Genomic DNA, 52,964 nt, shown 5'->3' on the forward strand with positions numbered 1-52,964 from the left:
GAGGAGGAGCAGGAGCAGCACGCAGGCCTGGAGGACGGGCAGGTCCTGGGCGAGGGCGGCGGCCAGGGCGGTGCCGCCGAGCCCGGGTACGGCGTAGAGCGTCTCGACGGCGACCGCTCCGCCGGTCAGCCCGACGACGACGAGGCCGAGCTGGGGCAGCAGCGCGGGCGCGGTGCGCCGCAGGGCGTGGGCGGCGATCCGGCGCGCGGGCATCCCGTGGGCGGTGGAGGCGCGCGCCCAGGGTTCGGCGAAGGCGGCGGGCAGCGCGTCGTCCAGGAGCCGCCCGAGCAGCGCCCCGGCGGGCAGGCCCATGGCGAGCGCGGGCAGGACGGCCTGGCCCGCGTCACCCCAGCCGAGGGCGGGGAACCAGCCCAGCTGGACGGAGAGGACCGTGGCCAGGACCGCGGCGAGGAGGAACTCCGGCAGTGCGGCGAGCACGGCCGCGCCGACGCCCGCCCGGGTGGTGACGAGCCGCCGCCGGGCGCCGCGCCGGAGTGTGCCGGCGACGAGGGCGAGAGCCAGGAGGACGGCGACGGCGAGTGAGGCGCCCATGAGCGTGAGGGAGGTGCCGAGCGCTGACGTCACGTCGGGGCCGACCGGCTGTCCGGAGACCCAGGACTCCCCCAGGTCCCCGTGCGGCAGTCCGGACGCCCATCTGCCGAGGACGTGCAGCGGGCCGCCGTCGAGTCCGGTCTCGGCACGGATCGCGTCGAGCACGGCCGGTGTGGGCGGCCGGTCGGCGTAGCGGGCGTGCAGGATCGTCAGGGCCGGGTCGGTGCGGGTCAGCCTGGGCAGCAGGCCGATGACGGCGACGACGGCCAGGAGCGCGCCGAGCCGTCCGGCCAGGTACTTCACGGGGTCACCCGACGTGGGTGTCGGCGGTGATGAGGGTGCGTTCCATCGGGTCGAGCGCGACACCTTCCACGCGGGCGTCGTCGTAGCCCTGGACGAAGCGCTCGTGGACGAGCGGCACGAGGGCGTCGGCGGCGAGGACGGCGGCCTCGGCGGTCATCTCCGCCCGGTGCCGGGCGGCGGTACCGGTCAGCGAGGCGGCCTCGGCCACCGCGGAGTCGACGCGCTCGTCGCACAGCTGGGAGATGTTGAAGCTGCCGTCGCAGGTGAAGTCGGAGGCGAGGTAGGAGACGGGGTCGGCGGTGTCCAGCAGGGTGTTGCGCGCCTGGATGAAGGCGTCGTACTTCCCCGCGAGTGCGTCGGCCTCCATCTGCGCGTAGTCGCGGACGACCTGCTTGACGGTGAAACCGCGCTTCTCCAGCTGCTGCTGGACGAGGGTCGCGACCTCGGGGAGTTCGGGCCGGTTGGTGTAGGTGGCCAGGACGATCTCCTTCGTCCGCGCCACCTCCGCGCGGCTCGCCGCCGGGATCCGGCCGGTGGGGTCCGTGCGCAGGCCGGCGGCCCAGGGGATGCCGGGGCCGAGGAGTCCCTGCGCGGTGTCGGCCCGACCCTCGTACACCCCGTCGACCAGGGCCTTCGAGTCGACGGCTTCGCGGGCTGCGGCGCGCAGGGCCGGGTCGGCGAAGACACCGTGCCGGGTGTTGAGGGAGAGGCCGTTGGTCCGGGCGGACGGGAATGCGTGGACGTACGAGTCACCGAGGAGCGAGGCCTGGGAGATCGGCACGTACTCGGCGACGTCGACGGCCTTCGTGCGCAGCGCGTTGGCGCGGGCGGTGCCGTCGGCGGCGAACGTGACGTCGACGCCCGGGGCCTTCGCCTTGCCACCCCAGTAGTCGGTGTTGCGCTCCAGCGTGGCCGAGACTGCGCCCTTGACGCCGGTCAGGGTGAACGGGCCGGTGGCGTGCCCCGCGGGGTTCACCTTGCCGTTCCCGTAGGCGCCGGCGGACAGGATCGTGAGCGAGGGATTGGCGAGGCGCTGCGGGAGCAGCGGGTCCGCTTCCCCGGTGACGATCCGTACGGTGTCCCTGCCCGTGGCCGTCGCCTCGAGGGTGGTGTCGGACAGGACCCTGGGCGGCGGGGACGCCTTGCCGGCCGCGGTGAGGGACCGCACGACCGCGTCGGCGTCGACCTTCGCACCGTCCTGGAACACGGCGTCGCGGAGGGTGAACGTCCAGGTGGTGGGGTCGTCCTGCTTCCAGGACGCGGCGAGCGCGGGCCGGGCGGCGCCGTTCCTGTCGAGCGTGGTGAGGCCCTCGACGACGGCCAGCCGGCTGAGGGTGACCGCGTCGTCCCCGTAGGGGGACATGGCCTGGGCGGGCGGGAAGGCCATGACGACCCGGAGCCGCTGTGCGTCGCCGGACGCTCCGGAGCCGCCCGACGAGGAGCAGGCGCCGAGCGGGAGCAGCAGGGCGGCGGTGGCGGCGATGACCGGCAGCGGGGAGCGGCGGCTTCGGGGCGTAGGCATGAGGGGAACCCTATATGGAAACGATTATCATTTGATATTCAGGGTGGCCCGGCCCGGGAGTACGGGCATCGGGAGCTCGAAATGGACGATGCCCTGGCCCCCGCCGGGCAGCGCGCGCTCGTCGCAGACCTCGCGGGCGAGCGACCGCCAGAACGGCTCGGCGCCCGGCACGGCCGGATCGGTGTGCAGATAGAGGGTGCTGTAGCCGCCGGCCCGCGCGGCGAAGTCCCCCAACTCCCGCACCAGCTCCCGGGCCAGGCCGTGCCTGCGGTGCTCGGGGCGTACGTAGATCCGGCACAGCTGGGCCGTCGAGCCGGAGGGGAAGCGGTCGGCGACCCACTGCGGGTTGGGCGGCGCCTGAGGGCCCCGGTCCCGCACCGCGCCCGTCGCCACGACCTCGTCGCCGCGCACGACGACCAGGAGGGTGCAGCGCGCGGGACGCAGATAGGCGCCGTCGATGTCGATGATGTCCGCGTGCCAGCGGGGCACGTAGCCCGAGCGCAGGTCGCGGTAGACGGTGTCCAGCATGACGGCCCGGGCCCCGCCGACGTCCTGCGTGGTGGCGGTCCGCAGCACGTATCCGTCGCCCCCGGCCGGCGCGTCGCACACCCCTGCCACCCCGGTGGTCGCGCTCACCACTGACGCTCGCCCTCGCTCTCGGCACGTACGGCACATCACTTGCCGCATCAGCGTACGTGCAAGTGATGTGCAATAAGTCGCCGGGGCGTGCCGTCCCGCCCGCTCCTGAGCTCCCGCGTCAGCCGGCGGCGCGGTAGACCAAGGCGGTCGCGATGCCCGCGATGCCCTCGCCCCGGCCGGTGAACCCGAGGCCGTCGGATGTCGCGGCGGAGAGCGACACGGGCGCGCCGACCGCCTCGGACAGCACCTTCTGGGCCTCGTCACGTCGCTTGCCGATCTTCGGCCGGAGACCGACGACCTGGACGGCGACGTTGCCGATCTCGAAACCCTCCGACCGCACGATCCGGGCCGCCTCGGTCAGCAGGGTGACGCCCGAGGCGCCCGACCACTCCGGCCGGCCCGTACCGAAGTGCTGACCCAGATCGCCGAGCCCGGCGGCCGAGAACAGGGCGTTGCAGGCAGCGTGCGCCACGACGTCCGCGTCGGAGTGCCCGGCCAGACCGGGACCCTCGCCCTCCCACAGCAGCCCGGCGCACCAGAGCTCCCTGCCCTCCTCGAAGGCGTGGATGTCGGTCCCGATGCCGACGAGCGGAATCACGGGAGCCGGCTGCTGCTTCACTGTCTCAGAATCCATCGTTCGCCCTCCGGCGTGCGAGAACGGCCTCCGCGAGGACCAGGTCCAGGGGCCGCGTCACCTTGAACGCCTCTTCGTGTCCGGGCACGACGACGACCGGCGAGCCCAGCCGTTCGACCATGCCCGCGTCGTCGGTCGCACCCTCACCGTGGACGGCGACGCTCTCGTGCGCACGCACGAGTGTGTTCCGGTCGAAGCCCTGCGGCGTCTGCACCGCTCGCAGCCGCGCCCGCACGGGGGTCGAGAGGACCGGCTCCGGCGCGCCCGCCTCACCCGGCTCGACCTCCTTGACGGTGTCGGCGAGAGGAAGGGCGGGAACGACGGCGGGAGCCCCGTCCCGTACGGCCTCGATGACGGCGTCCACGGTGTCGACCGGCACGAGGGGCCGGGCGGCGTCATGGACGAGTACCACGGAGACGTCGTCCGGCAGGGCGTCGATGCCGAGCCTCACGGATTCCTGGCGTGTCGGACCGCCGGGGACGACGACGTAGTCCGTGCGCTCGGGCAGCGCGTGACCGTCGATGAGGTTCTTGACCTCGGGCGCGCCGTCCGGGGGTGCGACGACGACGACGAGCGAGACGGCGCGGGACGCGGCCATCGCCCGTACGGCGTGGATCAGCATGGGGGTTCCGCCGAGCGTGCGCAGCGCCTTCGGGGTACCGGGGCCGAGCCGGACGCCACGGCCCGCGGCGGGGATCACCGCCGCGGTGCGGGAGGGGCTCGGTTCAGCATGCGTCGGTGACATCGGTGACATCGGGTAGCACTCCGAAGCTTCGGCAGGTTTGTTCCCACGGCCGACCTGGGTATGGCCTGGGCGTGCCCCCGGCCGTAGGTTGGGGGAGAACCGGGCGCTGAGCCTTGATCCGACCAGGACCCCTTCCGTGACCCCTGGTCGGCTGAGGCGCGGCGGAGACCGGTGGCGTGGCTGAGAGGGACGGCAGAGGTGCGCGTCGGGACCGCTTCCGGGCGGATCCTTGTGCGGATCCGAACATGCCGCAGCGCCCGACGACTCACCGTGAAGACGGCTGGTCAGCGGGCACCGCGGCACATTTCAGGCGACCGGATTCAGTTCGCCGGCGTCATCCGGCCGACCGGTGTCGTCCGGTTCAGGACGCGAGGACCTCGTCGAGCAGGGCCTCGGCCTTGTCCTCGTTCGTGTTCTCCGCGAGAGCGAGCTCGCTCACCAGGATCTGGCGGGCCTTGGCGAGCATGCGCTTCTCACCTGCGGAGAGTCCACGCTCGCGCTCGCGACGCCACAGGTCACGCACTACTTCGGCGACCTTGATGACATCGCCGGAGGCGAGCTTCTCGAGATTTGCCTTGTAGCGTCGGGACCAGTTCGTCGGCTCTTCGGCGTACGGCGCGCGCAGCACCTCGAAGACCCGGTCCAGCCCCTCCTGCCCGACTACGTCGCGCACACCGACGAACTCCGCATTGTCCGCCGGCACACGAACCGTCAAGTCGCCCTGGGCGACCTTGAGCACCAAGTAGGTCTTGTCCACGCCTTTGATCTGACGAGTTTCGATAGCCTCGATCAGCGCGGCCCCGTGATGGGGATAGACCACGGTGTCGCCAACCTTGAACGTCATGTGACAGGTACCCCTTCCGTGGCTATCCAGAGTAACACGAGAACCGCTTCTCCTGAATGGCGTTTTCGCAGGTCAGGGCATATCTCGGGGCTTGACAACCACAACACGAACGTGCTGCGAGAGCCTTCCGGAAGGCGATATTCGCAGGTCGGAGCATGCGTACGGCCGACCAGAAACGCGCGCGTCACACATGCCGGAAGCCCTCCAGAAGGGGCCTAACGTCCCGTTTTGCCGGATTCTGCACGGTGAACTTTCCGTACTCCGTTCGGACATCGATCACCCGTACGGCTCTTAGTGTCGGTGGTCAATGAAATTGATCAACACCCTGGGGCCGGGTGGATTATGCGCGGGAAATGCGCCACCACCCGGAAATCGATCATCGCCGGTCGACGCACGGCTCACCCCGCGTTATGTGAACGGCGCGTGAATCACGGTGGCGCGGGGACGGCCGCGCCGTGGCCGGAACACATCGGCGACACGGCCGGAAGACATCGGCCCTGCCGCAGTCACACAGGTCGGCCGCCCCTAGGGGCGGGTCGGGTGCGGGCCCCGGACGACGGCTCGGTAACCTGAGGCCGCTGACACACACTTAGGGCGGCTTTACGGCCGCTCGGGCCTTCCTGTCCGCAGAGTCCGAAGTCCGCAGTCCGAACGTTCAAGGAGTTGCCGCCGCCGTGAGCCGCAGCCTTCGACACGGCGCCCTCGCCGCCACTGCCCTCGTATTCTCGATCGCCGGTCTGTCCGCGTGCGGTGCCGGCAACGACGCGCAGACGCTTCAGGTCAGGCCGGACAACGCAGCGACCGCTGTCGACTCCATCAAGATCCAGAACCTGAACATCATCACCCAGCCCGAGCCGGACGCCGAGGGACCGGCGGTCATCACCGCCACCCTGTTCAACGACGGCGCGAAGCAGGAGGTCGTGGAGAAGGTCACCCTGCCGGGCACCGACGCGATCGTGAAGCTGCAGGGCGCCAAGGGCAAGGGACCGCTCGTGGTCCCCGCCCGCGGACAGGTGATCATCGGCGGGAAGGACAACGCCTCGGCCGTGATCGAGAACGGCAGCCAGGCGGGACGCAACGGCAACGTGCAGACCGTCGCCTTCACGTTCAGCGAGACGGGCGAGATCGCGCTCGGCGCCGCCATCGTGCCGGCGACCAGCTTCTTCAAGGACTTCGGCCCGAGCTCGCTGCCCTCGGCGAAGCCCATGCCGACGCCCTCGGACTCCGCGTCCGAGACGCCCGGGGAACAGGCCGAGGCGCCGGGCGAGCAGTCGGGGAGCCCTTCGGCCACACCGACCGACTCGGCCACGCCGACGGACGACGCGGCCGCCGGACACTGATTCGACGCGCACGTGGGGGGTGTCTCCGTCGGAGACACCCCCCACGTGGTCCGCGGCCCCCGGTTTACGGCTCGAACTTGTAGCCCAGGCCCCGCACCGTCACCAGGTACCGCGGAGCCCCGGGGTCGGGCTCGATCTTGGCCCGGAGCCGCTTGACGTGGACGTCGAGGGTCTTGGTGTCGCCCACGTAGTCGGCGCCCCAGACCCGGTCGATCAGCTGCATGCGGGTCAGCACACGGCCCGCGTTGCGCAGGAGCATCTCCAGGAGGTCGAACTCCTTCAGCGGGAGGTCGACCTTGCCGCCGGAGACCGTGACGACGTGGCGGTCCACGTCCATCCTGACCGGTCCGGCCTCCAGGGCCGCCGGGGTGACCTCCTCCGGCTCGCCGCGTCGGCGCAGGACCGCGCGGATGCGGGCCACCAGCTCCCGCGAGGAGAAGGGCTTGGTCACGTAGTCGTCGGCTCCTATTTCCAGCCCCACGACCTTGTCGATCTCGCTGTCCTTGGCAGTGACCATGATCACCGGGACGTTGGACCGGACGCGCAGCTGCCGGCAGACCTCTGTACCGGGAAGGCCCGGCAGCATCAGGTCGAGCAGCACGAGGTCGGCGCCGTTGCGCTCGAATTCGTCGAGGCCGTCCGGGCCGGTGGCCGCGATGGCCACCTCGAAGCCTTCCTTGCGGAGCATGTAGGACAGGGCGTCGCTGAAGGATTCCTCATCCTCGACGACAAGCACTCGGGTCACGGAAGAGCCTCCGGGGCAGGAAATGGTTCAAAAGAATCGGTCCCGTACGGCCCGTCGTCGTCAACAGCTCCGTTGACGACGAGCGGTCCGCCGGTGGTACGACCCCGTACGACGCCCGACTCGGGCAGCCGCAGGGTGAACGTGGAGCCCTGGCCCTCCGAGCTCCATACGGTGACCTCCCCGCCGTGCGAGGCGGCCACATGCTTGACGATGGCGAGGCCCAGACCGGTGCCACCGGTGGCCCGTGAGCGGGCCGGGTCGACGCGGTAGAACCGCTCGAAGACACGCTCGCGGTCCTTCTCGGAGATGCCGAAACCCTGGTCGGTCACGGCTATCTCGATCAGGTCCCCGCCGGGCGCGGCCATCTTCCGGGCGGCGATGCCGACGCGGGTGCGGGCGGGGCTGTAGTTGACGGCATTCTCCACGAGATTGCCGAGGGCGGCGGCGAGCTGGCTCCGGTTTCCCCAGACGGAGAGGTTCGCGGTGCCGCCCGACGCCATGGTGATCTGCTTCGAGCCGGCCTGCTGGCGGCACCGGTCGATCGCCTCGGCGACCAGCTCCTCCACCCGCACGGGCTCGGCGTCCTCGAGCGGGTCGTCGTTCTGCACCCGGGAGAGGTCGATGAGCTCCTGGACCAGGTTGGTCAGCCGGGTCGCCTCGATCTGCATGCGGCCGGCAAACCTCTCCACCGCCTCCGGGTCGTCGGAGGCGTCCATGACGGCCTCCGAGAGCAGGGAGAGGGCACCGACCGGGGTCTTGAGCTCATGGCTGACGTTGGCGACGAAGTCACGTCGCACCGCTTCTATGCGACGGGCCTCCGTGAGGTCCTCGACCAGCAGCAGGACCAGGCGTGACCCCAGCGGAGCGACCCTGGCGGAGACGGCGAGCGCCTCGCCCCGGCCCGTGCCGCGGCGCGGGAGGTCCAGCTCGACCTGTCGTATCTCACCGTCGCGCCGGGTGTCCCTGGCCATGTGGAGCATCGGCTCGACCGCCAGGCGTCCGCCCCTGACCAGGCCCAGCGCGTACGCGGCCGAGCTGGCCTTGACGACGCTGTCGCTCTCGTCGAGCACGACGGCGGACGAGCTGAGCACGGAGAGGACCGTGTCCACGCCCGGGGGAAGAGCGGCGTTACCGTCGGGCCGCAGGGACGTACGCGTGGGTCGCTCCTGCTCGCGTTCGCTCCAGCGGAACGCCAGCATCGCGATCACACCGGTGCACAACCCGGCGATCGCGGCAGCTGCGGCGACCGCCGCGTTCACGTCCATGCCTCAAGGTTATGCGGGCGCGCCGACACTCTCCCAGCCATCCGGGTGCCATCTCGAACACTCGTCGCCCAGAGTTCACCAAGGGGATAGTGCCGGTTCACTTAGGCGGCCGGATCCCGACGCGTTGGGGAAGCACCGTGGCAACGTGGGGGTCGGCACCGGACCCCGGCCTCAGTAAGGATCTGGAGAGGGACTTCCATGCGCGACGCTTACCACGAGGAACTCGATTCGATCGGCGAAGGCCTGGTCGAGATGGCCCGGCTCGTCGGTTCGGCGATCGGACGGGCGACGACCTCGATGCTCGACGCCGATCTCAAGCTCGCCGAGAGCGTGATCGCGGCGGACCAGAAGGTCGACGACCTGCAGCACGACCTGGAGGCCCGCGCCATCGCACTGCTGGCCCGCCAGCAGCCGGTCGCCACCGATCTGCGGATCGTGGTCACCTCGCTGCGGATGAGCGCCGACCTGGAGCGCTCGGGCGACCTCGCCCAGCACGTCGCCAAGCTGGCACGGCTGCGCTTCCCCCAGACGGCGGTCCCCAACGACCTGCACGCCACCATCCTGGAGATGGGCCAGCTCGCCCAGCGGCTGATGGCGAAGGCCGCCGAGGTGATCATCACCAAGGACGTCGACCTGGCGCTCCAGCTGGAGCAGGACGACGACGAGATGGACCTGCTGCACCGCACGCTGTTCCAGCACCTGATGGACGACCGATGGAAGCACGGCATCGAGACCGCGGTCGACGTCACCCTGCTCGGGCGCTACTACGAGCGCTTCGCCGACCACGCCGTGTCGGTCGCCAAGCGCGTCGTCTACCTGGTCACGGGTGAGCACGCGGACGAGATCCAGGCGACGCCGTCGGTCGAGGGGGCGTAGGGACGCGACCCCCTCGGCCGCCGAGGGGGTCGCGACCGCTCAGGTCACCGGGAGGGCGCACGGGTCGGGCCGCTCCGGTCACCTCGGGGGCACAGGGGACACGGCCGCCTCGTCAGCCGGGGGGGGCGTAGAGGGCGCGACCGCTTCAGCGGTCGTACATCCGTTCCCGCACTCGTGCGCCGTTGACGCGCCCTCCGGGCTGGGCATGCACTGGGTGCGGGGGCGGCACGCCATGCCCGTACGCCCCCGCCGTCGGCATGTGCGCGCCACGCCCGTGCCGTACACCGTCGAGTCGTACCCCCTGAGGAGGGACCATGACCGATTCCCCCGTGACCGAACCCCAGCAGGAGTCACCGACCGAAGTGGTGCATCTGACCGTGCTGGGGGCCTGCGGCTGCGGCTCGGGCTGCGGATGCGGCTGCCAGTCCGGCGCGCCGTGCCAGTGCGGCGGCTGAACGGAACCGCACCGCAGGGGTGCCGCTGACGGACAGACGTCCGTCAGCGGCACCCCTGCGGTGGTGTGTCTCCCGGCTCGTCCCGTTCCCGTTCAGGCCGCGGGCTCGTCAGGCCGCGGGCTCGGCCACCGTCCGGTCCACGGGTGCCGGCGTGGGGACCTGGACCGGGGCAGGCTCCGGCAGGTTCAGGTTCCTCATCAGCAGCCAGTAGCCGAACGCGGCCACCGTGCCGAGCACCGCGCAGGTCCCCCACAGCCAGACGGCGCCGTAGTGGTCGATCACGAAGCCGGACATCAGCGGTGCGACGAGTGCCGCCACCGACCAGGACATCGTGTACATGCCCTGGTAGCGGCCGCGGCCGTGCGCGGGCGACAGCTGTACGACGATGCCCGTCTGCGTCGGTGCGTTGACGATCTCGGCCAGGGTCCAGACACAGACCGTCAGCGCGTACACCCCGACCGACCCCGCGAAGGCCGTCAGCCCGAAGCCGTACCCCGCGACCAGCGAGGAGAGGATCAGCAGCCGGCGCGGGTCGCGATGCTGGATGAACCGGGTGACGGGGATCTGCAGGGCCACGATCATCACGCCGTTGACGGCGATGGCCGTTCCGAAGTCGGAGCTGGACAGCCCGTCCGTCCCCATGGCCACCGGCAGGCCCACGTACCCCTGCTGGAAGATCAACGCGACGAGGAACGACAGGCCGACGACACCCATGTACCGGCCGTCCCGCAGGACGGTGCTCAGCCGTACGTCGTCCGGCGCGGCCACCCCCGCGGCCCGGGGCGCCTCCTTCGGCCGTGACTCCGGCACCCGGAGGAAGACGACGACGGCGCAGAGCAGCGTCAGGGCGGCCTCGCCCATGAATCCGGCCAGGTAGCTGTACTCGGCGATGAATCCCGCGCCGGCCGACGAGACGGCGAAACCCAGGTTGATGGCCCAGTAGTTGAGCGAGAAGGCCCTGACCCGGTCCTCGGGCCGGACGATGTCCGCCATCATCGCCTGCACGGCCGGGCGGGACGCGTTGCTGGTCATACCCACGACGAAGGCCACACCCGCGATCGCCACCGGATGGACCATGAAGCCGAGCACGGCCACGGACACCGCCGTGGAGAGCTGCGCGATCAGCATCGTCGGGCGCCGCCCGAGCCGGTCCGTCATCACCCCGGCCCCCAGGGACGACACGACCCCGCCGAGCCCGTGGAGCGCGGCGACGAGACCGGCGTACGAGGCCGAGTAGCCCCGGTCCAGGGTCAGATAGAGCGCCATGAACGTGGCGACGAAGGCCCCGAGACGGTTGACCAGCGTGCTGGTCCACAGCCACCAGAACTCCCGGGGGAGCCCGGCGACCGTCTCGTGTGCGGCCTTTCTGAGACCGGCGACAGACATAGGACTTCCCCCCGGGACGTACGCGTGCGGAATGGATGAGGGCCGGGCCTGTGTAAGCGGTCCAACCGCTGTCCGAACATTACGAAGACCGAATCCCCGGCCGCCACTCAATTGACGTCCGCCGTCAATCGGCCCATCGCCGAACCGCCCTCCGTCCGCCCTGTGACCGAGCGAGCGGGGGCCGCACGGGTTCGATTACGCTCGGACCCATGGCCGACGCACCGTACAAGCTGATCCTCCTCCGCCACGGCGAGAGCGAATGGAACGCGAAGAACCTGTTCACCGGATGGGTGGACGTAGACCTCACCGACAAGGGCGAGAAGGAGGCGGTCCGCGGCGGTGAGCTGCTCAAGGACGCCGGCCTGCTCCCCGACGTCGTGCACACCTCCCTCCAGAAGCGCGCGATCCGCACCGCCCAGCTCGGGCTGGAGGCCGCGGACCGCCACTGGATCCCCGTGCACCGCTCCTGGCGGCTGAACGAGCGCCACTACGGCGCCCTCCAGGGCAAGGACAAGGCCCAGACGCTCGCCGAGTTCGGCGAGGAGCAGTTCATGCTCTGGCGTCGTTCGTACGACACCCCGCCGCCCGCCCTCGAGGACGGCACCGAGTTCTCGCAGAGCGCCGACCCGCGCTACGCGACGATCCCGCCGGAGCTGCGCCCGCGCACGGAGTGCCTCAAGGACGTCGTCGAGCGCATGCTCCCGTACTGGTACGACGGCATCGTCCCGGACCTCCTCGACGGCAAGACCGTCCTGGTCGCCGCCCACGGCAACAGCCTCCGCGGCCTGGTGAAGCACCTGGACGGCATCTCCGACGAAGCCATCTCGGGCCTCAACATCCCGACAGGCATCCCGCTCGCCTACGAGCTGGACGCCGACTTCCGCCCCCTCAATCCGGGCGGCACCTACCTCGACCCGGACGCGGCGAAGGCCGCGATCGAGGCCGTGAAGAACCAGGGCAAGAAGAAGTAACGCGACACCATTAGGCCCCCGCTCTGCGATTTCCTCGCGGGGCGGGGGCTCACTGATGGGGCCGGGCCGTGTCCGGGACGGGGCCCGTTCGCGAGTGCAGGCGAATGCGTGGTGAGCGGTGGGCTTAGGCGGGGTTCTCGTCGAGTACCAACATGATGTGCTCACTCTCCCCGTACCGGACCGTCTCGGTACGCCGGAAGCCGTGCTTCTCCAGCAGTCGCACCGAGCCGGTGTTCCCGGCGAAGGGATCGGCGTGCAGGGGACGGGCCTTCTCCCGCTCCAGGAACAGCGCCAGTGCCTGCGTGCCGATCCCCCTGCCCCAGTACTGCCTGCCGAGCCAGTACCCGATGAAGCGCCGCCCCTCGTCCCACCACGCCACCACGTTGCCCGCCAGTTCTCCGTCGACGGTGACGGCCTGCACGGAGTTGGTGGGGTCCCCAAGAACCTTCGTCGTCCAGTGGGTCATGAAAGCTTCCCGTTCCCGGGGCCGGAACTTCGACCGTTCCATCGCCTCAGGATCATGCTCCTGCGCGAAGAACTCCTCCAGATCGGCCAGTTCAACGTCTCTCAAACGCACCTGATCACTCATGCCGTCGGAGTCTGCCACCAGCCACTGACACTCCCGGGGGCCGATGGCTTCCGTCCGCCGTGCCGGCATCCTCTCTGCGGCATGCCCCAGCTGCGGAGACGAGCCTTGCACCCACCTCTCCTGCATCGGGTGGTCAGTACCAGTTCCGTCCCCTGGAAGCGGATGTACGCGGGCACGGCGGTTCTACTCCGAGAAGCTCGGCCTGGATCCCGTCGACGAGCGGCCGGGCGGGCTGCTGTACCGGTGCGGGCAGTCGGAGTTCGCCCCGGGCATCGGCCAGCCGGCCACGTAAGCGCGCACGGCCCCTCCCGCGCCGCCCGCTCACACGGGCGCCACGCCCCCGTTGCGGGGAGGAGGCCACGGGGAAGACCCCGGGCCCGCCAGGACACGCGGCCGAGCCGCTCGCCGTCGGCAGCCGTGGCCTTCTCCTGGCCTCCCTCGCACCCAACGAGGTTCTCCCCGAACTCCGTTGGTGAGGTTCGGCGGCACCGCTTCCCGGACCGGTGGCGCAGCTCGGCGTGTTCCTGGTCCGGCTGTGCCGGGAGCAGACCGCCCGGCCGGGGTTCCACCCGCTAACCTGACCTCCACGTCCGCCCGTTACCCAGGTTCACGCCCCGGGGGTAGGGGACGGTCAGGGCGCGGAGAGCAAGGAGATCGGGGAGAGCGATCATGGGCGAGTCTCTGAAGACCTTCGTCGGCGGCACCGAGGTGGACGTGCCCAACAGCATTCCGGCGATCCGTGCCGCGCTGCCCGAGGGCAGACGCGAGGAGTTCGACCAGGCGATCAACGACGCCGGGGTGCACGAGATCCAGGCCGTGATGCGTCACTGGATGCTCGAATCCGTGCCCGATCCGGAGGCCGAGCGGATCCTGGTCCGGCTGGCGCAGGACGAGGCCGAGAGGCGGAAGGTCGCTTGAGCTTCCGCATCTCCTTCGCTCCTCCCGCCGACGACACCCTGGCCAAGATGCGCGACGCCGACTCGTTCCGGGACGAGATGGCGCGCACCCTGGGCCTCGACCCGTACGGACACGCCTCGACCGCCGTGAAGCGCGAACGTGACCGGCGCGAGGCGACGGTGTCCGGGGCCATCGTCCTCTACTACGTCTCCGGGACCGTGCTGACGGTCACCGTCGTCAGGCTCGTGCCGCTGCCGTGAGGCGGGTCCTCAGCCCAGCCTGACCTGACGGTCGGTGTCGCCGAGGGATTCCAGCAGGCCGCGCAGGCCGTCCGCGACCTGGTCGCGCTGCTCCTCGGTGAGGCCCGACAGCAGGCGGTTCTGGTTCTCCACGTGGTCCACCAGTGCCCGGTCGATCAGCTCCCTGCCCGCCTGTGTGAGCGAGACGTGCACGCTGCGCCCGTCCTCCGGCCGGCGGGTGCGCACGACGAGCTCCCGCTCCTCCAGCCGGTCCAGCCTCTGCGTGATGGCCCCGGACGTGACCATGGCGGAGCGCATCAGCTCCGCGGGGGTCAGACGGTGCGGGGCCGGGCTGCGCCGCAGCGTGGCCAGGACGTCGAACGCGGCGGGGTCGAGATCGTGCGCGCCGAAGACGGTGCGCTGTTCCGCCTCGACGATCCGGGACAGCCGCTTGATGCGCCCGATCACCCCCATCGACGAGGAGTCCAGCCCGGGGCACTGCTCCGCCCACTGCGCCAGTACGCGGTCCACATGGTCGCTCATGGCACCAGCATATCTTTATCTTAGAGTTGAGATACTTACTTGCTTAGCGCTAAGCAAAAACGCTACGGTCCAGCCATGACGCAGGACACAGGCCATCTGACCGTGCCACAGGCGATCCGCACGCGCCGCAGCATCCGCCACTACCTGCCCGACCCGGTCCCCGATCGGCACCTGACCGAACTGCTGGACCTGGCGCTGGAGGCTCCCTCCAGCTGGAACGTGCAGGCGCGCTTCGTCGTGGTCGTCTCGGACGACGAGGGCCGGGCCGCGCTCGCCCGGGCCACCGGGGGCCAGCCGCATCCCCAGGAAGCACCCCTCACCCTGGTGTTCGTGGCCGGGAGCCAGGCCTGGCGCGAGGACCTGAGCGACATCTACGAAGGGGCCCTGCGCAACGGCGCGTGGAACGAGCGGTTCGTGAGCGGCTTCTCCCGGGCCACCCTGGAGTTCCAGCAGGACCTCGAGGAGCGGGGCCTGCTCCGCGAGTACGCCGTCAAGGACGCGATGATCGCCGCCACCTACGCGATGCTCGCCGCCACCTCCATGGGGCTGGCCACGTCCCCGATGAACGGCTGGGACGAGCGGCAGGTGAAGCGCGTCATCGGCGTGGAGGACCGCGACGACCTGCACATCGCGATGCTGCTGCCGGTGGGCAGGCCCGCGGAGGCCCGTACCCATCCGGGACGCCGGCCCCGGTCCCGCCAGGCGTTCACGGGCCGCTACGGACACGTCGGCGGCAGTGCCCGGTGAGGGGTAACCGGATCGCCGCCGACTCCGCGATCACCGCCCTCGCCCCGCTGGTCTGGGGCTCCACCTACCTCGTGACCACCGAATTCCTGCCGCCCGACCGGCCCTTGCTGGCCGCCACCGTGCGAGCCCTGCCGGCGGGCCTGATCCTGCTCGCGATCGGCCGGACGCTCCCGCGGGGGCACTGGTGGTGGCGCGCCGCCATGCTCGGCACCCTGAACATCGGGGCCTTCCTCTACCTGCTCTTCGTCGCCGCCTACCACCTGCCGGGCGGAGTGGCGGCCCTGGTGATGGCCGTGCAGCCGACGGTCGTCCTCGCTCTGTCGGCGCTGCTGCTGAAGGAACGGATCACGGTGACGCACGCCTCGGCCTGCGCCCTGGGCATCGCGGGCGTCGCCCTGCTGGCCCTGACCCCCCGCGCGGGGCTGGACGCGGTGGGGGTGGGCGCCGGGCTGCTCGGCGCGGTGAGCATGGCGACCGGCATCGTGCTGACCAAGCGCTGGGGGCGCCCGATCGGGGTGGGTGTCCTCACCTTCACGGGCTGGCAGTTGAGCTTCGGCGGGATCCTCCTGCTTCCCGTCACCCTGATCGGCGAAGGGCTGCCGGACGCGGTCGACGGGCGGCATCTCGCCGGCTTCGCCTACCTCGGGCTCATCGGCGCCCTGCTCGCCTACGCGGTGTGGTTCCGCGGCGTGGAGCGGCTGCCCGCGCTGACCGTGTCCGTACTCGGCTTCGCCTCGCCACTGGCCGCGACGGCGCTCGGCTACCTCGTCCTGGACGAGACCCTGTCGCCGGTACAGCTCGCGGGCGCGCTGACGGTCGTCGCCGCCGTCTTCCTCGCCCGTCCGCGAACGCCGAAGGGGCGGGAGCCGTCCCCCCCGCCCCCGCCCCCGCGTCGTCTCCGGATCAGTCGAGCTTCCCGAGCTGCGCGTCGATGAGAGCGGTCGGCAGCGCGAACTCCGCCTTCTCGCCCGTCTTGCCGAGGTTGAAGGAGAAGAACGTGGCGACCGTGCCACCCTGACGGATGCTCACGAGCTTGAACGGAACGGCTTCGTCACCCTCACCCATCCGCAGCCCCCAGGCGAGGGCCTCCTCGCCGCCCGTCACCTTCTCCTCGGTCAGCTTCGTGACCTTCTGCTTCGAGCCCTTCATCGACAGGGTGAACCCGTCGGCGCACTTCGCGGCGGAGTCACGCAGCTCGGCCATGCTCCTGGCCGCGCCGTCACCGTCGTAGGAGGCCAGGGTGACCAGGGAGGACGTCACATCGAGCATGCCGGCCAGGGCGTCCTCGGGGTCGGCGGACTCGTCCTTCTTGGGCTCCTCGACGGCCTTGCGCCCGGCGTTTCCGACGGGAGTGCCCCGCTTGACCCCGTAGAAGGCGAAGCCGATGGGCTCGCACTCCTTCTTGTCCACGGTGACGTCCCCGGGCTGCGCGATGTCCTCAGGGCCGGTCTTGGTGATCTTGTGGCCCTCGACGTCACCCTGCTCCAGCGACACCTTCTCCAGCTCGGCCGAGGACAGCGCCTTGACGGCGGCGGGCTTGGAGGAAGCGTCGTCCTTCGCCCCCGAGGCGCCGCCGTCGCCCTTGGCGTCGGAGTCCGAGCCGCTGCACGCGGTGGCGAGCAGGGCCAGGGACGCCACGGCGGCGGCAAGGGCGGTGCGGCGTACGGCGGTGGCGCGCATGGTTCGTTCAACTCTCCGTCCGAAGGAGCAACGCCCCTCTCCCGGCGCGCAATTCGCAGCTGCCGCGGGAAGGCTGTCGCAGTACGCCACACTCTACGATCGGACACCTGTCCGATGATCACCCCTGATGATCACGGAATGTGATCGTGATTCCCCTGTGATCACCCTGTGAAGCTCCTGTGGGCGGCCGACTCCGCAGCCGCGCCGTTGGGGACCGCCCGTGCCCGTCGACGCGACAACAGCCGTGCTGGACGCCGTCGGCGCCCACGGTCCGTACGCACGCGTGCAGCTCACCGGGGGCACGTACAACACCGTGCCCGGGTGACGTGCGAGGACGGCAGGGCCCGGGTCGTGAAGATCTCTCCCGCGCACTCCACAGACCTGAGCCACGAACAGCGGCTGCTCGTCAACGAGGTCACCCTCTACGACGCGGCCGCAGCGGCCGGGGGTGCCACGGTCCCGCGGGTCGTGCACAGTGAACTCGCCCCGGAAGCGACGTCCGGGGCGTACGTCGTCATGACCGCCTGCCCCGGAGAGCCCTGGAGTGCCGTCGCCGGCGACCTGACGGAGGGCGAGACGCGCACGCTGCGCGCGGAGTTCGGGAGCATCGTCGGCCGGCTGCACAGCGTCACGGTGCCCGCCGGATTCGGATGCCGTGCTCGCCGACGCCGAGGCGTACGGGGCGAGGCCGCCGCGACCCGTGGGGCAGATCCGTGAGGTGCTCGCCGGAGCGTCGGACGTGCTGGACGAGGTGGCCCGGCCCGCCCCGGTCCACTTCGATCTGTGGCGGGGGGATCTGCTGGTTGCCGGGGCGCGGGGGCCGACGCACTGGCCCTGACCTGGAAGAACGTGGCCCCACGGCCCGTCATGGCACTGGACGGCCTGGCCGCCGCACCGGACGTCCGCCTCAGGAGGGACGCTCCGTCAGGTGCCTGAAGGCGTCCAGGTTGCGGGTGGACTCACCGCGCTCGACCCGCCAGGCGTACTCCTTGCGGATCGCGGACGCGAAACCCAGCTCCAGCAGCGGATTGAACGCGCCGTCCGCCGCTTCGAGGACCGCCCCCAGCAGCCGGTCGAGCTCCTCGGGCGAGACGACCGAGAGCGGCAGCCTGCCGACGAGGTAGATGTCGCCGAGCGGGTCGATGGCGTAACTCACCCCGAACAGGCGGAGGTTGTGCTCCAGGAGCCAGCGGTGCACGGCCTCGGCGTTTTCGTCCGGGTGGCGGATGACGAACGCGTTGAGGGAGAGGGAGTGCTGCCCGACGATCAGGGAGCAGGTCGTGGACAGCTTGCGCGTGCCGGGCAGTTTCACGACATAGCTGCCGGGCCCGGGGCTCTCCCATGCGAGCTCGGCGTCGTCCAGCGTCGCCTCGATGACCTGCGCCGCTGCTGCCTCGTCGGATACGTCAGCCATGGTGCGAGCGTACGACAGGGTGGCGGGCGCGGCGCCCGGCGCCTCAGCCGTGGTGCGAGCGGGCGCGGCGGCGGTGGTCGTGCATGGCCGCCGTGTACACGTCGGCGGTGGCCGACGCCGCCGTGTCCCAGCCGAACGACTGGGCGTGCGCGGCGGCGGCCTCGCCCATCCGGTCCGCCAGCTCCGCGTCGTCCGCGAACCGGCCGAGCGCCTGCGCGTACGCCTCCGGGGCGTGGCCGGGGATCAGGAAGCCGCTGACGCCGTCGCGCACCGCGACCGGGAGACCGCCCACCTCCGCCGCGACCACCGGCGTGCCGGCCGCCTGGGCCTCGATGGCGACGAGGCCGAAGGACTCGCTGTACGAGGGCATGACCAGCACGGACGCCGCCCGGAACCAGTCGGCGAGCTGGTCCTGCCCGACCGGCGGGTGGAACCGTACGACATCGGCGATGCCGAGGCGCGCGGCCAGCTTCTGGAGACCCTCCGGCTTGGCGAGCCCGCTGCCACTGGGGCCGCCGACGACGGGCACGACGATGCGCGAGCGGAGCGAGGGGTCCCGCTCCATGAGCACGGCGACGGCGCGCAGCAGCACGTCCGGAGCCTTGAGCGGCTGGATGCGGCCGGCGAACAGCGGGATCAGCGCGTCCTGCGGCAGGCCGAGGCGCGCCCGGGCGGCGGCACGGCCGTCGCCGGGGCGGAAGCGGTCGAGATTGACTCCGGGGTGCACGACCGCGACGGACGCCGGGTCCGCCTCGTAGAAGCGGATGAGCTCCTCGGCCTCGCCCGCGGTGTTCGCGATGAGCCGGTCGGAGGCGTGCACGATCTGGGTCTCGCCGATGACACGGGCGGCGGGCTCGGGGGTGTCGCCCTCGGCGAGCGCGGCGTTCTTGACCTTCGCCATGGTGTGCATGGCGTGGACCAGGGGCACGCCCCACCGCTGGGCGGCGAGCCAGCCGACCTGGCCGGAGAGCCAGTAGTGGGAGTGGACCAGGTCGTAGTGGCCGGGCCGCTGCCCCGCCCAGGCCTGCATCACGCCGTGGGTGAAGGCGCAGAGCTGAGCGGGCAGCTCCTCCTTGGCCAGGCCCTCGTACGGCCCCGCGTCGATGTGCCGGACCAGGACTCCGGGCGCCAGCTCGACCACCGGGGGCAGCCCGCCGGTGGTGGCCCGGGTGAATATCTCGACCTCGATGCCGATCGCGGCGAGGCGCCTGGCAAGCTCCACGATGTAGACGTTCATGCCGCCCGCGTCGCCGGTGCCGGGCTGGTGCAGAGGGGACGTGTGCACGGACAGCATCGCGACGCGGCGCGGCTTGCGATGTCCGGCGAACCCTCCGGGGAAGCGGATCCGGGGTGCCGCACGGCTGCTGCCGAGCCGGGAGACGTACTGGCTCACGGGTCCGCTCCTCCTCGCTCAGGGCATGACACGTACGGGGCACAAGGCCCCTTCGAAGTGCCAGAACAGCGGAACCTGACCTTTCATTTCCCACTTTGCCAAATCGTTGCGATCGGCCCGGCGCGTCGGGGAGCGCCCCGCGCACGCCGCTGGTCCGCGTGTGCCCGTCGGCGCTTCGCATACGCTCCTTCTCATGCACCAGCGCCCCATCGGCACCGCGACCCGCGGGACCACCAACCCCAACCGGCTCCGCCGCATGGACCGCTGGATCGCCGCCACTCACGGGCCCGCCCTGCGCCGCAGCGACTCCCCCGTCGCGGTCGATCTGGGCTACGGCGCCGCGCCCTGGACCGCCGTGGAGCTGATGGAGCGACTGCGCACCGCGGAGCCCCGCACCGCGGTCGTGGGCATCGAGATCGACCCGGCGCGGGTCGCGGCGGCACAGCCGTACGAGCGCGAGGGCCTCACCTTCACGCACGGCGGCTTCGAGATCCCCCTGCCCGGCCGCCCCTCCCTCATCCGGGCCGCGAACGTGCTGCGCCAGTACGACGAGGGCGAGGTGGCCGCGGTCTGGCAGCGGCTCTGCGCCCGGCTCGCCCCGGACGGCCTGCTGGTCGAGGGCACCTGCGACGAGATCGGCCGCAGGCACGTATGGGTCGCGCTGGGGCCCGAGGGGCCGCGCACCGTCACCTTCGCGACCCGGCTCGGCTCGCTGGAGCGCCCCTCGGACCTCGCCGAGCGCCTCCCCAAGGCCCTGATCCACCGCAATGTGCCGGGCGAACCCGTCCACGCCTTCCTGCGGGACCTCGACCGCGCCTGGGCCACCGCCGCCCCGTACGCCTCCCTCGGTGCGCGGCAGCGCTGGATCGCGACGGTCCGGGCGGTCTCCGCCGACTGGCCGCTGACGGACGGCGAACGGCGCTGGCGACAGGGCGAGATCACGGTGCGCTGGCCCGCGCTGCGACCCACCGGGCGGTGAAACGACGCAGGCGGGAAGGGGGTGAACATCACCGGATCCGGGAACGCCTGCGGATCACCGTTCGTCCCCTGTGTGACGGGGCGGGTGACGCGGACCTCTGTTGCTTTACGGGACAACATGGCACGATCGCGTCGTCACACAAATGTTACTGATGGTAAGTCACATGTGCGCGATATGGCTTCGGTTGCCTTTCGCCCGGAGGGGGAGCTTGTGAACCGACGCCACTGCGCCACTGCCGCGATCACTCTGGTCTGCGCACTGGCCCTGCTGACCGCACCGGTCCAGGCCATGGCCGCCCCGGTACCCGAGCCCGCCCCGACCGCCTCCGCCTCCGCCTCCACGGAGAAGAAGAGCCTCGAGGAGGTGCGCGACGAGATCGACACCCTCTACCGCAAGGCCGGGGCGGCGACCGACGCGTACAACCTCGCCGAGGAGAAGTCCGAGAAGCAGTCCGGGGAGATCGTCCGGCTGACCAAGTCGATCGCCGACGGCCAGGCGAAGATCGCCGAGCTGAAGGACAGGGCGGGTGCACAGGCCCGCGAGCAGTACCGCAGCGGCGGGCTCCCTCCGGGCGCGCAGCTGATGCTGAGCGGCAATCCGGATCTCTTCATGGACGGCGTCAACCAGGCCCGGCAGGGTCAGCAGGCCGCCAAGGGGATGCTCACGGAACTGGAGCAGGCCCAGGAGGACTTGGAGACGTACACCAAGGACGCGAGCCTCAACTGGGAGAAGATCGAGGCCAACCGCGTCAAGCAGGCCAAGGCCAAGAAGAGCATCGACGCGCAGATCGCTGCGGCGGAGAAACTCGAATCGCAGCTGGCGAAGGAGGAGCAGGCCAGGCTCCTCCAGCTGGAGAAGGACGCCGCGTCCACGGCGCAGGCCGCCTGGCTCTCCTCGGGCGCCCTCAAGGAGATCAACCGCGAGGCGAGCGCCGCGGGCAGGAAGGCGGTGGCGTTCGCCACCGCCCAGATAGGAAAGCCGTACGTCTGGGGGGCCGAGGGCCCCGGGTCGTACGACTGCTCGGGGCTGACCTCGCAGGCCTGGGCGGCGGCGAAGAAGCCGATCCCCCGCACGTCACAGGAGCAGTGGCGGCAGCTTCCCCACATCCCGATCCAGGACATGCGCCCCGGGGACCTGATCATCTACCACAGCGACGCCACCCACGTCGGGATGTACGTCGGCGACGGCTCGATCGTGCACGCCCCCCGGCCCGGACGGCACGTCACGCTCACCGGCGCGGGATCGATGCAGATCCTGGGCGTGGTCCGGCCGGACAAGTAAGCAGAGGGAGTTGCGCCGGCCGGCGCGTGACACATCACGGGTGACGGCGGCGTGTGACGGCCGCGCGTGACGCCTGACGGTCGGCGCGTACCCGGCGCTCGCATGACGAGGCGCGCATGACGGCGCCCACATGCCGGGGTACAGACGGCGGGCTGACCGTGACGGCGTCCACGACGGGGTGACCGTGACCCACGCCGCACCGCGCGCCCGGGGACGCGTCGGCACATGTGTGCGATGCGTGTCGGACGGGTGATGTTTGTCATGACCCCATGTCCGTTTCATGCGCGCCGATCACGCCGGATCCGTGGTGGGAAGCGGCTTATGGCCGCGCATATGACACAGGATGATCGCCGGGCACCATTCCGTTCCCCTGCCGTGGACCGCTATCGTCCCGTCGGCGGGTCGTCGATCGTCGTCCCGCCGCGCCCTCGGGGGGAGGGAAGGAAACCCGAACCGATGCCCGTACCCGTACCGCAGCAACGTGCCGTTCCCGCTGCGGAGACCACTCATGGCGCCGACCTCACACTCCTGGTGATCGAGGACGACCCTGCGGGCACCTTCGCCGTCCCCGAGCTGTCGTCCGCCGCGGGGGCGCGGGTCCGCGTCCGTACCGCGCGCAACCTCACCGAGGCGGGCCGGCTGCTCACCGACGACGTCGACTGCATCCTGCTCGACCTCGACCTCGAAGCGGCGTCCCTGCCCGCCGGTGCACGGGCCGACGGCCGTGACGACGGGACGGTGCGCCCGGACGAGCTCGCCGCGCTGAAGCACATCCTGCGCATCGCCCCGCGCCACGCCGTCCTCGCCCTGACGGCCGAGGACGACGCAGAGCGCGCCGCCGAGGCCGTACGCGTCGGCGCCCAGGACTACCTCTTCCGGGGCGAGCTCGACGGCCGCCTCCTCAGCCGCGCCATCCGGTACGCGGTGGAGCGCAAGCGCGCGGACACCGCCCAGCACCAGCTGACCGAGTCCCGGTTGCGCGCCCAGGAGAACGCCCGGCTGGAGCGCGGGCTGCTGCCCACCCCGCTCCTCGACGGCTCCGACCTCGCCTTCGCCGCCCACTACCGGCCTGGCCGTAGCCGCGCCCTGCTCGGCGGGGACTTCTACGACACGGTCCGCACGCCCGACGGCACGGTCCACGCGATGATCGGCGACGTCTGCGGGCACGGCCCGGACGAGGCGGCGCTCGGCGTCGAGCTGCGGATCGCCTGGCGGGCGCTCACGCTGGCCGGGCTCTGCGGCGACGCCCTGCTCTCCACACTGCAGCAGGTCCTGGAGCACGAACGGCAGAGCGAGGAGATCTTCGCGACGCTCTGCACCGTCGACATCGCACCCGACGGCCGCCGGGCCGGCCTGTGCATCGCGGGTCACCCCGCGCCGCTCATCGCCCGCCAGGGACGGGCCGCGCACCTGCTGCCCTACGAGGACGGCGGCCCGGCCCTCGGCCTGCTGCCGCACGCCCGGTGGCCGCGCCGGCAGGTCGAGCTGGGCGGTTCCTGGAGCCTGATGATGTACACCGACGGGCTCATCGAGGGGCGCGTCGGACAGGAGGGGACCCAGCGGCTGGGCCAGGACGGCATGGTCGCGATGGTCAACGGCCGCCTGGACCAGGGGCTCGGCGGCGAGGCGCTGCTGGAGGCCGCGGTCACCCAGGTGCAGGAGCTGAACGGCGGCGAGCTCACCGACGACGTGGCGGTCCTGCTGCTGGAGCGCGACGAGGCCCGGATACGACGAAGGGGCAGGAGCGCCTCGCGCTCCCGCCCCGGTGCCGCGTCGACCGCGGGCGCTCAGCGCCCGCCGTTGTAGGGGCCGTACGGTCCGTCGCTGCTGGAGCCTCCGCGACGGCCACCGCCGCCCGAGACGGCCTTGATCGCCGGCCGCACGTCCACCATGAAGACGATGGACGCGATCACGCCCGCGATCTGCAGGAACAGGATCGGGATGACGAGGTTCACGAAGACGGTGGCCCCGAGAATGATCAGCCAGAAGGACTTCTTCTGCTTGTCCGCGGCCCGATAGGCGTCCTCGCGCGCCGTCACGGCGAAGACCAGCGCGACCACGGCCAGGACGAGCATGGCCAGGTACAGCAGCTGGAGGATCGAGCCGAATGCTTCGAGCAACACGGTGAGCACCGCCTAGTCAGTGGATGAGCGCCTCGCGGCCAAGGTACCGGGACAACGACCCGGGCACCCCCAAAGGTGCCCGGGTCACCGTCCCGGTAATCCCGGGGACCGCTTCCGCCTACTTGGCGGAGGGCGGAGTCGTCTTCTTCGCCACGGGCTTGCGCACGGGCGCGGTCTTCTTCGCCGCGGGCGTCGCCTTGGACTCGGGGGCCTTCGGCGTGGGCTTCTTCGCGGCGGGAGCAACCGGCTTCACGGGAGCCGCCGGCTTCGCCACGGCGTCCGACTTCTGCTTCGGCACGGACTTCGGCTCGGCCTCGACGACGGCGGCGATCTCGACGATCTCCTCGGCCGTCTCACCGCGCCAGGTCCGCACGGTCAGCTCGCCGCGCTCGGCGACCTTCTCGTACGTCTCCCGGGCCCGGACCGCGTACTCGGCGGCCACACCCACGCTCCGCAGCGCCAGGTCCTGGGCGGACTCGCCCCACTTCTTCAGGTCGGTGTCCAGCGCTCCGAAGACCTCGGTCACCTTCGCCTGCACGGTGGCCTGGGCCTCCTTGGCCTGCGTGGTGACCCGCTCCTGCACCGCCTTCGGGTCGGTGTTGCGCACGGCCTCGATCCGCTCGGGCGCCTCGGCCCGCAGCTGGTCGATCAGAGCCGGGACCTTGCGCGCCTGCTCCACGGCGAGGTCGGCCGTGCCGGCGGCGAAGTAGAGGGGGGTGGGGTCGGTGAGGGTCTTACGCAGGTCATCGGTGATGGCCATGACTGTGGTCCTCCCGGATCATCAGAAGTCAGTTCGCTGGTGGGTCTGCATCACTGCCGCCGGCCGTGCGGGGGCCGCGGGCATCCGGACCGGCACCGTTCGCGTCACCGGCACCGCTTTCCGCGTCGGCATCGATTCTGCTCTCCGCACCGGCCGCGCCGTGGAACCCGGCGCCGGTGTCGGGCGCGACATCGAAACCGTTCTCGCGGCGGAAGGAGTCGTAGATCTGCAGCAGCACGTTCTTCTGCCGCTCGTTGATCGAGGGATCGGCCAATATGACCGCCCGCGTCTCCAGCTCCTCCCGCTCCCGCTCATCGAGGATCCCGGCCCGCACGTACAGCGTCTCGGCCGAGATCCGCAGGGCCTTGGCGACCTGCTGCAGCACCTCGGCGCTCGGCTTGCGCAGACCGCGTTCGATCTGGCTGAGATACGGATTGGACACCCCGGCGGCGTCGGCGAGCTGCCTCAGGGAGAGCTGCGCCGTACGGCGCTGCTCACGCAGGTACTCGCCGAGATTGCCGACGTTGAGTGATGCCATGCCTCGATACTGCCCACCGTTGCTAACTTTTGCAAGCGCCCGCTTGCAAAAGTGTTCCACCTCATCCGGGAGAATCGGTGTGACTCGCAGGGATATCTGTCACCAGCCCCTAAGAGCCAGCAACACGATCTTGTTGAGGTGCCCTGGTAGGCGTCTCCAGTGGGATGAATCGAGTGTTGGCGGTGTCGTTATGCTCAGGCCATGGTCATCAGGGGGAGAGGTAGGCGGTGGCTCGTCGTCGCATTGACCGCTTCGGCGGTCCTCACATCAGGGTGCGCGGCCCCGACCGACCCCGACGAGCTGCCCGGCGTATACCGCAGCGAAGAGACCGGCGGGGAGATCACGCTCGCTCCCGACGGGACGTTCACCGCCACAGACGTCTCGGCAGATGAAGCCAAGGGGAGCGGAGGCAACGACCCCCTCAACTTCAGTGGCACATGGGAGTTCGTTGACAGGGACTCGTCCAGCGACTTCGTCTACCTGGAAACCAAGGACGGCGGCCTCGACAAGATCGGAGACATCCAGCTCTACGTGAACTCCCGGTGGGCGGTCGGCGGCAAAGAGGTCCTCCCGAGAGGCCCGCTGTTGGTGCAGATCCAGCCCGATCCGGACGGACCACCGACCCTGGTGCTCACCAGGACTGCTACCCCGTAGATCCCGCGCGCCGAGTCCGGTCATCCACCACGAACAGCCCGATCGTCACACAACTCACGCCCCCACCAGCACCGTTCAACAAGATCGTGTCAGTGGCGCGACGTACGGTCCGCTCATGGACGATCAGTGGGCAGGGGTACGGGAACGCGTCGCGGCGTTGGGCACTCGGCCGGGGAGCAGTGAGGTGTTCGGGGCGCTCGGGCACCGGTGGGCCCTGGAGGAACCGCTCACCGAGGACGGGCTCGCCGAACTCGAAGGCCAGACAGGTGTGAAGCTGCCGGAGGACTACCGGACCTTCCTCCTCCGTGTCGCCGCGGGCGGCGCCGGACCGGCGTACGGCCTCTTTCCCGTGCGACGCGTACAGGGCCGGTGGCGCTGGGAAGGTGACGGAGCCGACCTGGCGGACCTGTCCATGCTCGCCGAGCCGTTCCCTGAGCGGGGCCCGGACCCCGAGATCCTCGACGAACTCCTCGCCCGACGCCCTGAGGAGGAGGACTTCGACGAGATCGAGGACTTCGACGACGCCTTCGAGGCGTGGGACGAGCGGTGGGGCGCCCTCGTGTTCGCTCCCGGACGCACCGCCGGCGCCCTCGTGATCTCTCACCTGGGCTGTGCGCTGCGGGAGTGGCTGATCATCAGCGGCACCCATCGCGGCACGATCTGGTCCGACGCCCGGGCGGACGACGTCGACCTCACACCGCGCCTCGACGACGAGGGGAGCCCCCTGACCTTCGCGCGCTGGTACACCGCCTGGCTGGAGCAGGCCGAGAACCCGACGCTGTCGTAGGGCGTCCCGGGAGCGGGGCAACGGCGCGCCGTCCCGGCAGCTGGTGTGCGCAGTCGATCGGCCGGTCCCGGAGCGCAGTTCCCGGTTCGGCCGAGGCGGTACCGGCCCGCTCCTCGCGAGGAGCCATCCTCCACCGACGAGCGCCGAACAGGGGTCCCCGTCCCGGCGGCCTTCACGCCGGTGACCCCGTCCGTCTCGTCTCGCCGTCACCGGCCCGCCCCACCGTTCGTCTCACCGCACGGTGAGGACCAGCTTGCCCGTGGTGCGGCCCGTCTCTCCCTGGGCGTGGGCACGGGCGCCCTCGGCGAGGGGGAAGGTGCCGGAGACGTGGGGGCGGAGGCTGCCCCGTTCGACCAGGTCGGCGATCGCCAGCATCCCTGCCCGGTCGTGCTCGACGAGCAGCACCTCGGCGCGGACCTGCGCCTTCTCGGCCGCGGCCCGGGTGTCCTCGGCGCCCGGGAGCAGGGAGACGAGCACGCCACCGGGACGGAGCACGCTCACGGAACGGGTGGCGGTCTCCCCGCCGAGGGTGTCGAGGACGACGTCGTAGGGCTCGTCGGTGTCGGTGAAGTCCTCGGAGCGGTAGTCGACGCAGGCGTCCGCGCCGAGCTCGCGCAGGAAGTCGTGCTTGGGGGCGCTCGCCGTCCCCGTGACGTGCGCGCCCCGCTCCTTGGCGATCTGTACGGCGAGGTGGCCGACTCCGCCGGCCGCCGCGTGGATCAGCACCCGCTGCCCGTCCCGGAGGCCCGCGGTCTCGACGAGCACCTGCCACGCGGTGAGCGCGGCCAGCGGCAGGGCGGCCGCCTGGACGTGGTCGATCCCGGCCGGCTTGGCGGCGAAGGCACGGGTGGGGCCGGTGACGTACTCGGCGTGGGAGCCCGCCCCGTACGGGTAGGGCAGCATCCCGAAGACCTCGTCACCGGGCTGGAAGAGGGTGACGCCGTAGCCGGTCTCCACCACGGTGCCGGAGACGTCCCAGCCGAGGGTCAGCGGCGGGGGCGGCAGGAAGAGGCCCATGGCGCGGTGCTTGAAGTCCGTGGGGTTGAGTCCGGCCGCGTGCACGGCTACGAGGATCTCCCCGGGGCCGGGCGCGGGCCGCGGGAGCTCGGTCAGCCGCAGCACCTCGGGGCCGCCGAGGGCCGTCTGGTGCAGGGCGAGCATCGTGGGAGCGCCGCCCGGGGCGGCCGGGTCCGGGGACGCCGTGGTGACGGCCGGGTCGGAGGAGCTGTGGTCTGCGGGGGTGTCGTTCGTGGTCATGCCCCGATCCTCGCCGTACGGTCAGGCCCGTGGCGATGGCAAGAAGGTCATCATCCGATACATTTGTGCCATGCCTGTCGCTTCTGCCACCCACAGCGTTCCCGGCGCCCGCCCCGCGTCCGCGGCGCCCTCCCGGTCCCGTGAGCTCGCCGAGCGGGGGGCCGAGCTGGACCGGCTGATGCGCCCGGACCCGCTGCCCGGCGCGCACAAGGCCGTCGTCCTCGCCCTCGACGGGGTCTACCCCTTCGAACTGGGCATCCCGCACCGGGTCCTGGGTTCCGCCGACGGCCGCTACGAGGTGCTGTCCGCGAGCGTGGACGGGCAGCCCGTGCGGACCGACTCGGACCTGACCGTCACCCCCGCGCACGGCCCCGAGGTGCTGGCGGAGGCGGACACCGTGGTCATCCCTCCGTACTCGGTCTCCCGGGCCTCGGCCGCCCCGGACCCGAAGGCGCTCGCCGCCCTGGCCCTCGTCCGCCCCGGCACCCGCCTGGTGTCGATCTGCACCGGCGCCTTCCTGCTCGCCGCCGCCGGCCTCCTGGACGGGCGCCGGGCCACCACCCACTGGGCGCTCTCCGATCACTTCCGGGAGATGTTCCCCCGGGTCGAGCTCGACGCCGGCGTGCTCTTCGTCGACCACGGTGACGTGCTGACCTCAGCGGGGGCGGCGAGCGGCGTCGACGTCTGCCTGCACCTGGTGCGTCAGGACCACGGCAGCGAGGTGGCCAACCAGGTCGCCCGGCGCTGCGTCGTGCCGCCGTACCGGGACGGAGGCCAGGCGCAGTACATCGAACGGCCGCTGCCCCCGGCGGGCGGGACCGGCACCGGGCCGACCCGTGACTGGGCGCTGCAGCGCCTGGCGGGGCCTCTGGCACTGGACGAACTCGCGGCGCACGCGGCGATGAGCCCCCGCACCTTCGCCCGGCGCTTCCGGGAGGAGACCGGGCTGAGCCCCGGCCGATGGCTGACCCAGCAGCGGCTGCGGCAGGCCCGGCACCTGCTGGAGTCCAGCGATCTGCCGGTCGAGCGCGTCGCCCACGAGGTCGGCTTCGCCACGGCCACCTCGCTACGGCGGCACCTGGCCGCTGAGGCGGGGGTCGCCCCGTCGGCGTACCGGCGCACCTTCCGCGCCGCCGAAAGCGCCTGAGCCGCTCCCCCGGCCGACAGGCGGGCGGTGCCCCGCCCGCCTGTCGGGCCTGCTGAGAGACTTCGGGCCATGACCTCGACCGATGACGACGTGCGTACGTCGTGGGAACGCATCGACGCCTGGTGCGGGATTCACCTCCGGGCCGCGCCCGTGCGGGCCGCCGCGCACGGAAGCGGGCTCCGCGCGATGGAGGCGGAACTCGCCACGGCGCTCCCCTCACAGGTGCACGACTGGTGGGCTCTGGAGCGGGTCCGCGCCGATCACTGGATCCCGGGAGCGTTCGCACCGGTGGATCTGGACGAGGCGCTGGAGACGCGAGCGATCTGGCTGGAGGTCGCGGAGGAGGAAGGCCCCTCCGTCGATGCGAACGGCGTACCGGAGCCTCGGTTCCTGCCTTCGTTCCTGCCGCTCGCCCTGGACCCCGGCGGTGACGGGCTCGTCGTCGACGTGCGGCCCGGTGCCTCCTGCGGCGAGGTCCTCGTGTGGGACCACGAGACGTGGGCGCTCGGGGTTCCGCTGTGGAGTTCGGTCGCCGCGATGCTCCAGGACATCGCCACGGCTCTCGAGTCGGGGACGCCCGCCCTGCTCGGGCATGCCGCCCTGGGCGGCAGCGAGAAGGCGTGCGTCGCGGTCGTGGACGACGCCGGCGATCCGGCCTGGGAGCCGGCGGAGCACTGACACGCGTGGAGGACCCGCGCGGGAGGACGGTCCCACGTGGGGCCGGCCGCTGGTGCCGGTACGTACCGGCGGGTGGAAGCCGGGTGACCGGGGCCGCGCCACGGGCAGACTTGCCCCCATGACCTCTCCCAGCGCCAAGACCGACCTCCACTTCTACCTGCAGTCGGCCCGCGACGCCCTGCTGTGGAAGCTCGAAGGCCTCTCGGAGTACGACGTCCGACGCCCGCTCACCCCGACCGGCACGAACCTCCTGGGCATGGTCAAGCACGTCGCGAGCGTGGAGCTCGGCTACCTCGGCGACACCTTCGCCCGGCCGTCGGGCGAGCCCCTGCCCTGGGTCGAGGCGGACGCGGAGTCCAACGCGGACATGTGGGCCACCGCTGAGGAGTCGCGGGAGCAGATCGTGGGGCTCTACCACCGGGCCTGGGCCCACGCGGACGCGACGATCGAAGCGCTGCCGCTGGACACCGTCGGCAGGGTGCCGTGGTGGCCGGGCCACCGGGCCGAGGTGACGCTGCACCATGCCGTGGTACGCGTGATCGCCGACACGCACCGGCACGCCGGGCACGCCGACATCCTCCGCGAACTCATCGACGGGGCCGTGGGAATGAGCCAGGGCAACGACAGCGTCCCGCCGGGCGACGCGGCGTACTGGGAGAAGCACCGGAGCCGTCTGGAGAGCGTGGCCCGCGAAGCGGGACGGAATGCGTGACGCGGACGGGAGGGAGGCGCGGCCGCGCAGTGACCCATGACCTGCCCTACGCCGCCGTGCTGTGCGACCTGGACAACGTCGTCCGCTTCTACGACCTGACGCACCTGGCCGCGCTGGAACGGGCCGCCGGTCTGCCCGAAGGCACCACGCAGGACATCGCCTACGCCCCCGAGGTCGACCTCCCGCTCCTCCTCGGCCGGATCACCCTGGAGGCGTGGATCGAGGCCGTCGCGCTCGGTCTCGCCGACCGGGTCGGCACGGCGAAGGGGCGGGAGCTGGGCCGGGCACTCGCGGAAGCGCCCTTCCGGGCGGACGCGGCGGTGGTGGCGATGCTGCGGCGCGTGAGAGCCCGGGTGCCGCTGGTGCTCATCACCAATGCCACGCCCCGCCTGGACGAGGACCTCGCCGCCCTGGGACTCACCGGCCTGGCCCACCGTGTCGTCAGCAGCGCCGTCGAGGGCTTCGCGAAGCCGGACCCCGCCCTCTACCGGATCGCCGCCGCGCGAGCCGGGGTGCCGATGGACCGGTGCCTGTTCGTGGACGACAGCCGGGAGAACGTCGACGCGGCGGTCGCCCTCGGTATGACAGGTGTGCATTTCCGCGAACCGGCCGACCTCCACGAGCCGTTCGGCCTCGGCCCGGCAGAGGTGTGAACCAGGGGATGCCCACCCAACCGAGGAGAGGCGCACCCCCGAGGTGAGCCAGGGCGCTCCCGCCCGAGCACCCTCCGCCCGCTCACCGAGGGGCGTCCGCGGAATCCGCGACGGCCAGGCCCTCCTTCAGCTGGGCGAAGGCCAGCCCGGCCGCTTCCACCGCGTCCCCCCGCACCCCATCGGCGCTCTCCCCCGCGTCCATCCGCCGCCAGTTCTCCTCGGCGAGGATGCGCAGCACGGCGACGATCTGACCGGCCGCGAGCCGTGCTGCCACCGGGGTGGCGGGGTCCAGGGCGCGGGCGAGTGCCGCTTCGGAGCGGCCCTGGTAGGCGTAGAGGCGGGCGACGAGCGACGGGGTCCCGTAGAGCAGCCGGTGGAAGGCCAGCACGTCCGGGTGGTCGCAGAGCCCGGTCACCGGGTCGTGCCGGTCCAGGCCGTCCAGGAAGTGGAGGCGCAGCGCCTCCAGGGGCGAGACTCCCTCCGGCCGGCCGGAGACGACGCGGGCGGCTTCGTCCTCGTGGTCGGCGAACCGGTGCAGGACCAGGTCCTCCTTGGCCGGGAAGTACCGGAACAGCGTGGGCTTCGAGATGTCGGCCGCCGCCGCGACCTCGGCCACCGAGACCTTGTCGAAGCCCCGTTCCAGGAACATCGAGATCGCGGCTTCGGAGACCGCCTGGTAGGTCAGCTGCTTCTTGCGCTCGCGCAGGCCCGTCCTCGCCTCGCTCATACCGGGCCGCCCTTCCTGACGAGCACCTCGACGCCGTCGAGCACCCGCTCCAGGCCGAACACGAACGCGTGGTCGGCATCGTCCGGTTCGCTCATGACCCCGGTGGCCAGCAGCCTGGACAGCGCCGGATGCCGGACGGGGTCGGCGAGCTGTTTCACCGTCCGCTCCCACTGCGCCATCACCGCCCGGGGCGGAACGCCCTTGGCCTCGACGGCGGCGGCGAGGTCGCTCATCAGCACGGCCTCGTTCCGCACGAAGCCGGAGACGAGGAGGATGACGGAGATCTTGTCGCCCTCGCCCAGCCCGCTGCCCTCCAGGGCCTGGAGTCCCTGTTCCCACCAGGCGACCGAGTGAGGGCTGGCCGGAGGGCCCGCGATCGGGATCCGCAGGGACCACAGGTTGCGGTGGAACATCCGGCGCTGGGCCCATGCCCACTGGCTGAGCGCCTCCCGCCAGCCGGCGCCGTCCTCCAGCGCGGGCAGCGGCGCGGGGGCGCCCATGGCGGCCTCCTGCATGAGGACGTAGAGCTCCTCCTTGGCGGAGACGTAGCGGTAGAGCGACATCGTGGAGGCGCCGAGCTCCTTGGCGACCCGGCCCATCGAGACGGCCGCGATCCCGTCCGACGCGGCGACCGCCACGGCGGCGGCGACGATGCGGTCCAGTGTCAGGCCGGGTTTCGGGCCCTTGACCGGACGGTCGCGCAGTCCCCACGCGGCCTCGATGCTGGCCGGGAGTCCCGTACCGCCCGACGCGCTGCTGTTCTCCGTCACCCGAAGCCGCCTCTCCCTGCTGATGGCTTGCCACCATCCTAGATTTGCGCAATGCCTACACAGTGACGCGTATACCACACGCAGAAGAGAGGGCGTGATGAGCGGGACCACCACGAGCGACGTCGTGATCGAGGCGCACGGCCTGACCAGGTCCGTCGTTGCCCTGCTGCTGGCGGTGGGGCTTTCGGGGTGCTGTTCAGGGTGCGGACGCGGTGACGCGTGCGCGCGCCCTGAACCATCCCGCGTAGGCGCTCGACACCTGCCGGAGCGTGGGAGCGTCCGGCATCCCCCGCACCTCGTGCGCGGCGGCCAGCGCCGCCTGGACCCGCCGGGCCACCCGGGGAAGAGCACGCCAGTTCAGTGTGGCTCCGGGCAGCTCCAGCGCCAGAGCGCCCCGGATGACATCCGTGTACACGGACTGCGCCCGCTTGTAGGCGAGGATCACGGGCAGGTCCTGGCGCCAGCCGAGGGTGGCGCCAGGACGGGCCCCTTCCACCGCCGACCGCCAGATGCGGCAGATCCGCTCCTGCTCCCGCTCGGGGTAGCGCATCAGGTGCAGATGCGTCGCCAGGTCGTAGAGCGGATCCCCGAGCAGGGCGAGCTCCCAGTCGATGGTCCAGAGGTCACCGAGGCGGTCGACGATGAAGTTCTTCCGGTGCAGATCGCCGTGGACCAGGGTGAACGGGCGCGGCCCCAGCCGCTCCGCCCGCCGCGCCAGGCCCTCCATCGCGGTGTCGCCCACGCCCAGCCGCTCGAACAGGCCGTGATACGGGGCGCCGTGCTCCTGGTAGACGCGTTGGTGCGTGAACCGGATCAGCCGGGCCAGGAATCCCGCGCTGTCACCGTCCTCGGTGCGGTCCTCAGGGAGACAGATCCGCTCGACGTCGATCGCATCGGTCTTGATGGCGGCCATCTCGCCGAAAAGTTGGCCGAGCTGGTCGCCGTGCCGGGGTGAGAGCGGCCGACTGGGCAGCACGCCCCGGCCCAGCGTCCGCCCTTCGACGAAGCCCTGCAGCCGGACGCCAGGGGCGACTTCGATGATCTCCGGGACTCTGTTCACCCGCCCGCGCAGAGCCGCCAGCAGCAGCTCCTCGGAGCTGAAGCACCGGCGGTCGTACCAGAACAGGCCGGGTCGCGGCTCCCGCACCTTGCCCCGCGCCGACACGGCACCCAGACCGTTCGCCGCCGGAAGCGGAATGACATAGGTCTCGTTGTGGTGCCCCCGCAACGGGCCTTCGATCGCCCGATCGCCGTAATCCAGTCCGGCTGTCGCCGCCGCCCCCCGGCGAACCTCGGACTGTACGTCAACTGTCATCAGCGGCGGCCTCATGGATGCGGAACTCAGGAACTGACGAGGAAGATACCTCGCTGATCGCCCGGAACCCCGGAACTTGACCTCCTCGTCACAGGCCCGTTCCAGACGGGCCGCCACCCTCCCCCCGGAGGTCGAACGCCGGGTCGATCAGGACCGTTCCGCATCGAACGCGGCCGTCTCACCGAGCGAGGAGCACGGCGAACGTACTGACGCTCACATCCGTCCCGGCGTTGTGGAGTTCCTCGTGCTTCCTGGCATTCTCCGCGTATCCGAGGAAGGCCACCCCCGCCTTGCCCGCCGCCAGCCGGTCGGCGGCCGAGTCCCCGATCATGAGCGCGCCCGCGGCCGAGGCACCGGTCGACCCCAGCGCCCGGTGCAGGCAGTCCGGATCCGGCTTGAGCCGCGCGGGGTCCGCCGTACGCCCGTGTATGTGCCCGTCGAAGGACGCGACGAGGCCCTCGCGGGCGAGATACGCCTCCACCGCACGACGGGAGTTGTTGGTCGTGACCGCCAGACGCGTGCCCGCCGCCCCCAAGGTCCGCACGAGCTCGGCGGCACCCGTGGTGGGTACGGCATCTCCCGCGGCCAGGGCCTCCTCCTCGGCCGTCAGCAGGTCGTCCAGCGCGGTGAGCAGCGCCTGGTCGTCCGGGAACAGCTTCGACGCCTCCACGAGCACACCCAGCGGATCACCTCGCTCCACCGAGGCGGCCACCGACGCGGGATCGTGGCCGAAGCCGGCCAGCCGCCGGGACAGCCGTTGCGCGACCTCCACACCCCTCCGGCCGGGGAACAGCCTGCACAGCGGACCGTCGAAGTCGAAGAGCACACACGTGGCGGCCATGAGCAGGGCATACGGGTCGGTCACGTGCGGTCGGGTCACGACGCTCCGTCCGTGGGGGGACAGCAGGCAGGACAAGGGGGCACGCACGGAAGCGCGCGTCCACCCCCTCATAGTGCCCGTGTCCCCCACGGGCGCATTCAGGGAACCGGGCTCCCGCGTCACCTGTCCAGGTGCAGTTCCGTCGCCACGGTGTTCCACAGCCCGTCGAACCACCCCGCCGACTCCTCGACGTAGGCCTCGTCGCGCACTCCACCCGCGCCGGTGAAGGGGAAGAGGGTCGAGTCACTCCCCAGCACGTCGAACAGCTCCACCGCCTGGCCGTTGATCTGCTCCTGACGCCGTGTGACCGTGTAGTAGGCGAAGAGCACCTCCGCCTCGTTCAGCAGGTAGATCTTCACGGGGGGCGTGAAGGGCAGGGCCCTGAAGGTCACTTCGACGTCGAGATCACGCGTGCTCCGCAGGGCCAGCAGGTTGTGCCGCAGAGCCGCACCCTGGACGTTGCGCAGATCCAGCCAGCGCTCATGGACCTGCCGCACGTCACCGGCCTCGTCCGCCGGCCGGGGAAAGGCCAGCTCGAGATGGCGGCCGGGCAGCAGGATGCGCACCTTGACCGAGCGCGGGGCGAGACGGCCGGACCGTATCCGCTGCAGGGGCTCGGCCAGCGCCAGCGCCAGGGACTCCGCCGTCAGGCAGAGCGCGTCGATGCGCACGTCCGGCGCGTCGAACGCCGCGAGAATACGCGGCCCCAGACCTGCCGCCGTCTGCTGCGGCTCCTCGCTCTCCCGCTCACCGACGAGCGGGAGCGGACCCGCCACACGCGCCGGGGCCCCCCTGGTCACGCCGGTGAGCAGGCCCTCCGCCTTGAGATCGTCCAGCGCGCGCCGTACCGCGCCGCGCCCCAGGCCGAACTCCCGGACGAGTTCGGCCTGGGTCGGCATGTGGTCACCGGCCCGCAGTTCGCCGTTACGGATACGCGTGCGCAGGATGCCGGCCACCTGTTCGGAGGAGAGGCTTCCGGCGTCATTCATCGCTGTGCGCTCAGGGGTCACAACAGAACGCTACAACTTCCTGCCATCTAACGGAACCTGTAGCAGAGTTGGTTACGAACTCTCGTCAAGAGGGGACACTCACAAGGGAGTTGGTAACCAACTCGACCAACTCACCTTGAAGGTACGTCAGTTCATCGCTGCCCCGTCCAACGCCGTACGGGTACAGCTCGCGCATCGGCCGCTTCCCGGAGCCCTGGCTCCCCGCCTCCTCAGGAGGGACCGCCATGCCATTCGTCATCTTCGTCGTCGAGCGGTACCTGGAATGGAAATTCGGCGTCATGAGCACCTTCGCCGCCTCGCTGCTGGTAGGAGGCCTGAAGTCCGGCAGTGAGCAGTGCACCACCGCCGGAGCGGTGCTCCTCGTCGTCCTCGTGGTGGGCACCGCTCTCTGACATCCGCCCGTCAGAACACATCCGGGCACCACGCCCGCCGTGGGGCCCGGAACAGCGCGTCCGCCGAGGCCGCCGCGCCCGCCCGGTGTTCGTCGAGGCGCCCCAGCGCGGCCAGCCGCACCGGGGACTCGTCGCCCAGGTAGAGCGTCCCCAGCTCCGCCACGTCCAGCGTCAGGTCGGCGTCCCGGGTCGTGGGGGTACAGGACGCCCCGGACGGCGACACGTCCAGCAGGAAGCGGCCGCCCGCCGGTCCTGAGGCGTCGCGGACCTCCAGGACCAGGGCCCCTTCGGTCGCGTACGTACGCGCCTCCAGGGCGCGCGGTACGTCCAGGACCCTCAGCCACAGCCAGTCCGCCTGGGTCACGACCCGGGCGGCGCGGGGGTCGGGGAGCAGGAGGGGGAGCAGGTCGTCGGGGGCCCGGTAGCCCGTACGGACCGTGGTGATCCAGTCGATGGAGCAGACGAACCCCCACAGCGCCCGCTCCGCCGCCGGGGTCACGGCGATCATGCCGGCCACCGTCGCCTTGTTGAGCGGCTGCTTCCCGTCGCCCCAGCGGTCGTCGGCGCGGTAGGTGATCAGCCCGTCCGTCTCCCCGTCCGCCGACCGGTACACCGCGTGGAACGGCTCAGTCCACGTCTCGTGCACCGGGACGTCCACGCCCGTGCTCCGCTGCCACCAGCGCTCGTCCCGGGAGACCACGCCCTGCTGCCGGGCCGCGAGGCGGCCGTGGAGTTCGGGGCCCAGCTTGCGCACGTCCGCGCCCTCGACCAGCTCGATCCGGCCGCCGTCCGCCTCGGAGACGACGGGCCGGCGCGGGTCGAGGCCGGCCCGGGGCACGTCGATCTCCCACTCCGCGGTCCAGGTGGCCGGGCCGAACCCGTACCGCCCGTAGATCGGGTACTCGGCGGCGATCAGCGAGGCGACCACGTCGCCGCGCTCCTTCGCCGCTGCCAGGTCCTTCGCCATCATCCTGCTGAGGAGCCCACGGCGGCGGTGCGTGGGCGTCACCGTCACGGCCGTGATCGCGTCGGCCGGGACCTTCGCGCCGCCCACCACGGTCAGCTCCTGAGCGAAGGACCGGAAGGTGGCGACGCAGCGACCGGCGTCGAAGACACCCTGGACGCGGGCGAGATCGGCGTGGGCCAGGCGCACCGCGATCTCCTCCTCCGGCACCGGTGCCGACGACGTCCGGAGGAATCCGGTGCCCACGGCGCGCAGCCAGTCCGGGAATTCGGCGGAGGAGACGGCACGTGGATCAAGGCTCATGCTGCCCACGTTAGGCACAGAACGTCCCCGGTGTCGCACGCTTTTCGGGCCCGTCCGGGCGCCGGGCGCCACCCCTCAGAACGCCGCCCGGATCTCACCCACCTGCTCCGCCCCGCCCAGCAGCGGGGCCTGCCCGATGCGGGTCACGACGGGGGCGTCGACACCCAGCAGTTCGAGGGAGCGGGCCAGCACCGGGCCCAGCGCTCGGGTGGAGCCGTCGTCGATCTTGAAGGCCAGGGCCCTGCCGTCCGGGAGCGCCAGCGCCTGGACCGCCTCGGCACCCATCTTGGAGAGCGTGCCCGGCACCTCCCGCATCAGCCAGGTGTCCGGCCGCCGCGTGCCCGCGACGTATTCGGGGTGCGCCCGCATCGCGTCCGCGACCCGGCGCTCCGCCGTGCCGGGCTCCGCCAGCACGAAGGCGCGGAACGCACGGGCCAGGCCCACCAGGCCGATCGCCATCAGCGGGGCCCCGCAGCCGTCCGTGCCGATCGCCGCGACGGGCTCGCCGGCCGCCTCCGCGACGACCTCGCCGACCAGCCGCTGGAGCGGGTGGGCGGGGTCGAGATAGGTGGCCGTGTCCCAGCCGTTGCGTACGCAGACGGCGAGCATCGCCGCGTGCTTGCCTGAGCAGTTCATCGTGAGCGGTTCCCGCACGCGCCCCGCCGCGAGGTACGCCTCCGCCTCGACGGCGTCCAGCGGCAGATCGGGCGGGGTCTGCAGATCGTCCGGCTTCAGGCCGTGCTCGGCGAGCATCGTGCGCACCAGGTCGAGGTGGAAGTCCTCACCGGAGTGGCTCGCGGCGGCCAGCGCCAGCCGTTCCCCCGAGAGGTCCAGCCCGGCCCGGAGGATCGCGGCGGCCTGCATCGGCTTGTTGGACGAGCGCGGGAAGACGGGGTCCGCCGGGTCGCCGAGCGCGAGCTCCACGCTGCCGTCGGCGGCCAGGACGACCAGCGACCCCCTGTGGTGGCCCTCGGTGAAACCGGACCGTACGACCTCGGCCAGGACCGGGAGCACGGGGGACGCGGAGGTGGATATGGAGGACGTCATAGGCGGGTGGCCTTCCGGGGACGGGCGTGACCCGCCCCCGGAAGGGTCGCTTCAGGCGAGCAGGTCCTCTACTTGTGCTTCCCCGTCACGGTACCTGCGGGCGATCTCCGCGCTGCAATCGTCCACGGTCCGCTGGAGCCGGTGGCGGCGCCGTGACACCTGCCGCTCGTAGCGGACGAGCCGTCCCATCGCGGTGAGGAGCTCTTCGTCCGTCCGGGCGTCGAGATCGGAGAGCTCGACCTCGGCGAGGGTGTCCGCCGCCAGCTGCCGGTACTCGTCGCTGCGCGGCGTGGTGAGGGTGACGTGCCGCGCGGAGGACCGGTGGACGGACGGGGTGTCGGCGAGGATCTCCGAGAGCCGGTCCACCACCGGCGACTCGGGGTCCACCCGGCGGGCGAGCTCGGCCCGCAGGATGTCGATCCGGCCCTGGACCAGACGGCGTACGTAACTGAGGTCCGCCTCGTCGCGCTGGGCGTCACGGCGCAGGGTGCGCAGCTCCGGAAGGCGCAGCCCGCCGAATTCGGGCTGCGGGCGTACGGAGGCCAAGCCCTCCACCGCACCCGCACCGGCCTGTCCGGGCACGGACACCGCTCCGGGCAGGTGCTCGGGTGGCGCGGTGGGCAGCTGGCCGGACGCAGCGACGGTCCGCTGCACCGGCGGCCGCAGGCCGGCGGCCGTACGTGTCACTGGTACGGCACCGGGTGATGGCCCGGTTCCATGTGTCGTCATGATGTTCCGTCCCCTCGACCGGTGCGTCGGCACACCGACATCGTGCATGGTGCCACTACGCACGGTGTTCACGCAGGTGCTCTGTACCCGTTCAGCCCAAGATAGGTTGGTCTGTATGCGTGCAGTGATACAGAGGGTGGACGGTGCGAGCGTCGCCGTGGCGGGCGTCACGGACGATCCGTCGGGGACCGGAACGGTCGGCGAGATCACCGGCGAAGGACTGTGTGTGCTGGTGGGGGTCACTCACGGCGACACCGCGGAGAAGGCGGCACAGCTCGCCCGCAAGGTGTGGACCCTGCGGATCCTGGAGGGCGAGAAGTCCTGCTCGGACGCGAATGCACCGCTTTTGGTCATTTCTCAGTTCACCCTCTACGGGGACGCCAGGAAGGGCCGCAGGCCCACCTGGAACGCCGCCGCACCGGGCGAGGTCGCCGAACCGCTGGTCGACGAGGTCGTGGCGCAGCTGCGCGCGCTCGGCGCGCAGGTGGAGACGGGCCGGTTCGGGGCGGACATGCGGGTCTCGCTCACGAACCACGGCCCGTTCACCGTACTGATCGACGTATAGCGGCGCGGCCGTCCCGACTGGACGGCCGCGCGTAGTCGCTCTACGGCTCGACGACCGTCTCCTGGGCCGCTGCGGTGTCACCCGCGATCAGTTCCGCGTCCACGGCCACGTTCCGCTTCACCAGCGCCAGGGCGATCGGGCCGAGCTCGTGGTGGCGGGCCGAGGTGGTGACGAAGCCGAGCTGGCGGCCCTCCTGGCCGTCGGCCGCCAGCCGGACCGGCGTGCCGTGGCCGGGCAGGTGCACCTCGCTGCCGTCGAGGTGCAGGAAGACCAGGCGGCGCGGCGGTTTCCCCAGGTTGTGGACACGGGCGACCGTCTCCTGGCCCCGGTAGCAGCCCTTCTGGAGGTGCACCGCGCTGCCGATCCAGCCCAGCTCGTGCGGGATCGTGCGGTGGTCGGTCTCGAATCCCAGGCGCGGCCGGTGCGCCTCGACCCGCAGCGCCTCGTAGGCGAGGATCCCGGCCACGGGGCCGTGGGCGGCCGCGTACGCCTCCAGGTCGGCCCGGGGCAGGAAGAGGTCACGGCCGTGCGGCGTCTCGCGTACGGCGACACCGTCCGGGACCTCGGCGATGGAGCCGGCGGGCAGGTGCACGACGGCGAAGTCCTCGGTGCGGTCGGCGACCTCGACCCGGTAGAAGAACTTCATCGACTCCAGGTAGGCGACCAGCTCGCCCCGGGTCTCCGGCTCGGCGTGCATCCACACCGTCGTGCCGTCGTCGACGAGGTACAGGGCGTGCTCGATGTGCCCGTTGGCGGAGAGGATCAGCGCCTCCGTCGCCTGGTGCGGCGCGAGGTCGCTGACGTGCTGGGTGAGCAGCAGGTGCAGCCAGGCCAGCCGGTCGCCGCCGGTGACGGTGACGACGCCGCGGTGCGAGAGGTCGACGAGGCCGCTGCCGTCGGCGAGTGCGCGTTGCTCAGGGAACAGGTCGCCGTAGTGCGCGGCGACGCCTTCGTCGCGCCCCTCGGCGGGGACGGCGCCGGGCAGGGACAGCAGGGGGCTCTTCATGCGACCAGCGTACGACTCGTCCGGCTCGGACTACCGCCCGCTGCCGGCTCCTTCCGGCTCCTCGGCCTGCGCGGCCTTCGCCGTGCAGGCGGCGCAGCGCCCGAAGATCGCGAAGTGCTTCATGTCGGTCTCGAAGCCGAAGGTGTCCCGCAGCTTCGCCGTGAAGTCGGCGACGACGTCGACGTCGGCCTCGATGACGTCCGCGCAGTCCCGGCAGACGAGGTGGATGTGGTGGTGCCGGTCCGCCAGGTGGTACGTCGGGGCGCCGTGCCCGAGGTGGGCGTGGCTGACCAGCCCGAGCTCCTCCAGGAGCTCCAGGGTCCGGTAGACGGTGGAGATGTTCACGCCCGACGCCGTCCTGCGCACCTCGCAGAGGATGTCGTCGGGGGTCGCGTGCTCCAGGGTGTCGACGGCCTCCAGGACGAGCTGGCGCTGGGGCGTCAGCCGGTAGCCACGCTGCCGAAGATCGGTCTTCCAGTCGGTGCTCACCACAGCCCCAGTGTAGGGCGGGGCGAGCACCGGCCCGTCGGCATGACCTACTTGAAGAACGCGATGCCGTCGTCCGGCAGGTCCCCGAGGCCACGCGCCATCTCGGCGACCTGCTCCGGGGTGACGACCTTCTTCAGGTGCGCCGACATGTACGGGCGCAGCTCGACGTCGGGGGTGGACTTCTCGCCGACCCACATCAGGTCGCTGTTCACGTAGCCGTAGAGCCGCTTGCCGCCGCTGTACGGGCCGGAGGCGGCGGTGCGGGCGACCGCGTCGGTGACGACGTCGATCTGCGGCTTCTGCTTCGCCAGCTCGCCGTACCAGACCTCGACGATGCCCTGGTCCCGGACCATGACGATCTCGACCTTGCGGTCCTTGTCGATGCGCCAGTAGCCGGACTCGGACTCCAGCGGCTTGACCTGGTTGCCCTCGGCGTCCAGCACCCAGGAGTGCGAGACGTACTCGAGGAAGTCACGGCCGTCGTGGCTGAAGGTCACTTCCTGGCCGAAGTTGCACTTCTCCGCGCCGGGGAAGTCGGAGACGCCCGCACCCGCCCAGTTGCCCAGGAGGAAGGCCAGCGGCACGAGGTCCGGGTGGAGGTCGGACGGAATCTCGATCATGAGCGGCTCAGACGATCTGTGAGGGTGTACGGGAGGTGTTCGGCGAGGGTCAGCGCTGGCCCTGGTACAGCTTCTTCACGGTCACGGCGGCGAAGGCGAGCACGCCGACGCAGACCAGGACCAGCAGGGCGGAGAAGAAAGCCTCAAGCACGGGAGCTCCTCGGAACGAACGACAAGACGGCAGCAGGCGGCCGGGCCCCCAGCCTAATGGGTGGGGGCCCGGAGCGGCCTCCCGGGTCTTCGCCCGGGCCGGTCGGCTCAGCCGAGCAGCTGGTTCTGCAGGATCAGCGTCTGGTGGAACGGGACGGCGTCCGTGCCGGCCCTGCCCTTGCGGCTGTGGACGATCAGGGCGACGGTGTCCCCGGCCAGCACGTAGGCGTGGCGGACCTGCTCCGAGCCGTGGGGCTCGGCTTCGGTGTAGACGTACGTCGCGGTGTTGTCCGCCTTCGCGTCGGACTGCCAGTCCTCGTCGAAGAGTGACTCGGTCGTCCCGACGAGCGGGCGCGTGAGCGATCCCCCCTTGAAGAGTTCGTGCTGGAAGCCGGTGGAGTGTGCCACCGAGTTGAACTGGAGCAGGTAGATCCGGGACGACGTGCCGTCCGGCATGGTCCAGCCGCGAGCGGCTACGTGCCGCAGCGAGGAGTCCTTCAGGTACTGGGTGAGGGCGGCACGGTCGTCCTTGCCGTACTCGGCAACGTAGCCGGCGGTGTCCACCCAGCCACCGTCGAGCTTCTTGTCCGCGGTGGCTCCGGCCGGCGCCGGCAGCAGCAGGCGCCGCAGATCGGCGTGGTGGACCTCGGCGATGTTGGTGCTGCCGTACGGGCGGGGCATGCCTGCGGGAAGGGCCGGCAGGCTCAGCACCGGGTAGTCCCAACGGCCGTCGTCCCGCGTGGCGAGCCCCGGCACGTCGGTGCGCTTCATCGACGTGATCCCGGCGACCGCGCCCGCTCCCAGCCCGCCCATGACGAGCACGGCGGCCGTCCACCGCAGGACGGCCCGCAGGACGCGGCGCGGCGGGCGGGGCGCGGCGGACTCCGGGTCCGGGGCGGAGTCCTGAGCGGAAGGGGCCGGCGGGTCCTGCGGGACCGGCGGGAAGGTGGCCGCGGCGGGAACGGCCGGCGCGGCCGTGTCGGTCGGCGCGGCCGTCTGCTCGGTCATATGTACTCCCCCGGGGAGGTGATGTGGTCCAGCTGGTCCTTCAGCAGTTCGGCGACGGCCGCCTTGTCGACGGGCTTGGTGCCGGTCGCCACGTAGGTGATGCTCAGCTCACCGTCGTACGCCGCGCACACCATGTCCTCGATGTCGCTGTCGCTGTCCTTGGGCTGCAGGTAGCAGGTCGCCTTGCTGGTGTGGCCCTTGACCTTCGGGCCGTCGCGGAAGATCCCGACGAGGTCGAACAGCTCTGTCTGGAAGGTGTAGAAGTTGCGCACGGCGCCCTTGTCCTTCATCCGGACGATCTCGGCGTGCACCTCCAGTTCGTTCCCCTGGGCCACGTACGACCGCACGGCGAGGCCCTGCACCCGGAGCTTGTCGATCCGCTTCTCGTACTCGCGGGCATCCTTGCCGGCGAGCCCGTGGCTGGACTCCTTCATCGCGGCGACGGCCTGCTTGCCGCCCACCTCGCCGTCGTTTCCGTACTCGCCGTCGTCCGGGCCCAGCCGGTACCCCTCGGGCACGGGAAGCAGCAGCTTGCTGAGCTCGGTGTCCGACCTTCCCCGGGCGATGTCGCCCGCGGGGTCCTTGTCGGACTCCGGGGCGGACACCTTCCAGAAGGTGGTCTCCACGGTGCGGTCCGCGCCGTCCACCGTGACCTTCGTGTACGCGGCGGCGCCTCCTACAGCGCCCAGCACCAGCACGAAGGGAAGAGCCGTGAGCAGCATCCGCCGGGCCCGACGGGATCGCACGGGGGCGTCCGGGGTGTCGGCGGCGTCGGGGGCGTTCGGGGCGTCGGGGGCGTTCGGGGCGTCGGGGAGCGGCGCCGCGCCGGAGGGCTCGGGCGGGGTCATGTCGTTCACACGCGCTCCAGCTGTCGCTCGGCCAACGTCCGGATGTCCTTCTTGCTGATCGGCCGGGTGTCGAAGAGATTGATCTCGATCATGATGTCGCTGCGGTGCATGACGGCTCTGGCCTGGTAGGTGGGCAGGTAGCCGGGCTTCCGGTCGACGTCGTAGAGGTAGTAACGGCCCTCGCCACTGCCCTTGACCAGGTCGCCCTCGTTGCCCGCGTACTCGTCCGAGGCCATGTAGGAGCGCTGGCCGTCGGCGTAGTCGGCCGCCGACGCGTCCGTCCCGGGGGAGAACTGCGTGAGCGTGATCGTCACCTCCCGGTATTCGCCCTTCTTCCAGGCGACCCCCGCGACACGGCGGATGCCGGACTCCAGGAGGTACTCGAACATCCCGCCCTGGTCGTCGTAGTCGCGCGCGAGGGACCCCACGCTGACCCAGCCGTCGTTCAGCCAGTCCGCGTTCTTGTTCTCGCTCCAGCCCGCCGGGCGGTCCAGGAGCAGCTTGCGCAGGTCACCGTCCGTCTTGGCCCGCCGGTCCTGCGAGGCGGGCAGCGGGGCCGGGACCTTGTCCGCGGGAAGCACCTTCGCCGGGTAGGCCAGCTCCGTCTGCGACAGCGCGGGCAGCGGCGTCGGAGGCCGCTCGGCCTGGATGCCGTAGCCGACCGCCGTGCCGCCGGATATGCCGAGCAGAGCCGCCGCGGCGATCAGCAGCGTCGTACGGCCCCGAGGGCGCGGGCGTCCGGGGACGGCGGGCGGCTCGGCCGGTGCGGCAAAGGGATTGGCCGGTGGCGCGGGCGTCTCGGCCGGTGACGTGGGCGTCGGTTCGGCCGACACGTCAGAACTGGTGTCGTTCGGTTCCAAAAGGGTCCCCCCAAGAGACCTGAGGCGCAGATTCCATTACCTGCGCACACAACTGACCCACAGGTCACAGGGGAGGTTGCACGGCCGAGGATTACAGTTCGGTACATGCCGAAGAAGCTCGTGATCAAGGTGACCGCCGGAGCCGACGCCCCCGAGCGCTGCTCGCAGGCCTTCACCGTGGCGGCCGTGGCCGTCGCCAGCGGGGTCGAGGTCTCGCTGTGGCTGACCGGTGAGTCCGCCTGGTTCGCCCTGCCGGGGCGCGCCGCCGAATTCGAACTGCCGCACGCCGCACCGCTGCCGGATCTGGTCGACGCGATCCTGGCGGGCGGCGGCATCACGCTCTGCACCCAGTGCGCGGCGCGGCGGGACATCACCGAGAAGGACGTCCTGGACGGCGTGCGGATCGCCGGTGCCCAGGTCTTCGTGCAGGAGGCCATGGCCGACGGTGCCCAGGCGCTCGTCTACTGACGCGGCCCGGCCGGGGCGGCCTACTGGCGCCGGTTCCTGCCGTCGAGCTCGTCCCACCAGGCGTCCGATGTCGGGTCACCCGTGCGCTTCTGCCCGGCCGGGCCCGGCCCGGCGTCCCGCCCCGCCTTCGGGGACTTCGAGGGCTTCGGGTGTGGGGTGTCCCGGGGGCCGGAATCCCGAGGCCGGGAGCCCCTTGCAGGATCGTCCCACCAGCGGTCATCGGGTCCCTTGCGGTTGGCCACGATCGCCGCGACCGGCGGGATGACCATCGCGACCACGCACATCGCCACCGCCGCCGGAACGGACCACAGGCGCACGAAGGCCCAGGCGGAGACGAAGAGGAAGAGGCATCCGCCCATCATCAGGAAGTAGGCGCGCCTGCGCCGGGCGTACATGTGTCCAGCGTAGGGCTCGTCCGCCCGGGAGCGCATGCGGACGGCACGAAGGGCCGCACCCCTGCTCAGGTGGCGTCCAACCCCCTGGGGTGCGGCCCTCCGGCCGTATGTGCGCGTGAACTACACCGCGATGGCGACCTCGGCGAGGCCACCGGTCTGCGCCACGACCGTACGGTCGGCGGTGCCGCCCGGAACCAGGGCGCGGAGCGTCCAGGTGCCCTCGGCCGCGTAGAAGCGGAACTGTCCGGTCGCCGAGGTCGGGACCTCGGCGGTGAACTCACCGGTCGAGTCCAGCAGACGGACGTAGCCGGTGACGGGCTCGCCGTCGCGGGTCACGCTGCCCTGGATGGTCGTCTCGCCCGGCTTGATCGTCGAAGCGTCGGGGCCGCCGGCCTGTGCTCCACACATGGTGTTCTGTCCTTCTGGTCGTCGTGCGGGATCGGGTCCTGCGGAGTGGTTACTTGTTGGCGCCGAGCTCGATCGGCACGCCCACGAGGGAGCCGTACTCGGTCCACGAACCGTCGTAGTTCTTGACGTTCTCCTGGCCGAGCAGCTCGTGCAGCACGAACCAGGTCAGCGCGGAGCGCTCGCCGATGCGGCAGTACGCGATGGTGTCCTTGGCCAGGTCCACCTGCTCGGCCTCGTACAGGGCCTTGAGCTCGTCGTCCGACTTGAACGTGCCGTCGTCGTTGGCGTTCTTCGACCACGGGATGTTGCGGGCGCTCGGCACGTGGCCGGGGCGCTGCGACTGCTCCTGCGGGAGGTGCGCCGGGGCGAGCAGCTTGCCGCTGAACTCGTCGGGCGACCGGACGTCGACGAGGTTCTTGCTGCCGATGGCGGCCACGACGTCGTCGCGGTAGGCGCGGATCGACTCGTCCTGGGCCTTGGCCTTGTACTGGGCGGCCGGGCGCGCCGGGACGGCGTCGGTCAGGTCGCGGGAGTCGAGCTCCCACTTCTTGCGGCCGCCGTCGAGGAGGCGGACGTCCTGGTGGCCGTAGAGCTTGAAGTACCAGAAGGCGTAGGAGGCGAACCAGTTGTTGTTGCCGCCGTAGAGCACGACCGTCGTGTCGTTGCCGATGCCCTTCTCGGACAGGAGCTTCTCGAAGCCGGCCTGGTCGATGAAGTCACGGCGGACCGGGTCCTGGAGGTCCTGGGTCCAGTCGATCCGGACCGCGTTCCTGATGTGGTTCTTCTCGTACGCCGAGGTGTCCTCGTCGACCTCGACGATCGCGACCTGCGGGTCGTCGATGTGGGCCTCGACCCAGTCGGCGTCGACCAGAACGTCTGCGCGGCTCATGTGTTTCTCCTCCGGGGCAGTCTGCGGCGGGGCTGTGCGGTGTGCGGAGTGCGAGGTGTACGCGCAGGTGCTGCGAGCGGAACGCGTACGGAAGGCACGGGTTCGGCCCTGACGTCGTCGAAGGGCCGGGGGAAACGGGAGAAGGTCCCGCTCAGAAAGTGCGACAGAGCATGGCGGCGACGCGGCACAGGTCTACTGCCCGCCGCTTCGTGAGGTCCGCCTGTCGCTTCATGCGTCCGATCGTAGGGAGGTTCGGGCGGAGATGTCACCGTCGTGTCGGATGATGAGACACGATCGTCCGCGATGCGAGACGATTGACCTCCGGGAGCAGGCGCCGGACGGGAGACCGGCATCGGGTCGACGTCGGCCATCTACGGAACGGACGAGGTCGTCTCATTATCTGGATCGGCTGCTGTGCGCGCCTCCGTCGGACCCCTGCCCCGGGCGCCCGGAGGTCGTCCGAGGCCGCCCTGCCGGGTCGTCAGCCGGCGAGTTCGACGTCGGAGCCGGTCATCGATATCTCGAGGCCGTCCGGAGCCACCTCGATCTTCTCCAGTTCCAGACCGTCCGGCAGTCCGCCGATCCCGCGCTCGAAGTCGGTCTTCTTCCTGACCAGGCCCTCGAGACCGGGGATGCCCTCGCCCGGGACCTCGTCGGCGCGCACCTTCACGGTGTCGCCGTCGACCAGGGTGACCGTGGAGAGCACGCTGCGCGTGACCGTCTGCCCCACCAGCGGGATCTTGACCGTGCCGGTGACCTTCACCTTGCCGTTGCCGCCGTAGGCGACCGTGACGCCCTCGTCGGCGGCCTCGGTGAGGGCCGCGTACGAGACGACGGCGGTCCCGGTGGCCCGGGAGGCCGTCGCGCTGGTGTAACCGGCACCCAGCGTCACCTGGCGCAGCTGGGCCCTGATCTCGCTGATCCGTATCTCCCGCCCGGCCGCCTCGGCGCGGATGTCCTCGACCGTGACGTCGACCCGGTCGAGCTCGGACCCCGCCACCTGGGTCAGGAAGGGGAACCCCTTGATCGACACGTCGGTCGAACCGGTCTCGGCGCCGCCGAACGCCACCCGCTCCTCGGCCTCGGACTCCGCGAAGTGCACGGCGGCGCGGTCGACGGCGACGAAGATGCCGCCCAGCACCACGGCGATGATCAGCAGTATTCGCAGTGCGCGCATGCCTTGTGTTCCCCCACTCGAACCGGCCGGACCCCTGGTGCACGTGAGCCTACTGCCGCGGTGCGGCGCGCCCGGAATGACCGACGAGCGGGAGGCCCGGCCGGTTCCCGTCCGCCGGGAAGGAGTGCGGGAACGTCGGGAACGTCCCGTACGTCAGGCGATGGCACGGCCGATCAGGTAGACGGCGGGGGCCGCGGCGGTGAGCGGCAGCGCCACCCCTGCCGTCATGTGCACGAAGCGGGACGGATAGTCGTAGCTCGCGACCCGCAGTCCGATCAGCGCGCAGCCGCCGACCGCGAAGCCGAGGAACGCGGCCTGCGCACCGAGGTCCGTGAACGCCCCGGCGACCGCTCCCGCCCCCGCCGAGGCGAGCAGGGCCACCACGACCGAGGCGGGGCCGGGCAGCGGGAGCGCCTTGACGAGCACGGCCACGGCGACCGCGACCCCGCCCACCGTCACCGCGTCCGGGACGGCCGCCAGGTGTCCGGCCGCCAGCACGGCGAGCGCCGACGACGCGACGGTGGCCGTCAGGCCGTACATCCGCTCGTCGGCCCCGGCGTGGCTGCGCAACTGGAGGACCAGGGTGAGGAGCACCCAGACGCCGAGCGTGCCGAGGATGGCGGCCGGGGCGTTGCTCCGGCCCGCCGCGAGCAGGACCGCATCCCCCACGACACCGCCCGCGAAGGCGAGGGCGATGCCCTGCCGGGCGGGCCACATGCCGTTGAGCCGGAACCACCCCGCAGCCGTCACGGCCTGGAGCAGGACCAGGGGCACGAGCAGGGCGTACGAGCCGATCGCGGCTCCGAGGGCGAGGAGCAGGCCGAGGCCCGCGGTGATCGCGGCGGGCTGCATCCCCGGTGCGATGATCGGCGAACGCCCCTCGGCGCGGGCCCGCTGGGCGTCGGTGATCCGGCTGTTGCCCAGGGTCGTGGGCGCGCTGTACCCGGAGCCGTCGGGAGCGGCGGGCGAGGCGCCCGGGGTCGCGGGGGCCACGGAGCCCACCGGGACCTCAGGGGGCAGCGGAGCCTCGGGAGGCAGCGGGTAGGCGGCCGGGGCGCCCTGCGGAGCGGCGGGAGCGGGTGCAGGCGCGTCCTGGTGCTGCGGCTGGATCGTCGGCTGGTACTGGGTGTCCCAGGTCTGGCCCTGCCAGGTCTGGGTCGCGCCCTGGTCGCCACCCTGCGCACCGCCCTGCTCCGGGTACACGGGGGGCTGCGGCTGCCCGTACGGCTGCTGTTGCGGCTCGTAGGAGTGCGGCTGCGGCTGCTGTCCGTACGTCTGCTGCTCGTACGGCTGCCCGTACGCGGGCTCCTGGCCGTACGCGGACTGCTGCCCGAACGCCGGGTCGTACGGCTGCTGCTGCTGCGGGTCCTGCTGCCCGAACGCCGGGTCGTGGGGCTGCTGCCCCTGGTCCCGCCGCCCGTGTCCCGGGTCGTACGGATACTGCTGATCGCTGTTGCTCATGGTCTGCGGTTCACCCTCCTGCGAACGGCGGGAGCACCTCGACCGTGCCGCCCTCGGCAAGCCGTACGGTCTCATGACCGCGGGTCCCCACAGGATTCCCGTCGATCAGGAACGAGCATCGGAGCAGCACGCGCGTCAGCTCACCGGGGTGCCGCTCGCGCACCCCGTCGAGCGCCTCGGCGAGCGTCTCCGCCGCGTACGGCTCCTCCGCGGTCCCCGCTGCGGCCTTGGCCGCGGCCCAGTAACGGATCGTCCCCGCTGCCATGGCGGCACCCCTTTCCTCGTACGTCGGCTGTCCATCATGGATCACGCCGACCCCGTCCAGTCGGCGATACGGCTCAGCAGCCCCTCGTCGGCGGCGTTCTCCGCGTGGCCCATGCCGCGCTCCAGCCAGAGTTCCGCGCCGCCGCCCGCGGCCCCCGCGAGCATCCGCGGGTGGTCGACGGGGAAGTACGGGTCCTGGTCGCCGTGGACGATGAGCAGCGGCGCGGTGATCAGCGGGACCGCTTCCACCGGCGAGAGCGGCACCGGGTTCCAGTCCTCCCGGTGGATCCGGGTGCGGAAGCCGAAGCGGCCGACGAACCGGCCTGCGGGACGGGTGACGACCCAGTGCAGTCGGCGCATCGGGGCCGTGCCCCGGTAGTACCAGCGGGCCGGTGCGCTCACGGCGACGACCGCGTCCGTGTGCGCATCCGCGAGCCCCGGAGAACGCGCTCCCGTGCGCTCCCCGTGCGCCTTGTGCGCCTCCGCGCGCCGCTCCACCCGTTCGGTCCCAGGGGCGTGTGATTCCTCGGCAAAGAATTCCTCGGTTTCCGGCGCCGTATACAGAGCGGCGTGCCGGAGCACCACGGAACCGCCCATCGAGAAGCCGACCGTAACGACACGGCGATGTCCGAGCGATCTCGCCCAGGCGACCGCGGCGGCCAGATCCAGGACCTCCCGGTCGCCCACCGTGGACCTCCCGGTGGACCTCCCGTGCCCCCGGAAGGAGAACGTGATCACGGCCGCACGCTGGGCGAACACCCCGGCCGCCCGCAACAGCGCCGGCCGGTCGGCGGCGCCGGTGAAGCCGTGTGCGAGGACGACGGCCGTCGCGCCGGCTGCCCCGCCCGCGCCCGTCCCGGACCGCGCCGTACACGGGGTGTACACCGCCTCGATACGCACCCCGTCACCCGTCAGCAATGTGGTGCGCCGGGGGACCCGCGTGATCGAGGGAACAGAAGAACTCGTGAATCGACCCTCGGACACTGAACTCATGTGGGCTATTCTGCTGCGAAGAGGATCCGGGCAAAGCAGCCCCCGGGTCCTTTTGTGCTTTCCGAGCGTTGTTACGGCGACGTTTCCACAAGCTCAGCGGTCCCCGGGGCGCGGGACCGCACAGTAAAAGCCGTATGACGGTCGTCGCGGGTGATGGCCGTACGGGAGTACGAAGCAGTGCCGCACTACTCCCCCGGGTCCGACCCGGGAGTGCCCCTCTCGCAGGGAACGAGGAGGACCGACGTAATGGGCGAGCTGAACGTGCACGATCGACCGACGACCCAGGCAGGTGGGCGGCGATGAGTTCACTACTGCTGCTGACGAATGCCCTTCAACCGTCGACGGAGGTGCTCCCCGCCCTCGGTCTTCTGCTCCACAGTGTGCGGGTCGCCCCCGCCGAGGGCCCAGCCCTCGTCGACACCCCTGGTGCCGACGTCATTCTCATCGACGGCCGCCGGGATCTCCCCCAGGTGCGGTCGCTGTGCCAGCTGCTGCGGTCCACCGGGCCCGGCTGTCCGCTGATCCTCGTCGTGACGGAGGGCGGTCTGGCGGCCGTCACCGCCGACTGGGGCATCGACGACGTCCTGCTGGACACCGCGGGTCCCGCCGAGGTCGAGGCCCGGCTCCGGCTGGCCACCGGCCGCCAGCAGATCACCTCCGACGACTCCCCGATGGAGATCCGCAACGGCGATCTGTCGGTCGACGAGGCGACGTACAGCGCGAAGCTCAAGGGCCGGGTCCTCGACCTGACCTTCAAGGAATTCGAACTGCTCAAGTACCTCGCGCAGCACCCCGGCCGGGTCTTCACCCGCGCCCAGCTGCTCCAGGAGGTCTGGGGCTACGACTACTTCGGCGGCACCCGCACGGTCGACGTCCACGTCCGGCGGCTCCGGGCCAAGCTCGGCCCCGAGCACGAGTCGCTGATCGGCACCGTGCGCAACGTCGGCTACCGCTTCGTCACCCCCGAGAAGGTGGACCGGGCGGCCGAGGAGGCCAAGGCCAGGGCGGCCTCGAAGCCGGTGGCCGAGGGCCACACCCGTTCGGAGCAGTCGGCGGAGGCCGAGATCGTGGAAGAAGCCCCGGTCCGGCCTGCCAAGCGGTAGGTCGATCCGCGTAGACTGCCGCGCGTGGCCAAGGTGACGCGGGACGATGTGGCGAGACTGGCGGGGACCTCGACAGCGGTCGTCAGCTACGTCATCAACAACGGACCCAGGCCGGTCGCCCCGGCCACGCGCGAGCGGGTACTCACCGCGATCAAGGAGCTGGGCTACCGGCCCGACCGGGTCGCGCAGGCGATGGCGTCGCGGCGCACGGACCTCATAGGAATGATCGTGCCGGACGCCCGGCAGCCGTTCTTCGCGGAGATGGCGCACGCGGTCGAGCAGGCCGCCGCCGAACGCGGGAAAATGGTGCTCGTCGGCAACTCGGACTACCGCGACGAACGCGAGGTCCACTACCTGCGGGCCTTCCTCGGCATGCGGGTCTCCGGGCTGATCCTGGTGAGCCAGGGCCCCAGCGAGCGCGCGGCGGCGGAGATCGAGGCGTGGGACGCCCGTGTCGTCCTGCTGCACGAGCGCCCCGAGGCCATCGACGACGTCGCGGTCGTCACCGACGACATCGGCGGCGCCCAGCTCGCCACCCGCCACCTCCTGGAGCACGGCAACGCCTACGTGGCGTGCCTCGGCGGCATGGAGTCGACCCCCGTGGTCGGTGACCCGGTCGCCGACCACATCGAGGGCTGGCGCCGCGCGATGCACGAGGCCGGACGTTCGACCGACGGCCGGCTCTTCCACGCCCCGTACAACCGTTACGACGCCTACCAGGTGGCCCTGAAGCTCCTCGCCGGCCCCGACCGGCCCCCGGCGATCTTCTGCTCGA

The 52,964-nt window shown here is 71.4% G+C and carries 64 protein-coding genes and 1 pseudogene (1 of these 65 cut by a window edge); 25 read left to right on the forward strand and 40 right to left on the reverse strand.

Features of this window, described 5'->3' with window-relative positions:
* The 6 genes from B9S57_RS14685 to B9S57_RS14710 form a co-directional block, all read right to left on the reverse strand.
* Positions 1-855 (reverse strand): ABC transporter permease (locus B9S57_RS14685; protein WP_146057760.1); only part of this gene is annotated, 855 nt, incomplete at its 3' end.
* A gap of 4 nt (positions 856-859) precedes the next feature.
* Positions 860-2,377: an ABC transporter substrate-binding protein gene (locus tag B9S57_RS14690; RefSeq protein WP_103516017.1), complete on the reverse strand. Its 1,518-nt coding sequence runs from the start codon at positions 2,375-2,377 to the stop codon at positions 860-862.
* A gap of 27 nt (positions 2,378-2,404) precedes the next feature.
* Positions 2,405-3,052, reverse strand: a complete 648-nt coding sequence (locus tag B9S57_RS14695) for a GNAT family N-acetyltransferase (protein ID WP_103516018.1) — start codon at positions 3,050-3,052, stop codon at positions 2,405-2,407.
* An 82-nt stretch (positions 3,053-3,134) separates the two neighbouring features.
* Positions 3,135-3,650 carry a 2-C-methyl-D-erythritol 2,4-cyclodiphosphate synthase gene (gene ispF, locus B9S57_RS14700; protein WP_103516019.1) on the reverse strand — a complete coding sequence of 172 codons (516 nt, stop codon included), beginning with the start codon at positions 3,648-3,650 and terminating at the stop codon, positions 3,135-3,137.
* Positions 3,640-4,404 (reverse strand): 2-C-methyl-D-erythritol 4-phosphate cytidylyltransferase, encoded by a 765-nt coding sequence (gene ispD, locus B9S57_RS14705; protein WP_103516020.1) that lies wholly within the window; start codon positions 4,402-4,404, stop codon positions 3,640-3,642. The genes ispF and ispD overlap by 11 nt, the downstream gene beginning before the upstream one ends.
* Positions 4,405-4,756: 352 nt before the next feature.
* Positions 4,757-5,239 (reverse strand): CarD family transcriptional regulator, encoded by a 483-nt coding sequence (locus B9S57_RS14710; RefSeq protein ID WP_006380568.1) that lies wholly within the window; start codon positions 5,237-5,239, stop codon positions 4,757-4,759.
* Between the two features lie 674 nt (positions 5,240-5,913).
* Here B9S57_RS14710 and B9S57_RS14720 point away from each other — a divergent pair.
* Positions 5,914-6,579, forward strand: coding sequence for a DUF461 domain-containing protein (locus B9S57_RS14720; protein WP_103516022.1), 666 nt, complete (start codon positions 5,914-5,916; stop codon positions 6,577-6,579).
* A 64-nt stretch (positions 6,580-6,643) separates the two neighbouring features.
* On the opposite strand, the gene B9S57_RS14725 is transcribed toward B9S57_RS14720, so the two are convergent.
* Entirely contained in the window at positions 6,644-7,324 is a 681-nt protein-coding gene (locus B9S57_RS14725) for a response regulator transcription factor (protein WP_014047499.1), read from the reverse strand.
* Positions 7,321-8,589: a cell wall metabolism sensor histidine kinase WalK gene (locus tag B9S57_RS14730; protein ID WP_103516023.1), complete on the reverse strand. Its 1,269-nt coding sequence runs from the start codon at positions 8,587-8,589 to the stop codon at positions 7,321-7,323. Before B9S57_RS14730 ends, B9S57_RS14725 begins: the two co-directional genes overlap by 4 nt.
* Positions 8,590-8,787: 198 nt before the next feature.
* Between B9S57_RS14730 and phoU the strand changes: the two genes are divergently transcribed.
* Positions 8,788-9,465 (forward strand): phosphate signaling complex protein PhoU, encoded by a 678-nt coding sequence (gene phoU / locus B9S57_RS14735; RefSeq protein WP_103516024.1) that lies wholly within the window; start codon positions 8,788-8,790, stop codon positions 9,463-9,465.
* Positions 9,466-9,779: 314 nt separating this feature from the next.
* Complete coding sequence (locus B9S57_RS34465) at positions 9,780-9,920, forward strand: hypothetical protein (protein WP_181011345.1); 141 nt, start codon at positions 9,780-9,782, stop codon at positions 9,918-9,920.
* Between the two features lie 108 nt (positions 9,921-10,028).
* Here the strand turns inward: B9S57_RS34465 and B9S57_RS14740 are convergent, their stop codons facing one another.
* Positions 10,029-11,306, reverse strand: coding sequence for an MFS transporter (locus B9S57_RS14740; protein ID WP_103516025.1), 1,278 nt, complete (start codon positions 11,304-11,306; stop codon positions 10,029-10,031).
* Positions 11,307-11,515: 209 nt separating this feature from the next.
* On the opposite strand from B9S57_RS14740, the gene B9S57_RS14745 reads away from it, so the two are divergent.
* Positions 11,516-12,277 carry a phosphoglyceromutase gene (locus B9S57_RS14745; protein WP_103516026.1) on the forward strand — a complete coding sequence of 254 codons (762 nt, stop codon included), beginning with the start codon at positions 11,516-11,518 and terminating at the stop codon, positions 12,275-12,277.
* A 124-nt stretch (positions 12,278-12,401) separates the two neighbouring features.
* Here B9S57_RS14745 and B9S57_RS14750 read toward each other — a convergent pair whose 3' ends face one another.
* Entirely contained in the window at positions 12,402-12,866 is a 465-nt protein-coding gene (locus tag B9S57_RS14750) for a GNAT family N-acetyltransferase (RefSeq protein WP_103516118.1), read from the reverse strand.
* Positions 12,867-12,990: 124 nt separating this feature from the next.
* Here B9S57_RS14750 and B9S57_RS35445 point away from each other — a divergent pair.
* The 3 genes and pseudogenes from B9S57_RS35445 to B9S57_RS14765 form a co-directional block, all read left to right on the forward strand.
* Positions 12,991-13,131: pseudogene (locus B9S57_RS35445) on the forward strand (VOC family protein); the annotation flags it as partial.
* A gap of 404 nt (positions 13,132-13,535) precedes the next feature.
* Positions 13,536-13,784: a hypothetical protein gene (locus B9S57_RS14760; protein ID WP_103516027.1), complete on the forward strand. Its 249-nt coding sequence runs from the start codon at positions 13,536-13,538 to the stop codon at positions 13,782-13,784.
* Positions 13,781-14,023: a hypothetical protein gene (locus B9S57_RS14765; RefSeq protein WP_103516028.1), complete on the forward strand. Its 243-nt coding sequence runs from the start codon at positions 13,781-13,783 to the stop codon at positions 14,021-14,023. Before B9S57_RS14760 ends, B9S57_RS14765 begins: the two co-directional genes overlap by 4 nt.
* Positions 14,024-14,032: 9 nt before the next feature.
* Here B9S57_RS14765 and B9S57_RS14770 read toward each other — a convergent pair whose 3' ends face one another.
* Complete coding sequence (locus B9S57_RS14770) at positions 14,033-14,545, reverse strand: MarR family winged helix-turn-helix transcriptional regulator (protein ID WP_103516029.1); 513 nt, start codon at positions 14,543-14,545, stop codon at positions 14,033-14,035.
* A gap of 75 nt (positions 14,546-14,620) precedes the next feature.
* Between B9S57_RS14770 and B9S57_RS14775 the strand changes: the two genes are divergently transcribed.
* The gene (locus tag B9S57_RS14775; RefSeq protein ID WP_103516030.1) at positions 14,621-15,292 is read left to right on the forward strand and encodes a nitroreductase family protein; all 672 of its coding nucleotides are present in this window, start codon (positions 14,621-14,623) and stop codon (positions 15,290-15,292) included.
* Positions 15,289-16,227, forward strand: coding sequence for an EamA family transporter (locus B9S57_RS14780; protein WP_103516031.1), 939 nt, complete (start codon positions 15,289-15,291; stop codon positions 16,225-16,227). The genes B9S57_RS14775 and B9S57_RS14780 overlap by 4 nt, the downstream gene beginning before the upstream one ends.
* On the opposite strand, the gene B9S57_RS14785 is transcribed toward B9S57_RS14780, so the two are convergent.
* Positions 16,196-16,972, reverse strand: a complete 777-nt coding sequence (locus tag B9S57_RS14785) for a hypothetical protein (RefSeq protein WP_103516032.1) — start codon at positions 16,970-16,972, stop codon at positions 16,196-16,198. The two genes, B9S57_RS14780 and B9S57_RS14785, sit on opposite strands and share 32 nt — an antisense overlap.
* A 321-nt stretch (positions 16,973-17,293) precedes the next feature.
* Here B9S57_RS14785 and B9S57_RS35450 point away from each other — a divergent pair, with 321 nt between their 5' ends.
* Together B9S57_RS35450 and B9S57_RS35455 are read left to right on the forward strand one after the other, a co-directional pair.
* A complete protein-coding gene (locus tag B9S57_RS35450) occupies positions 17,294-17,689 on the forward strand; it encodes a phosphotransferase (protein ID WP_103516033.1) in 396 nt (131 codons plus the stop codon).
* Complete coding sequence (locus B9S57_RS35455; protein ID WP_258036390.1) at positions 17,673-17,810, forward strand: hypothetical protein; 138 nt, start codon at positions 17,673-17,675, stop codon at positions 17,808-17,810. Before B9S57_RS35450 ends, B9S57_RS35455 begins: the two co-directional genes overlap by 17 nt.
* A 69-nt stretch (positions 17,811-17,879) precedes the next feature.
* On the opposite strand, the gene B9S57_RS14795 is transcribed toward B9S57_RS35455, so the two are convergent.
* On the reverse strand, positions 17,880-18,386 hold the full coding sequence (locus B9S57_RS14795; RefSeq protein WP_103516034.1) for a YbjN domain-containing protein: 507 nt from the start codon (positions 18,384-18,386) through the stop codon (positions 17,880-17,882).
* 43 nt (positions 18,387-18,429) lie between these two features.
* Complete coding sequence (mshA, locus tag B9S57_RS14800; RefSeq protein ID WP_103516035.1) at positions 18,430-19,779, reverse strand: D-inositol-3-phosphate glycosyltransferase; 1,350 nt, start codon at positions 19,777-19,779, stop codon at positions 18,430-18,432.
* Between the two features lie 193 nt (positions 19,780-19,972).
* On the opposite strand from mshA, the gene B9S57_RS14805 reads away from it, so the two are divergent.
* The 3 genes from B9S57_RS14805 (at position 19,973) to B9S57_RS14815 (ending at position 23,845) form a co-directional block, all read left to right on the forward strand.
* Positions 19,973-20,758 carry a class I SAM-dependent methyltransferase gene (locus tag B9S57_RS14805; protein ID WP_103516119.1) on the forward strand — a complete coding sequence of 262 codons (786 nt, stop codon included), beginning with the start codon at positions 19,973-19,975 and terminating at the stop codon, positions 20,756-20,758.
* A gap of 210 nt (positions 20,759-20,968) precedes the next feature.
* Complete coding sequence (locus B9S57_RS14810) at positions 20,969-22,039, forward strand: C40 family peptidase (protein WP_103516036.1); 1,071 nt, start codon at positions 20,969-20,971, stop codon at positions 22,037-22,039.
* 456 nt (positions 22,040-22,495) lie between these two features.
* The gene (locus B9S57_RS14815; RefSeq protein ID WP_103516037.1) at positions 22,496-23,845 is read left to right on the forward strand and encodes a PP2C family protein-serine/threonine phosphatase; all 1,350 of its coding nucleotides are present in this window, start codon (positions 22,496-22,498) and stop codon (positions 23,843-23,845) included.
* Here the strand turns inward: B9S57_RS14815 and B9S57_RS14820 are convergent.
* From B9S57_RS14820 to B9S57_RS14830, 3 genes are all read right to left on the reverse strand, one after another.
* Positions 23,827-24,162 carry a DUF2516 family protein gene (locus B9S57_RS14820; protein ID WP_103516120.1) on the reverse strand — a complete coding sequence of 112 codons (336 nt, stop codon included), beginning with the start codon at positions 24,160-24,162 and terminating at the stop codon, positions 23,827-23,829. The two genes, B9S57_RS14815 and B9S57_RS14820, sit on opposite strands and share 19 nt — an antisense overlap.
* Before the next feature lie 118 nt (positions 24,163-24,280).
* Positions 24,281-24,922: a hypothetical protein gene (locus B9S57_RS14825; RefSeq protein ID WP_103516038.1), complete on the reverse strand. Its 642-nt coding sequence runs from the start codon at positions 24,920-24,922 to the stop codon at positions 24,281-24,283.
* A gap of 28 nt (positions 24,923-24,950) precedes the next feature.
* Positions 24,951-25,460 carry a helix-turn-helix domain-containing protein gene (locus tag B9S57_RS14830; RefSeq protein WP_103516039.1) on the reverse strand — a complete coding sequence of 170 codons (510 nt, stop codon included), beginning with the start codon at positions 25,458-25,460 and terminating at the stop codon, positions 24,951-24,953.
* Positions 25,461-25,661: 201 nt separating this feature from the next.
* Between B9S57_RS14830 and B9S57_RS14835 the strand changes: the two genes are divergently transcribed.
* Complete coding sequence (locus B9S57_RS14835) at positions 25,662-26,114, forward strand: hypothetical protein (protein ID WP_103516040.1); 453 nt, start codon at positions 25,662-25,664, stop codon at positions 26,112-26,114.
* Positions 26,115-26,229: 115 nt separating this feature from the next.
* Positions 26,230-26,901, forward strand: a complete 672-nt coding sequence (locus B9S57_RS14840) for an SMI1/KNR4 family protein (protein ID WP_103516041.1) — start codon at positions 26,230-26,232, stop codon at positions 26,899-26,901.
* Positions 26,902-27,132: 231 nt separating this feature from the next.
* Here the strand turns inward: B9S57_RS14840 and B9S57_RS14845 are convergent, their stop codons facing one another.
* The gene (locus B9S57_RS14845) at positions 27,133-28,158 is read right to left on the reverse strand and encodes an NADP-dependent oxidoreductase (protein WP_103516042.1); all 1,026 of its coding nucleotides are present in this window, start codon (positions 28,156-28,158) and stop codon (positions 27,133-27,135) included.
* A gap of 70 nt (positions 28,159-28,228) precedes the next feature.
* Here B9S57_RS14845 and B9S57_RS14850 point away from each other — a divergent pair, with 70 nt between their 5' ends.
* From B9S57_RS14850 to B9S57_RS14865, 4 genes are all read left to right on the forward strand, one after another.
* Complete coding sequence (locus B9S57_RS14850; protein ID WP_219818564.1) at positions 28,229-29,305, forward strand: GlxA family transcriptional regulator; 1,077 nt, start codon at positions 28,229-28,231, stop codon at positions 29,303-29,305.
* A 69-nt stretch (positions 29,306-29,374) separates the two neighbouring features.
* Positions 29,375-29,983, forward strand: coding sequence for a hypothetical protein (locus B9S57_RS14855; protein ID WP_103516043.1), 609 nt, complete (start codon positions 29,375-29,377; stop codon positions 29,981-29,983).
* 118 nt (positions 29,984-30,101) lie between these two features.
* Entirely contained in the window at positions 30,102-30,695 is a 594-nt protein-coding gene (locus B9S57_RS14860) for a DinB family protein (RefSeq protein ID WP_103516044.1), read from the forward strand.
* 29 nt (positions 30,696-30,724) lie between these two features.
* A complete protein-coding gene (locus B9S57_RS14865; RefSeq protein ID WP_258036391.1) occupies positions 30,725-31,348 on the forward strand; it encodes an HAD family hydrolase in 624 nt (207 codons plus the stop codon).
* Positions 31,349-31,430: 82 nt separating this feature from the next.
* On the opposite strand, the gene B9S57_RS14870 is transcribed toward B9S57_RS14865, so the two are convergent.
* From B9S57_RS14870 to B9S57_RS14890, 5 genes are all read right to left on the reverse strand, one after another.
* Complete coding sequence (locus B9S57_RS14870; protein WP_103516045.1) at positions 31,431-32,075, reverse strand: TetR/AcrR family transcriptional regulator; 645 nt, start codon at positions 32,073-32,075, stop codon at positions 31,431-31,433.
* A complete protein-coding gene (locus B9S57_RS14875) occupies positions 32,072-32,845 on the reverse strand; it encodes a TetR/AcrR family transcriptional regulator (RefSeq protein ID WP_103516046.1) in 774 nt (257 codons plus the stop codon). The genes B9S57_RS14870 and B9S57_RS14875 overlap by 4 nt, the downstream gene beginning before the upstream one ends.
* Before the next feature lie 196 nt (positions 32,846-33,041).
* The gene (locus tag B9S57_RS14880) at positions 33,042-34,160 is read right to left on the reverse strand and encodes a phosphotransferase (RefSeq protein WP_103516047.1); all 1,119 of its coding nucleotides are present in this window, start codon (positions 34,158-34,160) and stop codon (positions 33,042-33,044) included.
* A gap of 178 nt (positions 34,161-34,338) precedes the next feature.
* On the reverse strand, positions 34,339-35,040 hold the full coding sequence (locus B9S57_RS14885; protein ID WP_258036392.1) for an HAD family hydrolase: 702 nt from the start codon (positions 35,038-35,040) through the stop codon (positions 34,339-34,341).
* A 119-nt stretch (positions 35,041-35,159) separates the two neighbouring features.
* The gene (locus B9S57_RS14890; protein ID WP_103516048.1) at positions 35,160-36,029 is read right to left on the reverse strand and encodes a winged helix-turn-helix domain-containing protein; all 870 of its coding nucleotides are present in this window, start codon (positions 36,027-36,029) and stop codon (positions 35,160-35,162) included.
* Between the two features lie 245 nt (positions 36,030-36,274).
* Here B9S57_RS14890 and B9S57_RS34470 point away from each other — a divergent pair, with 245 nt between their 5' ends.
* Positions 36,275-36,442, forward strand: coding sequence for a hypothetical protein (locus tag B9S57_RS34470; RefSeq protein WP_181011346.1), 168 nt, complete (start codon positions 36,275-36,277; stop codon positions 36,440-36,442).
* A 10-nt stretch (positions 36,443-36,452) separates the two neighbouring features.
* Here B9S57_RS34470 and B9S57_RS14895 read toward each other — a convergent pair whose 3' ends face one another.
* The 3 genes from B9S57_RS14895 to B9S57_RS14905 all read right to left on the reverse strand — a co-directional run bounded on the left by B9S57_RS14895 (position 36,453) and on the right by B9S57_RS14905 (position 39,485).
* Entirely contained in the window at positions 36,453-37,709 is a 1,257-nt protein-coding gene (locus tag B9S57_RS14895) for a GNAT family N-acetyltransferase (RefSeq protein WP_103516049.1), read from the reverse strand.
* Between the two features lie 75 nt (positions 37,710-37,784).
* Positions 37,785-38,756, reverse strand: a complete 972-nt coding sequence (locus B9S57_RS14900; protein WP_103516050.1) for an asparaginase — start codon at positions 38,754-38,756, stop codon at positions 37,785-37,787.
* A 51-nt stretch (positions 38,757-38,807) separates the two neighbouring features.
* Positions 38,808-39,485, reverse strand: coding sequence for an ABC transporter substrate-binding protein (locus B9S57_RS14905; RefSeq protein ID WP_103516051.1), 678 nt, complete (start codon positions 39,483-39,485; stop codon positions 38,808-38,810).
* A 115-nt stretch (positions 39,486-39,600) separates the two neighbouring features.
* Between B9S57_RS14905 and dtd the strand changes: the two genes are divergently transcribed.
* Complete coding sequence (dtd, locus tag B9S57_RS14910) at positions 39,601-40,050, forward strand: D-aminoacyl-tRNA deacylase (protein ID WP_103516052.1); 450 nt, start codon at positions 39,601-39,603, stop codon at positions 40,048-40,050.
* Positions 40,051-40,090: 40 nt separating this feature from the next.
* Here the strand turns inward: dtd and B9S57_RS14915 are convergent, their stop codons facing one another.
* The 6 genes from B9S57_RS14915 to B9S57_RS14945 all read right to left on the reverse strand — a co-directional run bounded on the left by B9S57_RS14915 (position 40,091) and on the right by B9S57_RS14945 (position 45,004).
* Positions 40,091-41,056: a folate-binding protein YgfZ gene (locus B9S57_RS14915; RefSeq protein ID WP_103516053.1), complete on the reverse strand. Its 966-nt coding sequence runs from the start codon at positions 41,054-41,056 to the stop codon at positions 40,091-40,093.
* A gap of 30 nt (positions 41,057-41,086) precedes the next feature.
* The gene (locus B9S57_RS14920) at positions 41,087-41,548 is read right to left on the reverse strand and encodes a Fur family transcriptional regulator (protein WP_103516054.1); all 462 of its coding nucleotides are present in this window, start codon (positions 41,546-41,548) and stop codon (positions 41,087-41,089) included.
* A 44-nt stretch (positions 41,549-41,592) separates the two neighbouring features.
* Positions 41,593-42,165, reverse strand: coding sequence for an FABP family protein (locus tag B9S57_RS14925; RefSeq protein ID WP_103516055.1), 573 nt, complete (start codon positions 42,163-42,165; stop codon positions 41,593-41,595).
* Positions 42,166-42,423: 258 nt separating this feature from the next.
* Positions 42,424-43,323 (reverse strand): hypothetical protein, encoded by a 900-nt coding sequence (locus tag B9S57_RS14935; protein WP_103516056.1) that lies wholly within the window; start codon positions 43,321-43,323, stop codon positions 42,424-42,426.
* Positions 43,320-44,045: a hypothetical protein gene (locus tag B9S57_RS14940; protein ID WP_374935939.1), complete on the reverse strand. Its 726-nt coding sequence runs from the start codon at positions 44,043-44,045 to the stop codon at positions 43,320-43,322. Before B9S57_RS14940 ends, B9S57_RS14935 begins: the two co-directional genes overlap by 4 nt.
* A 131-nt stretch (positions 44,046-44,176) precedes the next feature.
* Positions 44,177-45,004 carry a hypothetical protein gene (locus tag B9S57_RS14945; RefSeq protein WP_374935938.1) on the reverse strand — a complete coding sequence of 276 codons (828 nt, stop codon included), beginning with the start codon at positions 45,002-45,004 and terminating at the stop codon, positions 44,177-44,179.
* Between the two features lie 132 nt (positions 45,005-45,136).
* On the opposite strand from B9S57_RS14945, the gene B9S57_RS14950 reads away from it, so the two are divergent.
* Positions 45,137-45,499 (forward strand): DsrE family protein, encoded by a 363-nt coding sequence (locus B9S57_RS14950; RefSeq protein WP_103516058.1) that lies wholly within the window; start codon positions 45,137-45,139, stop codon positions 45,497-45,499.
* Positions 45,500-45,519: 20 nt separating this feature from the next.
* Here the strand turns inward: B9S57_RS14950 and B9S57_RS14955 are convergent, their stop codons facing one another.
* From B9S57_RS14955 to B9S57_RS14985, 8 genes are all read right to left on the reverse strand, one after another.
* Positions 45,520-45,894 carry a DUF3099 domain-containing protein gene (locus B9S57_RS14955; protein WP_103516059.1) on the reverse strand — a complete coding sequence of 125 codons (375 nt, stop codon included), beginning with the start codon at positions 45,892-45,894 and terminating at the stop codon, positions 45,520-45,522.
* Positions 45,895-46,014: 120 nt separating this feature from the next.
* On the reverse strand, positions 46,015-46,302 hold the full coding sequence (locus tag B9S57_RS14960) for a DUF1416 domain-containing protein (RefSeq protein WP_014154938.1): 288 nt from the start codon (positions 46,300-46,302) through the stop codon (positions 46,015-46,017).
* A gap of 49 nt (positions 46,303-46,351) precedes the next feature.
* A complete protein-coding gene (locus B9S57_RS14965; RefSeq protein ID WP_103516060.1) occupies positions 46,352-47,191 on the reverse strand; it encodes a sulfurtransferase in 840 nt (279 codons plus the stop codon).
* A gap of 151 nt (positions 47,192-47,342) precedes the next feature.
* Entirely contained in the window at positions 47,343-47,423 is an 81-nt protein-coding gene (locus B9S57_RS36390) for a putative leader peptide (protein WP_350310325.1), read from the reverse strand.
* Positions 47,424-47,672: 249 nt separating this feature from the next.
* Complete coding sequence (locus tag B9S57_RS14970; protein WP_103516061.1) at positions 47,673-48,368, reverse strand: DUF2993 domain-containing protein; 696 nt, start codon at positions 48,366-48,368, stop codon at positions 47,673-47,675.
* Positions 48,369-48,521: 153 nt separating this feature from the next.
* Entirely contained in the window at positions 48,522-49,829 is a 1,308-nt protein-coding gene (locus tag B9S57_RS14975) for a hypothetical protein (RefSeq protein ID WP_103516062.1), read from the reverse strand.
* A gap of 10 nt (positions 49,830-49,839) precedes the next feature.
* Positions 49,840-50,094, reverse strand: coding sequence for a MoaD/ThiS family protein (locus tag B9S57_RS14980; protein WP_103516063.1), 255 nt, complete (start codon positions 50,092-50,094; stop codon positions 49,840-49,842).
* A gap of 41 nt (positions 50,095-50,135) precedes the next feature.
* Positions 50,136-51,086 (reverse strand): alpha/beta hydrolase, encoded by a 951-nt coding sequence (locus tag B9S57_RS14985; protein WP_103516064.1) that lies wholly within the window; start codon positions 51,084-51,086, stop codon positions 50,136-50,138.
* A 299-nt stretch (positions 51,087-51,385) separates the two neighbouring features.
* On the opposite strand from B9S57_RS14985, the gene B9S57_RS14990 reads away from it, so the two are divergent.
* On the forward strand, positions 51,386-52,189 hold the full coding sequence (locus B9S57_RS14990; protein ID WP_103516065.1) for a response regulator transcription factor: 804 nt from the start codon (positions 51,386-51,388) through the stop codon (positions 52,187-52,189).
* A gap of 24 nt (positions 52,190-52,213) precedes the next feature.
* On the forward strand, positions 52,214-52,964 hold the 5' portion of the coding sequence (locus B9S57_RS14995; RefSeq protein ID WP_103516066.1) for a LacI family DNA-binding transcriptional regulator. The gene runs 293 nt beyond the window's last position; 751 of the gene's 1,044 nt are visible here — the first part of the coding sequence; it begins with the start codon at positions 52,214-52,216; its stop codon lies off the right edge, out of view.

The organism is Streptomyces sp. SM10 (assembly GCF_002910915.1).
Classification (GTDB): domain Bacteria; phylum Actinomycetota; class Actinomycetes; order Streptomycetales; family Streptomycetaceae; genus Streptomyces.

Bases quoted from the DNA above. Each gene is read 5' to 3' on its own strand.
- B9S57_RS14825 (WP_103516038.1), bottom strand. From the start codon at position 24,922: ATGGCCATCACCGATGACCTGCGTAAGACCCTCACCGACCCCACCCCC.
- B9S57_RS14690 (WP_103516017.1), bottom strand. From the start codon at position 2,377: ATGCCTACGCCCCGAAGCCGCCGCTCCCCGCTGCCGGTCATCGCCGCC.
- B9S57_RS14840 (WP_103516041.1), top strand. From the start codon at position 26,230: ATGGACGATCAGTGGGCAGGGGTACGGGAACGCGTCGCGGCGTTGGGC.
- B9S57_RS14760 (WP_103516027.1), top strand. From the start codon at position 13,536: ATGGGCGAGTCTCTGAAGACCTTCGTCGGCGGCACCGAGGTGGACGTG.
- B9S57_RS14990 (WP_103516065.1), top strand. From the start codon at position 51,386: ATGAGTTCACTACTGCTGCTGACGAATGCCCTTCAACCGTCGACGGAG.
- B9S57_RS14970 (WP_103516061.1), bottom strand. From the start codon at position 48,368: ATGCGCGCACTGCGAATACTGCTGATCATCGCCGTGGTGCTGGGCGGC.
- B9S57_RS14785 (WP_103516032.1), bottom strand. From the start codon at position 16,972: ATGCGCGCCACCGCCGTACGCCGCACCGCCCTTGCCGCCGCCGTGGCG.
- B9S57_RS14915 (WP_103516053.1), bottom strand. From the start codon at position 41,056: ATGAAGAGCCCCCTGCTGTCCCTGCCCGGCGCCGTCCCCGCCGAGGGG.
- B9S57_RS14730 (WP_103516023.1), bottom strand. From the start codon at position 8,589: ATGGACGTGAACGCGGCGGTCGCCGCAGCTGCCGCGATCGCCGGGTTG.
- B9S57_RS14960 (WP_014154938.1), bottom strand. From the start codon at position 46,302: ATGTGTGGAGCACAGGCCGGCGGCCCCGACGCTTCGACGATCAAGCCG.
- B9S57_RS34470 (WP_181011346.1), top strand. From the start codon at position 36,275: ATGCCATTCGTCATCTTCGTCGTCGAGCGGTACCTGGAATGGAAATTC.
- ispF (WP_103516019.1), bottom strand. From the start codon at position 3,650: ATGGATTCTGAGACAGTGAAGCAGCAGCCGGCTCCCGTGATTCCGCTC.
- B9S57_RS14815 (WP_103516037.1), top strand. From the start codon at position 22,496: ATGCCCGTACCCGTACCGCAGCAACGTGCCGTTCCCGCTGCGGAGACC.
- B9S57_RS14890 (WP_103516048.1), bottom strand. From the start codon at position 36,029: ATGAATGACGCCGGAAGCCTCTCCTCCGAACAGGTGGCCGGCATCCTG.
- B9S57_RS14805 (WP_103516119.1), top strand. From the start codon at position 19,973: ATGCACCAGCGCCCCATCGGCACCGCGACCCGCGGGACCACCAACCCC.
- B9S57_RS14745 (WP_103516026.1), top strand. From the start codon at position 11,516: ATGGCCGACGCACCGTACAAGCTGATCCTCCTCCGCCACGGCGAGAGC.
- B9S57_RS14985 (WP_103516064.1), bottom strand. From the start codon at position 51,086: ATGAGTTCAGTGTCCGAGGGTCGATTCACGAGTTCTTCTGTTCCCTCG.
- B9S57_RS14710 (WP_006380568.1), bottom strand. From the start codon at position 5,239: ATGACGTTCAAGGTTGGCGACACCGTGGTCTATCCCCATCACGGGGCC.
- B9S57_RS36390 (WP_350310325.1), bottom strand. From the start codon at position 47,423: ATGAAGCGACAGGCGGACCTCACGAAGCGGCGGGCAGTAGACCTGTGC.
- dtd (WP_103516052.1), top strand. From the start codon at position 39,601: ATGCGTGCAGTGATACAGAGGGTGGACGGTGCGAGCGTCGCCGTGGCG.
- B9S57_RS14905 (WP_103516051.1), bottom strand. From the start codon at position 39,485: ATGACGACACATGGAACCGGGCCATCACCCGGTGCCGTACCAGTGACA.
- B9S57_RS14940 (WP_374935939.1), bottom strand. From the start codon at position 44,045: ATGCTGCTCACGGCTCTTCCCTTCGTGCTGGTGCTGGGCGCTGTAGGA.
- B9S57_RS14740 (WP_103516025.1), bottom strand. From the start codon at position 11,306: ATGTCTGTCGCCGGTCTCAGAAAGGCCGCACACGAGACGGTCGCCGGG.
- B9S57_RS14980 (WP_103516063.1), bottom strand. From the start codon at position 50,094: ATGGCAGCGGGGACGATCCGTTACTGGGCCGCGGCCAAGGCCGCAGCG.
- B9S57_RS14975 (WP_103516062.1), bottom strand. From the start codon at position 49,829: ATGAGCAACAGCGATCAGCAGTATCCGTACGACCCGGGACACGGGCGG.
- B9S57_RS14855 (WP_103516043.1), top strand. From the start codon at position 29,375: ATGACCTCGACCGATGACGACGTGCGTACGTCGTGGGAACGCATCGAC.
- B9S57_RS14835 (WP_103516040.1), top strand. From the start codon at position 25,662: ATGGTCATCAGGGGGAGAGGTAGGCGGTGGCTCGTCGTCGCATTGACC.
- B9S57_RS14850 (WP_219818564.1), top strand. From the start codon at position 28,229: ATGCCTGTCGCTTCTGCCACCCACAGCGTTCCCGGCGCCCGCCCCGCG.
- B9S57_RS14795 (WP_103516034.1), bottom strand. From the start codon at position 18,386: ATGGCTGACGTATCCGACGAGGCAGCAGCGGCGCAGGTCATCGAGGCG.
- B9S57_RS14935 (WP_103516056.1), bottom strand. From the start codon at position 43,323: ATGACCGAGCAGACGGCCGCGCCGACCGACACGGCCGCGCCGGCCGTT.
- B9S57_RS14965 (WP_103516060.1), bottom strand. From the start codon at position 47,191: ATGAGCCGCGCAGACGTTCTGGTCGACGCCGACTGGGTCGAGGCCCAC.
- B9S57_RS14895 (WP_103516049.1), bottom strand. From the start codon at position 37,709: ATGAGCCTTGATCCACGTGCCGTCTCCTCCGCCGAATTCCCGGACTGG.
- ispD (WP_103516020.1), bottom strand. From the start codon at position 4,404: ATGTCACCGATGTCACCGACGCATGCTGAACCGAGCCCCTCCCGCACC.
- B9S57_RS14870 (WP_103516045.1), bottom strand. From the start codon at position 32,075: ATGAGCGAGGCGAGGACGGGCCTGCGCGAGCGCAAGAAGCAGCTGACC.
- B9S57_RS14770 (WP_103516029.1), bottom strand. From the start codon at position 14,545: ATGAGCGACCATGTGGACCGCGTACTGGCGCAGTGGGCGGAGCAGTGC.
- B9S57_RS14925 (WP_103516055.1), bottom strand. From the start codon at position 42,165: ATGATCGAGATTCCGTCCGACCTCCACCCGGACCTCGTGCCGCTGGCC.
- B9S57_RS14950 (WP_103516058.1), top strand. From the start codon at position 45,137: ATGCCGAAGAAGCTCGTGATCAAGGTGACCGCCGGAGCCGACGCCCCC.
- phoU (WP_103516024.1), top strand. From the start codon at position 8,788: ATGCGCGACGCTTACCACGAGGAACTCGATTCGATCGGCGAAGGCCTG.
- B9S57_RS34465 (WP_181011345.1), top strand. From the start codon at position 9,780: ATGACCGATTCCCCCGTGACCGAACCCCAGCAGGAGTCACCGACCGAA.
- B9S57_RS14695 (WP_103516018.1), bottom strand. From the start codon at position 3,052: ATGTGCCGTACGTGCCGAGAGCGAGGGCGAGCGTCAGTGGTGAGCGCG.
- B9S57_RS14900 (WP_103516050.1), bottom strand. From the start codon at position 38,756: ATGACGTCCTCCATATCCACCTCCGCGTCCCCCGTGCTCCCGGTCCTG.
- B9S57_RS14845 (WP_103516042.1), bottom strand. From the start codon at position 28,158: ATGACCACGAACGACACCCCCGCAGACCACAGCTCCTCCGACCCGGCC.
- B9S57_RS14830 (WP_103516039.1), bottom strand. From the start codon at position 25,460: ATGGCATCACTCAACGTCGGCAATCTCGGCGAGTACCTGCGTGAGCAG.
- B9S57_RS14775 (WP_103516030.1), top strand. From the start codon at position 14,621: ATGACGCAGGACACAGGCCATCTGACCGTGCCACAGGCGATCCGCACG.
- B9S57_RS14860 (WP_103516044.1), top strand. From the start codon at position 30,102: ATGACCTCTCCCAGCGCCAAGACCGACCTCCACTTCTACCTGCAGTCG.
- B9S57_RS14955 (WP_103516059.1), bottom strand. From the start codon at position 45,894: ATGTACGCCCGGCGCAGGCGCGCCTACTTCCTGATGATGGGCGGATGC.
- B9S57_RS14880 (WP_103516047.1), bottom strand. From the start codon at position 34,160: ATGACAGTTGACGTACAGTCCGAGGTTCGCCGGGGGGCGGCGGCGACA.
- B9S57_RS14750 (WP_103516118.1), bottom strand. From the start codon at position 12,866: ATGAGTGATCAGGTGCGTTTGAGAGACGTTGAACTGGCCGATCTGGAG.